This window comes from Microcoleus sp. B4-D4, assembly GCF_036705185.1.
In the GTDB taxonomy this organism is placed as follows: domain Bacteria; phylum Cyanobacteriota; class Cyanobacteriia; order Cyanobacteriales; family Microcoleaceae; genus Microcoleus.
Window position 1 is genome coordinate 1 of sequence record NZ_JAUBTX010000008.1, and the last position, 57,671, is coordinate 57,671.

The 57,671-nt window shown below is 45.2% G+C and carries 52 protein-coding genes, 1 tRNA gene, 1 other RNA gene and 1 pseudogene; 25 read left to right on the forward strand and 30 right to left on the reverse strand.

The annotated features are described in order from the left end of the window. Positions 1-179 precede the first annotated feature (179 nt). Positions 180-557 (forward strand): annotated as a pseudogene (locus QUB13_RS09340) (DNA sulfur modification protein DndB); the annotation flags it as partial. A gap of 6 nt (positions 558-563) precedes the next feature. Here the strand turns inward: QUB13_RS09340 and dndB are convergent. Then, on the reverse strand, positions 564-1,673 hold the full coding sequence (gene dndB, locus QUB13_RS09345) for a DNA sulfur modification protein DndB (protein ID WP_333380252.1): 1,110 nt from the start codon (positions 1,671-1,673) through the stop codon (positions 564-566). Between the two features lie 236 nt (positions 1,674-1,909). On the opposite strand from dndB, the gene QUB13_RS09350 reads away from it, so the two are divergent. The 3 genes from QUB13_RS09350 (at position 1,910) to QUB13_RS09360 (ending at position 4,207) form a co-directional block, all read left to right on the forward strand. Next, positions 1,910-3,502 (forward strand): DGQHR domain-containing protein, encoded by a 1,593-nt coding sequence (locus QUB13_RS09350; RefSeq protein WP_333380253.1) that lies wholly within the window; start codon positions 1,910-1,912, stop codon positions 3,500-3,502. Positions 3,503-3,595: 93 nt separating this feature from the next. Continuing rightward, a complete protein-coding gene (locus QUB13_RS09355) occupies positions 3,596-3,847 on the forward strand; it encodes a DUF2281 domain-containing protein (protein WP_333091040.1) in 252 nt (83 codons plus the stop codon). Continuing rightward, entirely contained in the window at positions 3,848-4,207 is a 360-nt protein-coding gene (locus QUB13_RS09360; protein WP_333380254.1) for a PIN domain-containing protein, read from the forward strand. 181 nt (positions 4,208-4,388) lie between these two features. Here the strand turns inward: QUB13_RS09360 and QUB13_RS09365 are convergent, their stop codons facing one another. The 10 genes from QUB13_RS09365 to QUB13_RS09410 all read right to left on the reverse strand — a co-directional run bounded on the left by QUB13_RS09365 (position 4,389) and on the right by QUB13_RS09410 (position 11,589). Further along, complete coding sequence (locus QUB13_RS09365; RefSeq protein WP_333380255.1) at positions 4,389-4,574, reverse strand: hypothetical protein; 186 nt, start codon at positions 4,572-4,574, stop codon at positions 4,389-4,391. A 61-nt stretch (positions 4,575-4,635) separates the two neighbouring features. Further along, positions 4,636-4,851, reverse strand: a complete 216-nt coding sequence (locus QUB13_RS09370; RefSeq protein WP_333380256.1) for a DUF6887 family protein — start codon at positions 4,849-4,851, stop codon at positions 4,636-4,638. Next, complete coding sequence (locus QUB13_RS09375; protein ID WP_333380257.1) at positions 4,838-5,026, reverse strand: DUF6888 family protein; 189 nt, start codon at positions 5,024-5,026, stop codon at positions 4,838-4,840. The genes QUB13_RS09370 and QUB13_RS09375 overlap by 14 nt, the downstream gene beginning before the upstream one ends. Before the next feature lie 77 nt (positions 5,027-5,103). Continuing rightward, a complete protein-coding gene (locus tag QUB13_RS09380) occupies positions 5,104-6,024 on the reverse strand; it encodes an endonuclease/exonuclease/phosphatase family protein (protein ID WP_333380258.1) in 921 nt (306 codons plus the stop codon). Positions 6,025-6,172: 148 nt separating this feature from the next. Further along, positions 6,173-6,643 carry a DNA phosphorothioation-associated protein 4 gene (locus tag QUB13_RS09385; protein WP_333380259.1) on the reverse strand — a complete coding sequence of 157 codons (471 nt, stop codon included), beginning with the start codon at positions 6,641-6,643 and terminating at the stop codon, positions 6,173-6,175. A gap of 80 nt (positions 6,644-6,723) precedes the next feature. Then, positions 6,724-7,044, reverse strand: coding sequence for a nucleoside triphosphate pyrophosphohydrolase (locus QUB13_RS09390; protein WP_333380260.1), 321 nt, complete (start codon positions 7,042-7,044; stop codon positions 6,724-6,726). Positions 7,045-7,056: 12 nt separating this feature from the next. Next, positions 7,057-7,713, reverse strand: coding sequence for a Uma2 family endonuclease (locus QUB13_RS09395; RefSeq protein ID WP_333380261.1), 657 nt, complete (start codon positions 7,711-7,713; stop codon positions 7,057-7,059). Then, positions 7,703-9,769, reverse strand: coding sequence for an AAA family ATPase (locus tag QUB13_RS09400; protein WP_333380262.1), 2,067 nt, complete (start codon positions 9,767-9,769; stop codon positions 7,703-7,705). Before QUB13_RS09400 ends, QUB13_RS09395 begins: the two co-directional genes overlap by 11 nt. Beyond that, positions 9,766-10,041 (reverse strand): hypothetical protein, encoded by a 276-nt coding sequence (locus QUB13_RS09405; protein ID WP_333380263.1) that lies wholly within the window; start codon positions 10,039-10,041, stop codon positions 9,766-9,768. The genes QUB13_RS09400 and QUB13_RS09405 overlap by 4 nt, the downstream gene beginning before the upstream one ends. Before the next feature lie 201 nt (positions 10,042-10,242). Next, entirely contained in the window at positions 10,243-11,589 is a 1,347-nt protein-coding gene (locus tag QUB13_RS09410) for a DNA phosphorothioation system restriction enzyme (RefSeq protein WP_333380264.1), read from the reverse strand. A gap of 21 nt (positions 11,590-11,610) precedes the next feature. Here QUB13_RS09410 and QUB13_RS09415 point away from each other — a divergent pair, with 21 nt between their 5' ends. Continuing rightward, the gene (locus tag QUB13_RS09415) at positions 11,611-11,778 is read left to right on the forward strand and encodes a hypothetical protein (RefSeq protein ID WP_333380265.1); all 168 of its coding nucleotides are present in this window, start codon (positions 11,611-11,613) and stop codon (positions 11,776-11,778) included. Between the two features lie 33 nt (positions 11,779-11,811). Here the strand turns inward: QUB13_RS09415 and QUB13_RS09420 are convergent, their stop codons facing one another. From QUB13_RS09420 to QUB13_RS09440, 5 genes are all read right to left on the reverse strand, one after another. After that, entirely contained in the window at positions 11,812-12,387 is a 576-nt protein-coding gene (locus QUB13_RS09420) for a Uma2 family endonuclease (protein WP_333380266.1), read from the reverse strand. Between the two features lie 27 nt (positions 12,388-12,414). Further along, complete coding sequence (locus QUB13_RS09425; protein WP_194008813.1) at positions 12,415-12,855, reverse strand: hypothetical protein; 441 nt, start codon at positions 12,853-12,855, stop codon at positions 12,415-12,417. A gap of 393 nt (positions 12,856-13,248) precedes the next feature. Beyond that, positions 13,249-13,632, reverse strand: coding sequence for a phasin family protein (locus QUB13_RS09430; RefSeq protein WP_194008814.1), 384 nt, complete (start codon positions 13,630-13,632; stop codon positions 13,249-13,251). Positions 13,633-13,655: 23 nt separating this feature from the next. Next, positions 13,656-13,752, reverse strand: an RNA gene (gene ffs, locus QUB13_RS09435) — signal recognition particle sRNA small type. A gap of 23 nt (positions 13,753-13,775) precedes the next feature. Beyond that, entirely contained in the window at positions 13,776-14,042 is a 267-nt protein-coding gene (locus QUB13_RS09440) for a YciI family protein (RefSeq protein WP_194008815.1), read from the reverse strand. Positions 14,043-14,162: 120 nt separating this feature from the next. On the opposite strand from QUB13_RS09440, the gene QUB13_RS09445 reads away from it, so the two are divergent. After that, the gene (locus QUB13_RS09445) at positions 14,163-14,744 is read left to right on the forward strand and encodes a 2'-5' RNA ligase family protein (RefSeq protein ID WP_333380267.1); all 582 of its coding nucleotides are present in this window, start codon (positions 14,163-14,165) and stop codon (positions 14,742-14,744) included. 138 nt (positions 14,745-14,882) lie between these two features. Here QUB13_RS09445 and QUB13_RS09450 read toward each other — a convergent pair whose 3' ends face one another. Further along, positions 14,883-15,584: a ComF family protein gene (locus QUB13_RS09450; RefSeq protein ID WP_333380268.1), complete on the reverse strand. Its 702-nt coding sequence runs from the start codon at positions 15,582-15,584 to the stop codon at positions 14,883-14,885. Positions 15,585-15,600: 16 nt separating this feature from the next. On the opposite strand from QUB13_RS09450, the gene QUB13_RS09455 reads away from it, so the two are divergent. Then, the gene (locus QUB13_RS09455; protein ID WP_333380269.1) at positions 15,601-18,108 is read left to right on the forward strand and encodes a putative PEP-binding protein; all 2,508 of its coding nucleotides are present in this window, start codon (positions 15,601-15,603) and stop codon (positions 18,106-18,108) included. Here QUB13_RS09455 and QUB13_RS09460 read toward each other — a convergent pair. Then, on the reverse strand, positions 18,076-18,288 hold the full coding sequence (locus tag QUB13_RS09460; protein WP_333380270.1) for a hypothetical protein: 213 nt from the start codon (positions 18,286-18,288) through the stop codon (positions 18,076-18,078). The genes QUB13_RS09455 and QUB13_RS09460 overlap by 33 nt on opposite strands. Before the next feature lie 341 nt (positions 18,289-18,629). On the opposite strand from QUB13_RS09460, the gene QUB13_RS09465 reads away from it, so the two are divergent. Together QUB13_RS09465 and QUB13_RS09470 are read left to right on the forward strand one after the other, a co-directional pair. Beyond that, on the forward strand, positions 18,630-19,076 hold the full coding sequence (locus tag QUB13_RS09465) for a hypothetical protein (RefSeq protein WP_333380271.1): 447 nt from the start codon (positions 18,630-18,632) through the stop codon (positions 19,074-19,076). Positions 19,077-19,171: 95 nt separating this feature from the next. Further along, the gene (locus QUB13_RS09470) at positions 19,172-19,303 is read left to right on the forward strand and encodes a hypothetical protein (protein ID WP_333380272.1); all 132 of its coding nucleotides are present in this window, start codon (positions 19,172-19,174) and stop codon (positions 19,301-19,303) included. 61 nt (positions 19,304-19,364) lie between these two features. On the opposite strand, the gene QUB13_RS09475 is transcribed toward QUB13_RS09470, so the two are convergent. After that, positions 19,365-19,580, reverse strand: coding sequence for a hypothetical protein (locus QUB13_RS09475; protein WP_194067161.1), 216 nt, complete (start codon positions 19,578-19,580; stop codon positions 19,365-19,367). 318 nt (positions 19,581-19,898) lie between these two features. Here QUB13_RS09475 and egtC point away from each other — a divergent pair, with 318 nt between their 5' ends. The 3 genes from egtC to egtD all read left to right on the forward strand — a co-directional run bounded on the left by egtC (position 19,899) and on the right by egtD (position 23,501). Beyond that, positions 19,899-20,687: an ergothioneine biosynthesis protein EgtC gene (gene egtC, locus QUB13_RS09480; RefSeq protein ID WP_333380273.1), complete on the forward strand. Its 789-nt coding sequence runs from the start codon at positions 19,899-19,901 to the stop codon at positions 20,685-20,687. Then, a complete protein-coding gene (egtB, locus tag QUB13_RS09485; RefSeq protein ID WP_333380274.1) occupies positions 20,659-21,978 on the forward strand; it encodes an ergothioneine biosynthesis protein EgtB in 1,320 nt (439 codons plus the stop codon). The genes egtC and egtB overlap by 29 nt, the downstream gene beginning before the upstream one ends. Before the next feature lie 479 nt (positions 21,979-22,457). Continuing rightward, a complete protein-coding gene (gene egtD / locus QUB13_RS09490) occupies positions 22,458-23,501 on the forward strand; it encodes an L-histidine N(alpha)-methyltransferase (RefSeq protein WP_333380275.1) in 1,044 nt (347 codons plus the stop codon). Positions 23,502-24,062: 561 nt separating this feature from the next. Here egtD and QUB13_RS09495 read toward each other — a convergent pair. Beyond that, positions 24,063-24,674 (reverse strand): hypothetical protein, encoded by a 612-nt coding sequence (locus QUB13_RS09495; protein ID WP_333091008.1) that lies wholly within the window; start codon positions 24,672-24,674, stop codon positions 24,063-24,065. Positions 24,675-25,316: 642 nt separating this feature from the next. After that, positions 25,317-26,999: a tetratricopeptide repeat protein gene (locus QUB13_RS09500; RefSeq protein ID WP_194012720.1), complete on the reverse strand. Its 1,683-nt coding sequence runs from the start codon at positions 26,997-26,999 to the stop codon at positions 25,317-25,319. 265 nt (positions 27,000-27,264) lie between these two features. Between QUB13_RS09500 and QUB13_RS09505 the strand changes: the two genes are divergently transcribed. Together QUB13_RS09505 and QUB13_RS09510 are read left to right on the forward strand one after the other, a co-directional pair. Further along, on the forward strand, positions 27,265-28,908 hold the full coding sequence (locus QUB13_RS09505) for an RluA family pseudouridine synthase (RefSeq protein ID WP_333380276.1): 1,644 nt from the start codon (positions 27,265-27,267) through the stop codon (positions 28,906-28,908). 166 nt (positions 28,909-29,074) lie between these two features. After that, positions 29,075-30,193 carry an alkene reductase gene (locus tag QUB13_RS09510; RefSeq protein WP_333380277.1) on the forward strand — a complete coding sequence of 373 codons (1,119 nt, stop codon included), beginning with the start codon at positions 29,075-29,077 and terminating at the stop codon, positions 30,191-30,193. A 71-nt stretch (positions 30,194-30,264) separates the two neighbouring features. Here the strand turns inward: QUB13_RS09510 and QUB13_RS09515 are convergent, their stop codons facing one another. After that, positions 30,265-31,092, reverse strand: a complete 828-nt coding sequence (locus tag QUB13_RS09515; RefSeq protein WP_333380278.1) for an ATP-grasp domain-containing protein — start codon at positions 31,090-31,092, stop codon at positions 30,265-30,267. A gap of 204 nt (positions 31,093-31,296) precedes the next feature. Between QUB13_RS09515 and QUB13_RS09520 the strand changes: the two genes are divergently transcribed. Next, positions 31,297-32,301 (forward strand): protochlorophyllide reductase, encoded by a 1,005-nt coding sequence (locus QUB13_RS09520; RefSeq protein ID WP_333380279.1) that lies wholly within the window; start codon positions 31,297-31,299, stop codon positions 32,299-32,301. Between the two features lie 233 nt (positions 32,302-32,534). Here QUB13_RS09520 and QUB13_RS09525 read toward each other — a convergent pair whose 3' ends face one another. Continuing rightward, the gene (locus QUB13_RS09525; RefSeq protein ID WP_333380280.1) at positions 32,535-32,711 is read right to left on the reverse strand and encodes a hypothetical protein; all 177 of its coding nucleotides are present in this window, start codon (positions 32,709-32,711) and stop codon (positions 32,535-32,537) included. Between the two features lie 48 nt (positions 32,712-32,759). Here QUB13_RS09525 and QUB13_RS09530 point away from each other — a divergent pair, with 48 nt between their 5' ends. Beyond that, a complete protein-coding gene (locus QUB13_RS09530; RefSeq protein WP_333380281.1) occupies positions 32,760-34,862 on the forward strand; it encodes a ShlB/FhaC/HecB family hemolysin secretion/activation protein in 2,103 nt (700 codons plus the stop codon). Positions 34,863-35,233: 371 nt separating this feature from the next. Here QUB13_RS09530 and QUB13_RS09535 read toward each other — a convergent pair whose 3' ends face one another. Further along, positions 35,234-36,187 (reverse strand): hypothetical protein, encoded by a 954-nt coding sequence (locus tag QUB13_RS09535; RefSeq protein ID WP_333380282.1) that lies wholly within the window; start codon positions 36,185-36,187, stop codon positions 35,234-35,236. 205 nt (positions 36,188-36,392) lie between these two features. On the opposite strand from QUB13_RS09535, the gene QUB13_RS09540 reads away from it, so the two are divergent. Then, positions 36,393-36,524, forward strand: coding sequence for a hypothetical protein (locus QUB13_RS09540; RefSeq protein ID WP_333380283.1), 132 nt, complete (start codon positions 36,393-36,395; stop codon positions 36,522-36,524). A 99-nt stretch (positions 36,525-36,623) separates the two neighbouring features. Here the strand turns inward: QUB13_RS09540 and QUB13_RS09545 are convergent, their stop codons facing one another. Together QUB13_RS09545 and QUB13_RS09550 are read right to left on the reverse strand one after the other, a co-directional pair. Then, entirely contained in the window at positions 36,624-36,839 is a 216-nt protein-coding gene (locus QUB13_RS09545; RefSeq protein WP_333380284.1) for a hypothetical protein, read from the reverse strand. Positions 36,840-36,878: 39 nt separating this feature from the next. Beyond that, entirely contained in the window at positions 36,879-37,109 is a 231-nt protein-coding gene (locus QUB13_RS09550; RefSeq protein ID WP_190742120.1) for a DUF433 domain-containing protein, read from the reverse strand. Between the two features lie 238 nt (positions 37,110-37,347). Between QUB13_RS09550 and QUB13_RS09555 the strand changes: the two genes are divergently transcribed. From QUB13_RS09555 to QUB13_RS09575, 5 genes are all read left to right on the forward strand, one after another. Then, positions 37,348-37,965 carry a Uma2 family endonuclease gene (locus QUB13_RS09555; protein WP_333380285.1) on the forward strand — a complete coding sequence of 206 codons (618 nt, stop codon included), beginning with the start codon at positions 37,348-37,350 and terminating at the stop codon, positions 37,963-37,965. Positions 37,966-38,071: 106 nt separating this feature from the next. Further along, complete coding sequence (locus tag QUB13_RS09560; protein ID WP_333380286.1) at positions 38,072-41,053, forward strand: S-layer family protein; 2,982 nt, start codon at positions 38,072-38,074, stop codon at positions 41,051-41,053. 60 nt (positions 41,054-41,113) lie between these two features. After that, positions 41,114-44,170, forward strand: a complete 3,057-nt coding sequence (locus QUB13_RS09565; protein WP_333380287.1) for an S-layer family protein — start codon at positions 41,114-41,116, stop codon at positions 44,168-44,170. A 64-nt stretch (positions 44,171-44,234) separates the two neighbouring features. Continuing rightward, on the forward strand, positions 44,235-47,144 hold the full coding sequence (locus QUB13_RS09570) for an S-layer family protein (protein ID WP_333380288.1): 2,910 nt from the start codon (positions 44,235-44,237) through the stop codon (positions 47,142-47,144). Positions 47,145-47,243: 99 nt separating this feature from the next. After that, the gene (locus QUB13_RS09575) at positions 47,244-50,288 is read left to right on the forward strand and encodes an S-layer family protein (protein WP_333380289.1); all 3,045 of its coding nucleotides are present in this window, start codon (positions 47,244-47,246) and stop codon (positions 50,286-50,288) included. A 333-nt stretch (positions 50,289-50,621) separates the two neighbouring features. Here QUB13_RS09575 and QUB13_RS09580 read toward each other — a convergent pair whose 3' ends face one another. From QUB13_RS09580 to QUB13_RS09590, 3 genes are all read right to left on the reverse strand, one after another. After that, positions 50,622-50,765, reverse strand: a complete 144-nt coding sequence (locus QUB13_RS09580) for a hypothetical protein (protein WP_333380290.1) — start codon at positions 50,763-50,765, stop codon at positions 50,622-50,624. A 17-nt stretch (positions 50,766-50,782) separates the two neighbouring features. Next, positions 50,783-52,006, reverse strand: coding sequence for a DUF790 family protein (locus tag QUB13_RS09585; RefSeq protein WP_333380291.1), 1,224 nt, complete (start codon positions 52,004-52,006; stop codon positions 50,783-50,785). A gap of 82 nt (positions 52,007-52,088) precedes the next feature. Further along, complete coding sequence (locus QUB13_RS09590) at positions 52,089-53,624, reverse strand: DEAD/DEAH box helicase (RefSeq protein WP_333380292.1); 1,536 nt, start codon at positions 53,622-53,624, stop codon at positions 52,089-52,091. A gap of 283 nt (positions 53,625-53,907) precedes the next feature. On the opposite strand from QUB13_RS09590, the gene ald reads away from it, so the two are divergent. Further along, a complete protein-coding gene (ald, locus tag QUB13_RS09595; RefSeq protein WP_333380293.1) occupies positions 53,908-54,996 on the forward strand; it encodes an alanine dehydrogenase in 1,089 nt (362 codons plus the stop codon). Between the two features lie 511 nt (positions 54,997-55,507). On the opposite strand, the gene QUB13_RS09600 is transcribed toward ald, so the two are convergent. Next, on the reverse strand, positions 55,508-56,362 hold the full coding sequence (locus QUB13_RS09600) for a Uma2 family endonuclease (RefSeq protein ID WP_333380294.1): 855 nt from the start codon (positions 56,360-56,362) through the stop codon (positions 55,508-55,510). Positions 56,363-56,670: 308 nt separating this feature from the next. Between QUB13_RS09600 and QUB13_RS09605 the strand changes: the two genes are divergently transcribed. Together QUB13_RS09605 and QUB13_RS09610 are read left to right on the forward strand one after the other, a co-directional pair. Continuing rightward, positions 56,671-56,752: transfer RNA gene (locus QUB13_RS09605), tRNA-Leu, on the forward strand. A gap of 73 nt (positions 56,753-56,825) precedes the next feature. After that, positions 56,826-57,602: a TrmH family RNA methyltransferase gene (locus QUB13_RS09610; protein WP_333380295.1), complete on the forward strand. Its 777-nt coding sequence runs from the start codon at positions 56,826-56,828 to the stop codon at positions 57,600-57,602. Positions 57,603-57,671: the final 69 nt, after the last annotated feature.

Consider the following 57,671-nt stretch of genomic DNA (forward strand, 5'->3'; position numbering starts at 1 on the left):
GGCTTTTTGGCTTTTTTTCGGTCTATTTCATAACAAAAACCTTTTTTCATGTTTTTTGGCTTAAATCATTGGTAAAAGCTATGTTTCGCCAGAATAAAATTAACAAAACTTATATTGCCGAGGCGCTCTCAAATTCACTCATCTTTCTAAATGCTGTTTTCTGACTTTTTCAGCAAGCCCTAATTAGTTGTCTCAATCAATTTTTTACAGAATGCAGTCTAACTCAATACATTTATGAGACAGAGGCTGATGATTTGACAGTTAATGAAATTGATAACTTTAAAGAAAGTTGTTTATTGGGCAGAAGTGTGGGAATAGAAATATTAGGAAAGTTACTCTACTGCACTTATGATGCTGATAGCTATTGCTTCGATCCAGAACGAGTATCAGAACTTGCTCAACTTGATTGGTCAAGAAAAAGCCATATTTGGGAGGGAAATGTTGTTTTATCTAACTCCAACCTTAATAATCCAAGAGCATCCTATAAAATAACAGCAAGTGCTAGTGCTGTAAAAATGGCTATCGAGGCAGCAAAAGCCGAGTTAGGATGGATTTAACAAATATTATCTGCCTGCATCTGCGGTTCCCAAACCCAACCGATTTTTCAAATAATCAGTCATCCAACTAACACTAGCCCTAGACTTAGAAATTCCCCCTTTCAACAAAATTCCGCCCTCCCAATCAGGATTATAAATCGACCAATCAACCTGCTGCAAAAGACTCAAACGTTCCTCCCAACTCTCAGGAAAAACCGACAACAAAGCGGCCCCAACTTCCCCCAAACTCTCCAACACAACACTGTGACAGTGCACGCAATTCCGGCGCATTTCCCCCGCCGCAACTTGCTTTTGCAGAACTAATTGCCAATCGGGCATAAAACTGCTAACCGCATTCCAATAATTAACCGCCTGTTGTATTTGTTGAGCCAGTTCTTCCTCTTTTTTCTGTTTTGTAGTGCCAGAATGAGAGGGTTTTGTTTGTTTGCTGCTGTGAATGTTGGACAGCAAAGCCATGATAGCACGATCGATCGCACTTAGCGCAAACAATTTGGGCGATCGCCCGTTCAAACTCCCCTTCTCCATCTCCGTCAAACACCGAAACACATCAACCTGCTTAACAACCGATTTTACAACCAAAGCGCGATCGCCCCGGTGATTGAAAAGTACCCTTAGCGACGACTCCAAAGGAACTTGAAAATTGTTCAAATCGGAAAACTTTTGCTGCGAATTTTCCAACCCAATATCCAGAAACAAAATCAGCGCCACCGTCTCGTATCCCAACTGCGGATTTTCCTGCAAAGCCATCTCAAAAGCCGCCCTGCGATGCTGTCCGTCATTAATAGTAAATTTAGCGTCCATCGGCACTCGCAAGCGACCGATTTTGCGTTCCTCCGCCTCATTTCCCACAGCTTCAAAAGTAATATCCGCATCAATCGAAGCGGCGATCGCCCCACAAGTATAATTCCCAGAATTATTGACCAAATAATCAGCAATTTCGGGAATTCTAGCCCAGTTAAGCGCCCGTTTCGCCCGCAAAAACGGCGGCAATTCTTCAGAATCTAAAGGAAACAATTTCGGCAAAAAACGCACCGGACACATCGACACGTAATATTCGCGGCCCGCTTGAATTCCTCGGATGACCGGCAAAATGTATTCAAAGGAAGGAGTGGACATATTTTAGAATTGGGAATTGGGGATTGGGAATTGGGAATTGGGAATTGGGAATTGGGAATTGGGGATTGGGAATTGGGAATTAATATTTATTGACTTTTGGTCTGGTTTGTGATATGTGTCCGGGCTATAGCAAGATAAGTCAAGTATTTCACAAAACTTTTTAAAAAACAAGAGTTGACATCAATTTTAACCCATGATATTTTTGAAAAAATAGCGTAATTATATAAAAACTGCGAATGAATACCAACCCAGCGGCTGACCTCGCTAACCAATTTTTGGAAAAAGAACATCGCGAAAGACAGGAAATCGCACTGTTATTAGATAATTATTTAGGAAAGGACGATCGCATTTTCGTACAAAAAACCCACATGGGAAACACCGAAGCCTACATCGGTTCAGTCACCCTAGAATGGTTAGATTCCCGCGTCCGTTTCGCCTCACAAATGCCGCTTTTCCGACAAAAATTTGACCTCAAAACTAACAACATTGTCCGCGACGACGAAACCATTGACGAAATTATCCAGCGCCCCTTGGATTGGTCGCGCCAAGCCCCACTAACTCAATATTTAGCAGCCCGAAAAGCCCACAAATTCCCCGCAGTTTTAGTAGTCGTCAGTCCCCCTTGGGTAGACAACCCTCTAGCAGAAGAATGGGATAAAAACGGCGTAGCAACCAAATCGGCCGCTGAATTCACATCCTTTGATAAAAACGAGAATTTAGGGCTATTGAATATATCTAAAGATATTTCTATCTTTGCCTTAGACGGCCAGCACCGGCTGATGGGAATTCAAGGTTTAATGAGTTTAATTAAAACCGGAATTCTGCAAAGATACAACAAAAATAAAAAACCTGTGGGCGCTGCAATTACTCTCGAAGATTTAGCCCAAGAGTATCAAATTGACCCCGACGAAGTACACAAATTAGCTCACGAAAAAATCGGGATTGAGTTTATCCCGGCGGCTGTGGCTGGGGAAACCCGACAGCAAGCACAACGGCGCGTGCGATCGATCTTTGTGCACGTTAACCTCATGGCGGTAACGCTGAGTCAGGGCCAGCTAGCATTGTTAAATGAAGACAACGGATTTGCGATTTGCGCCCGCAAAATTGCCGTCACCCATCCTTTATTAAAAGAGCAAGATAACAGAAATCCCCGCGTCAATTGGGACAGCGCCACAGTCGCCGCCAAATCAACTGTACTCACAACCTTGCAAGCGCTGCAAGATATGTCGGAACGGTATTTAGAATACAAATTCCCCCATTGGAAGCCGGAAAAAAAAGGTTTAATTCCCATGCGTCCCGAAGATGATGAACTAAAAGAGGGAATTGAAGAGTTTAAGAAGTTGTTCGATAATTTAGCAACTTTACCCAGCTATCAAAGAATTGAAAGCAGCGAAGAAACCTTAGAATTGCGCCGATTTAGTTTTGAAAAGCCGGGGGGCGAGGGAAATATTTTGTTCCGTCCAGTCGGTCAAATTGCCTTAGCTAATGCTTTGGGAATTCTAGCATTTAGAAAGAAAATTTCGCTGAAATCTATTTTCGACAAACTCCGCAGATTCGATGTGGATGAAGGATTTAGCCACATGGACAATCCTGAATCTGCGTGGTACGGGATTTTGTACGATCCGAATAAAAAGCGAGTGTTAGTTTCTGGAAGGGATTTAGCGGCGAAGTTAATTGTATATTTGGTGGCGGGAATTGACGACGATATGGATCGGGCTCATTTGCGGCAAGCTGTGGCTCAAGCGAGGACTTTTGAGGATAAAGCTGTTAGTTTTAATGGCAGGTTTGTGAATCCGAAAGAGGTGGGATTGCCGCAGGTGCTGAGTTAAGTTTCTATTGGGCAAAGTCCACAGCGACTAACACTGAGCAGGAAGCAAATTAGTTTTGTATAATTGAATCTGCACCTTACCTATAACCAGATTATGACCATCGCTGAACAGATTTATGCGATCGCCAAAACCCTTCCCAAAGACCAAGCTAGCGAAATTCTCACTTTCGCTGAATTCGTCTGTGCTAAGCATTTGAGCGCGAACCAGCAAACAGACACTGTAGACTCTCCGATTCCTTGGGCTGAACTTGTTTTTTCCCTTGCTGGAACTTGGGTAAAAGATTTTCCATCTCTAGAAGATATTCGTGCTGAATCTGGACAAGATGTTTTGCGGGAGAGTCTATAAATGTACGTTTTGGATACAAACACCTTGATCTACTATTTCAAAGGTCAAGGACAAGTTGCTCAAAACATTGCTAATGTTTTACCCCAGGAAATAGTCGTTTCTGCGATCGTTATTTTTGAGTTGCAAGTCGGCATTGCTAAATCCAATTCGCCGGCCAAACGCACTCAACAACTTCAGCAACTTTTGAGCCGAGTTAACGTTATTGCTTTCGATCGCGATGCTGCTGTTGCGGCTGCTACAATTCGCGCACAGTTGGAGCAACAAGGTACTCCCATCGGCCCGATCGATGTTTTAGATTGCAGGGACAGCCGTAGCTCTCCAAGCGACTCTCGTTACCCACAATGTCAAGGAATTTTATAGAGTTTCGGAACTCGCGATCGCAGACTGGTATTGACTACCTTCCCAACTAAAATGTTGTTAAATTCGTACTTTTAAGAGTATATCGTAATCCCCTAATTCATCCGCAAACAGAACCTGGATGCTTGGTGGTTCAGACATCAATACCATCCCAAAGTTCTGCGATCGGGTGAACTTTGCCGTCTTATACTTCCTGAAGCGCAATCAGGAGACTGTTAAGAATATCTTCTTTAGATTGCTCCTCTTCATCTTCTTCAAATAGTTGACTTAGGGATTGCAAAATCAGGGTTTCGATCGGCAGGTTGAGTTTACCAGTTGTCTCAAGAAGCTGCTGTTCTAAATATTCAGGAATGGTGAGGGTAATTTGCATGGGGTGTATCTCTTCTGATCACAAACTTTCAAGCGCAGACTGTATTTAACTTGTTAAATGGCTAACTATTACTATTTCTTGCCGCTTCTAACTTCTGCTGAATTGCGGCTTGAACTTTCTGATCAAAATCAGGATCGCCGGGAGTTGCAATAATCCTCAGCGGATGCTGATTAATTCTGTCTAAATACGCCTGAAAAGCGGCTCTATCTCCTCGATGTCTGAGAAAATACTTTTTCAATTCAGTATTCGACATTTCGTTATAGTTAACTTGGCTCATCAGCAAACTCCCCATTGGGTAAAATTTGGAACTCAAGCTCTTCATCATACCCAGCCAATATGTATACGTTACGAGTTCTATCGTCAACACAAACAAGATGTATGGGTTGAAGCATTTTGTAAGTTAGTTGATAAGAAATGCGATATAAACTCTCAAGCTGGGCAGCAGTAGGCATTAGACTTAATCACTCCACCTAAAAGTTATTTTAACAGATAACTCCAGGCAATAATTGACTAATACATTAAGTTTAACTTAAGTATTTTGTGGCTTCAACAAAACCAATTCCGCCCCCACAGGCAAATGATCTGAGCCTGTTGCTTCCAAAACCGAACTCGATTTAGCACCCCAATGCTTTGAATACCAAATATAATCAATCCGACAAACGGGATAGTTTAATTTCAAATTCGATGTTTTCACCAAAAACTTAAGTGGCCAACCATGAGGCCAGGTAAAACCCAATCCAAATCCCGATTTTCGGAAAGAATCTTGCATGACTTTTTGCACGATATCATAGTCTTGACTGTCGTCTGTCATATTAAAGTCACCCGCGACAATTACTGGCAGAGTTTCTTGCTCAACTCGCTGCACTAAATCTTGAATTTCGGGAAAGCGTTTCCCATACGTGTAAACGGGAATTTTGAGAAAACGCAATATTTTATGTTGCTTAAGCCAAGGGCCTGAGCTTTCCATATTATAAATTACTATTTCTTGTTGGTTGAATTTAATAATTGCTCGCTGCTGCGCTTCTGGATGACCCGCTAAGTGCAGTATTTCGCTGGATACAATGGGATATTTACTGAGAATTCCTACCGGGGGAATGCCAATTTGATAGGGGTAGTCTGCTTTTAACGAGGCGAAAGCTCTTTTGATATGCTTCTGAACTATTTCTTGTAAAAATATAATATCGGGTTTTTCTCGTTCAATCAGTTTAACTAAAGTTGGCGACTGAGTTGAATACCAACCGAGGTTATTGGAGAAAATTTTGATTACAGGCTGCGAATCTGTGCTGTTTATTGGTGTGGGAGAAAAGTATTTTAGGTGCAGCCAACTTATTAGGAAAATGCAGGCGATCGTCGAAATAATCGAGAACCATCTTTTTTTGATAATTGAGAAGCCGACGACGGGAAGTAATAAAATTGGGAAAAGAATTAAGGGCAGAAAAGTGCTAATCAAGGCAACAATCCACAGTCGATCCCAAAATATTAGTTTTAGAAGGAAATAGCAGAGAAGAAATATTGAGTAGCTATAAGCGAGAATTGTTGCAGATTGCTTGACAACTCTTTTGATTAGATCTATTGGTTTGTGGTGCATGGGGAATCTCTTAAAATAAGAACTTGCTTAAATCGAATTCTTCATTTGAACGATGTTGGTTGTCTCTTTGGGAGATTAAGAACAACAAAAGGCGATCGGTATAATCCGCCGCACCCCGAAATTCTTCTCGCAATATTTCCAGTCCACCGTTAGCATATTCTTCAAAAATTTGCAAGCGTTCTGCTTCCAATTGTTCGTCGAGATGGGAGAGGATTTGAGGATTTTTGGTTTCGGCGATCGCAATTAGCTTGATCGCCATATCGTAACCCCTGGATATAAAAATATCAATATCAATGGCACCGGGTTCTCGTTTAGAAATTTCCCCCAAGGGCGATCGCTTTTTCCGCTTATTTCCCAAGGATGCCGCAAAGACAATGACATCGGCGTAAGTCTGAAAAGGGCCGGAGTTGTTATCCAATAAAGTTAAGGATTTCACTAAATCGGCTTTGTCTTTAGCAATTCTAATTCTGTTAGCAGCCATTGGGATTAATATGTAATTTTTAAATTGGTAGAGTAACCGCAGATGTCAAGCAGATCGACAGAGATTAACGCAGATAGTTTTTAGAATGTTCGTAATAACATAATTTTTTTGGCAAAACTTCCTCTGGCTTCCCGGCGCTTGATTTTTTCGGCTAAAAGCCGATCGCCCGAAATGCCAAAATTCAGCATCACCGCATCCATCACCTCAGACAAATCAGCCAATTCCGCCACCAAATCATCCTCATCAGCCACCGCTGCTTCCCCCGCTTCCTCAATCAATTTCTGGCGCAAAGCTTGACGGTATTCGCGATCGGACAAAATGACAAACTCGCATTCACTCCCGCTTTGGCGAATAATTTCAGGAATGCGATCGCGCACCAACTTATGATACTCTTTTTCCATGTCAAACTCCCTTTAACCTTGACTAAAAGTTTGAATCAACCAGCGATTAATTTCCCCATCATCTTGAGTTTGACTGCGATTCAAAGCTTCCTCAACTAACGCGATTTCTAGCCCCGGTAAAACCCGCGACTGTTGAATCCTGCCGCTACCTCCGCCATTAATCGCAAAGGCAAAAACCTCCCCAGTGTTTGCACGATCCACCCAATATTCGCTAATTCCTGCATCTTCATAAAGCAAGCGCTTGCTACCCAAATCATCGTTAAAAGAAGATGCACCAATTTCTATTACCAAATTCGGCGCATCGTATTGATTCAAATCAATGGGTGAATTGTTGTTAGCCGGAGGAACTCTCAAATCTGAACCAATGTAGTAAGCTAGATCGGGTTGAAACTCGCGAATACCTGCTTTGCGAAAACTAGCATTAGTAAATTGAATTATTCTGATATTTTTCAATGTAGCGTACAAAATAACTACATTGGAAACAATCGAATTTTGACGCGCGTGCAATGGCCCTACTGGTGACATTTCTACCCTCATGTGCTCTTGATAGTAATAAAACTTGCCTTTTTCCCAAGTTGAATCATCAGCGAAAGCCAGAAATTCTTCCCATATGCCCTTCACCCAAATATCCGTTTCCAAAACCTGTGTAATTGCCGAATTAGAAGCCATAATCCACCTCTACAATTTTCGTATATTCAAATTCATCTGAACTGCGCTTAACTAAAGCATAGCGCGTTCCGCCCAATTCGATCGCATCTTCTTCGCAATCAGCTTTCGGAGAATTGTACTCCAACACGTATTCCCTACCGATGGAACTTTCCATTTCTCTAGCAACTTCTCCGCGCCACTGAGTTTTTGTTACTAAGACTACCAATTGATTCGCTAATTTAGGCAGTTTATTCGCAATTTGTTTGCGATAAATCTCGTCCAAACTGCCAAAGGGAGAATCCATCACAATCGGAAATGTACTGCTATCGGGGCCCATCAAAGTATTTTTTTGACTCCACTCGCGCACGCCCTCAATAATTCCGCCGATAAACGACAAACTGAGGATTTGATTTTCTCCTGTAGAAGCGGGAACTAAAGATTCGTTGCCCGATGTATTTTCTACTAGCGTCAGTTCGTATTTGTCGCTTAATTTGGGGAGGTAAGGAGTAAAAGAAATTTGACTAAAAATATCTTGCACTCGCTTTTCTAGCTGAGAACAAAACTGTTTTTCTAAGCGCGATCGCACTTCAGTTAGGCGATTGATCGCATCCTGAGTCGCAGCAATCCGGCGCTGGGCCAAGACTTGCTTTTGCTCGTTCAGTTGCTGCTTGTCGATTTGCTTATCCAAAGCAGCAACCTGCGCGTTCAAACTCTCAATCTGCTGCTGGTTAGAGCCAGTTTCCCGGTGCAAATCGCCAAGGTTTGCCTCAATTTCATCCAAGCGCTTTTGCAAGCGGCTGACATCGCCGTCAGGGAAATTTTTCAGCTTGCTGTGAATATCGTCTAACTGGTTTTCCACCCGCGAAATTTCTGTTCTACCGCGATGAATATTGGCTTGTTGGCTGTCAAGTTCCTCCCAAAAATCAGCCACTTGTCTATCAATTTCATTAACGCGATCGCTAATCCGAATAGTAGTTTCTTCCACATCGCCAACAACTGCTTTATCCATCCAACCACTCACATTTTCGGAAGCAACAGAATCGGGAGTTAATTCCGTACCGCAGATGCAGCGCTGCTGCACTAATAACTCTTGCAAAAACGGCCGCCCAATCCCCGAAAGCAACTCACCTTTTTCGCGCAAATTTCCAAAAATCGAGTTAAATTCAGCCGCAGCATCCGACAAAAATACCGCGTAACCGCGCCCGGAAATTGCTCGTTGAAGCGCTGATGAAGCCCGATCAATTTCTTCGTGAAATAAACGCCGTTGCTTTTCCAATTCGTCTCGCAACTGTTGCAACTCAGCAGCACCACTGCGTTCCAGCAAATCACCGTTAACTGCTTTTTTTAATTCGCCTTGATTAGTCAATTCTTTCTCAATTTCTACTTGTCTTTGTGAAAGTTGGTCTACCTCTTTCTGCAAAGTTTGCTTTTCTTTTAAAAGTTTTTTAATTTCGTAACCACCAATCATACTCAAATCTGTTTCTAGAGATTTTTTTGCGTCTCCCAAATGTCGGATAGAGCGATTCAGTACCTCTACTCCCAGCAATTCCTTAGTAGCTTCGGCAATTTCTGCTTTCTTATCGTGGCGAACAATTTGCTCGATTCGTTCCCCATCAAAAAAGAAATACTGATGTAAATTTACTGGCAAAATTCGTCCGATAATATCATCTGGATGCTGGGCGGTTGGCATCCAACGGCCGTCATCTTTTGCTACTTGCAGGAACAATTCACCTTTGATGTGTTCTACACCATTTTCACTTTTGTAAGCACGGCAAACACGCCTTGCTTGGTAGCGCTTGCTGTCGTGTTCAAACACAACTTCTGCCCAACAACCGACTGCTTTTCCCATTTCGGCTTCAGCAAGAGCGCGCTTGTTTACTAATTGTTCTTCCGCCGCAAAAGCCGTGCTAAATTTTCCGTACAACACCCAGGTAAAAGCATTCATCAGTGCAGTTTTGCCAGCACCGTTATTACCGTGAATTACTGTAATATTTCGCTCGCCCCAAGCCAGCTTGATTTCGGGACTTTTCCCGAAGAACTGCCGAAAATTGCACAGAGTAATTGAAATTAACTTCATACAATTGCTTCCTTAATAATTGTTAAAATGTCATCGCTAATATAGCGGGGAGATTTCATATATAGCTTATCTTTTTCAAGTTCCAATACCTGCTCGATAATTTGTCGGACTTCCGGCGGCGCGCTAGTAATCGGTTGCTGTACGTCGCTCAAATCTTTGTCTGTGTAATAACCAGAACGTTTTTCTGCTAAAATGCTGATCGGTATGGGTGCGATCGCACTATCTTCATATCTAAAAGCCATTACCAAATTTTCATTCAGATTTTCAGCCATATTTTTTAGCAAATATTAAAAATTACAGGGCTGGTGCTCATGGGTGAGAAACCGAGTTTCTACGAGTTTTGCGACGAGAAACGAGAAATTTAGGCAGAAATCGGGTTTCTCAAGTCTGCGTGCGCCAGCGAAATCAACTAGCAACTCAAACTGCGAGCAAATAATTCTCTATTTTTAACATAAACCGAACCGGAATAAATGTCAAATATCTAACAAGCCATAACGCTTTTGAAGTTGCAACAATTTTACCCTAGCTTCCCCAGCATTGTCGGCTAAATCAGCAAATTCTAAGAACCGCTTCAACTCTTTTCGGAGCAGATTGCGCTCGACTTCTAAGGTTTCTCTGCCCAAATCGGGAGGCAAAACAATCATGTCAAATAAAGTGGCTCTTTCCTTTCCCGGATGCGGCCGCAAAATGCGTCCCCGGCGCTGAATAAACTGGCGCGGATTGCTGCTGCTTGCTAAAATGACAGCATTGCGAATTGCCGGAATATCAACGCCTTCATCTAAACAGCGAATCGCGACTAAACCTTGCAATTCTCCACTCTCAAATTGCTGGCGCAATCTTTCTCTTTCTGCTAAGGGAGTTGTCGCCGTATAGGTGTTAACTCGATAGCCTAATTCTGAACCTAATAACTTTGCGGTTTCTGTTAGTTGGCGGTTGTTATGGCGGCGCGCACTTCCTTCGATCGCGCCGTCGCCGCAGTAAAATAAAGTATGGGCTGTGTCGAGACGGTTACTCATTAATTTTCGCAAAGCTGTTAATTTATTAGCCGCCGCCCCAATTAACCGAGAACGCTGCATTAGTAAAGTTGTTAAAATATCGTTTTCTGCTACTTTTTCATCGCCCCAAAGCGCCCAACCAATTTTTTTAGTTAAATAGGAATATTTGCGGGTTTCAGCTTCTGTCAATTCTACTAAAATCGGATAGTATAAATAATGTACTAAGGCTTTTTGTCGGATGGCATCGGCTAAGGTAAGCTCTGGTTGCAAAACCGGGCCGAAATAATCGAAAATAGATTCGGTTCCCTGTTCGTCAAAGTGTCTTTGTGGGGTGGCGGAAAGGGCGAGGCGCAGTCCAATATTGCGTGGCAAACTTTGTCCCAAACGGGGTGCGCCTAAGTTGTGAACTTCGTCTCCAATAATTAGGGTTTTTTCTGGAAAATAGCGGATTTGCGACTGCAAGCTATCGGACATTAAGGTGGCGTTTGTGGTGATAATTGTCAGAAATAGTCCCTCGATAGCTCGCACTTCATACAAACCCGCAGCCAGCTTATTTTGCCAACTGCGGGCGTTTTCAAAGGCTAAAATAGGTTTTAAACCAAATTTTTCTGATTCGCGCGCCCACTGATTCACTAAGTGGCAGTAGGGGCAAATTACGAGCAATACTTTAAGGTTAATTTTATTATATAATTCAGTGGCGATCGCCAGTGCAGTAATCGTCTTACCGCTACCAGTCGCCATCTTCAGCGTACCGCGTCCCCGATTCGCAAACCAATTATCAACCGCCGCCCGTTGATATTGTCGCAATTCCAGCGATGGCGGCATTCTCGGAAACCCAGATTGCAAATGATTTACCGCCATTGCGATTCACCTTTAAATGCCGTTAAGAAGAAGGAAGAAGGAAGAAGGAAGAAGGAAGAAGGAAGAAGGAAGAAGGAAGAAGGAAGAAGGAAGAAATACACAGGAACGTTTTTTTTAGCGAGTCGTATTTTACATTTAACTAGATGGATTTAGTTAGATGCAAAAGTCCCTATACTCCAATGTAGCTTACGCGCGATCGAAACTTAACAACCCAAACAAATTATCCGCCGACATTTGCAAACCCGACAGCAAATCGAGCACAGGTAAAATATCCTGATTCTCCTTCCCCTCTGGTTGCTGCTGCGGCTTAAAAACCAAAATTAATTTTTCTTCCGGGTCAATCAACCAAGCTAACTTAGCACCGTGATTTAAACAAAACAAGATATTATTGATTACCCGAGTTGGATTTTGAGCCGGCGATAAAATCTCAATTGTCCAATCCGGCACAATTTCAAACCTGTTTTCTATCTCTCCACTAGCATTAAGAGGAATGCGCGACCACTCAAATACTGCTAAATCTGGAACAATAGCACATCCTCCAAAAGTACAGCACAATTCAGGAAAAGCAAAAGCTAACTTTTGCCGTTTACCAGCTTGATTAATAGCTGACGACAATTTGATTTGTAACGTGCTGTGTTTTCCTTGCGGCATAGCTTTTTGATGAATTTTACCGTCAACATACTCGCTAGCCGGCTTAGTTTCTGGTAGCAGCAAAAACTCTTCCAGAGAAATCTTGGACGGAGACTGAATTGACGTTAACATAAGCGATTAAACCCTCAAAAACTCCGATCAATTAACGTCGCTGTCACCTTCCCAATCCTGACAACTCTCCGATTCCACACCAGTAGGGTGCATCGCACAAACCAACAAATTTCCGCCGTAAACTTGACCGTGATAGTTAGTACAACCGCGACAAGCCGGCTGCTGAGTCGTCGAAGGGTCTACATAAGTCACCACCGACCAATCTATCTCATCAAACTCTGGGTCGAACTCCCGAACAATTTCAATTATCGGTTCTAGAAATTCATTGAGATAACCGTCGAATTCATTAAAATAACCGTCAAATTCAGCAATCAGGTTATTTTGTACTTGTTCTGTAAACTCTTCCGAAATCTTTGCCAAAACGTCCAGCATTTCGACAAATTCATCGCTAACGTCGCTGAAAAAATGCTCTACGTCAGAAGCAGCATTTTCCATTACTTCAAAAAAACCTTTTGACCAATCTTCCATGAATTTGACAGCTTACTATTGCAAAGTATTTAACATAGTCCGGGACACATCAAGCCCAAGAAACCGGGTTTTTTACTCTCATCAGGTTGCAACGGGCGTATTGTCGTAAAAAAACTCGGTTTCTGACTACGCGCAGCTCCGGGACTATCACAGATAAGTGCAGCCAGCCTCATGCGAAGCGATCGCACCTACTCTCAATTCTATTACCTATTGCTCTATATCCGTCCACATCGGATACCATTTTCCTGAAACAATCCAACTGTAGGTCAACTCCCAACCCGCATCCAGTCAATCATCCCCAATCTAAAATCGAAAAATCTAAAATCGTAAAGGGAACTCAAGATAATAATCTTGAGTTCCCTTTATGCTTTGCTTTGCGAGCTTTTTTTGAGCTTAATCGCGCTTCAGCTTTCGCAATTCATCTTGTAAATTCTGTACTTGTTCGCGGAGTTTGTCTACGCCGCCGGTTTCTTTAGCATCTGGTGCCGAAACCTCTTCTTCCTCAGAAACAATTTCAATCCGGCGAGGTTCAGCCGGTTTTTTGTCCCCAGTCACTTCTACTGGCGGTTGCTGCTGCTGAGCTTGTTGCACCATGTCTTCGACAAAGCGGCGTGCTTCTTCCGTTGACATTTCGCCCCGCTTGACTAATTCATCGGCCAGCTTTTGGGATTCAGCGCGCAATTCAGTCAACTTGCTGCCTGCTTTTTCACCAGCATAGGAAGCTAGCCCGACACCAAGATAAACTGCCTTTTGTAAAATATCTCCGAAACCAGGCATAGGAGCTACACCTCATAAAACAAGGTGAACCGGAGACCACGCCTATTACAAGCATCCCGTGTTGCTGCTACCTTCCGGTCCTGACAAGATTTGGGCGTTGGAATCGCGTGGGTCCAGTTCATTTGTGAGTATAACACATTTATTTATTCTTCAACCACACACCAGTGATAAATTTCATAAATAACGCAACCGTTTTTCACCAGGGGGTCTTCAGCAACGATCGCCCTTGCCTCATCCATCGAACCCGCCTCAAACATCAACATACCGCCGCCCCGCCTCGCCCAGTAGCCAGTTTTAGCTCGGTGTCCTTTAGAAATCAACTCTCGGACATAAGCTCTGTGAGCGGGCACATACTGGTCAAATACAGGCTTTTCGACAATTCCTTGCTCAATTTTGACAAACCAAGGCATTTTTATTGGGGATTTTAGATTTTATATCTTAGATTGGGAATGGGCGATCGGCAATGGGATTTAGGGCAAATGCTCTATATTCCATTTTGCACCATCCTTTCTTAACTGCGATGTTATCCGATGAACCAGTCAAAACAGCGATTTTTTATTGCTCTAGTGCCGCCCCCGGAAATTCAACAGCAGATTACTGAGATTAAACAGTATTTTGCCGAACACTACAACAGCCGCAGTGCCTTGAAGTCACCGCCCCACATCACCCTGCAACCTCCTTTTGAATGGCCAGCGGCGGAAGTTCCGAAATTAGAGGAAAGCTTAAAAAAATTTTCCGCACACCGGCTGTCAATTCCCGTTAGCCTATGCGGTTTTGCCGCTTTCGCGCCCCGCGTCATTTACGTGGATGTTGTCAAATCCCCCGAATTGCTAGAAATTCAAACAGATTTGATCAGTTATATTGAGGCGAATTTGGGAATTGTCCCTCCAGTTAATCAGAATCGCCCATTTGTACCGCACATGACAGTAGGGTTTCGCGATTTAACCAAGGAGAATTTTCAAGCGGCTTGGTTGGAATTCTCAGGGTGCCAACTCCACTTTGAGTTTACCGCTGCGGCATTAACATTGCTGCAGCACGACAGCAGCCGCTGGAACATCAGCAAACAGTTCCCGCTTAATATCGAACCCCCAACAAATTTAACTCAATCGTGAAAACTCTTCCTTCTCTACTCTTCCTTCTCTACTCTTTCTTCGCGCCGCTTCGCGGCTTCGCGGTTCATTTCTCCAAAAAAAACGTGATAAACTCTCGACATCTGAATGCAACTTAGATGCGGAAAACCTGTTTAAAATTCAACGTAAAACAGGTGGCAGACTGCCCTTAGTGGGAGTTGCCAGAGCCACAGTTCCGTAAACCAAAATTCCCGACTCTCGCAATATTTTAATAGCCGATTTAACCGTAGTGCCGCTAGTATAAATATCATCAACTAACAGCACTCGATCGCGCGGGCGACGGCGGCGAAAATCTTTCCCCAAAATCAAAGCATCTTTCATTTCAGCTTTTCGCTGCTGTGGTGTCAGAGCAAATAAAGGTTGAGTATTTTTCACCCGATCCAAACCGTGGCGCTGCAAAGGTAAACCAGTCAGCTCGCAAAAACTTTCCGCCAAAAGTTCCGCCTGGTTAAAACCCCGCTGCTTGACCTTTTCTTTGTGCATGGGAATTGGTACAACTGTTAGATTGTCAATAGCTAATTCGGGAAAACTCAGCCAAGCTTCGGCCAGCCAGCCGCCGAGAGGTTTCGCTAATTGGGGATTTCCCTCATATTTCAAAGCTGCGATCGCCCGTTTCAGAGTCCCGCCGTACTCGCCCCACACAAAAACCCGCTCCCGATCGTCCCAAAATCGAGCGGGATCTGCTAACTGACATTGCTGAAGTTGTTTGTGACAGTACGGACAAAACTCCTCGGTCGCAGGTCGCTGACAAAGAGGACAGTTAGACTTAAGAAATAGATTAAGTAAAGATTTGACTAATCCCGTCCATTTTCGGTTGTTCATCCTAAAATTGTGGTAAGTGATTAATGGGAAAAACTATCAAAATTCAATCAGTTTCCAAGAACAGGCTCTGGGCGTGACAAACCTCTACTGGCTAGACAAAATTCAACCTTCAGACCGAGATGCAGTGGGAGAAAAAGCATTTTACTTGAGCTGTTTGCTCGCTCAAAATCATCCCGTTGTACCGGGTTTTGTCGTGCCGGCTCAAACATTTTGGCAGTTTGTAGAGTCGATCGACTGGCTAGAACCGCTATTTGCTGACTGGCCCCACTCTTCCCTGCACCTGAATGTTGACGATCCCAGACAACTGCAATCGATCGCCCGCAGCATCCGCCACCAAATCCTCACCAGCAAACTGCCAGATTCACTGCCCTCCATCCTAGAGTCTGCTGTTTCTCAACTCAACTCAAACTCCAAAACCTTAATTTTTCGCCCTTCCCTGACTTCCTGGCACCCAAAAACAGTCGGAATTTTGGAAGATCGGGCAGTACGCGCACAACCAGAAGCCATTGAAGCCGGACTCAAACGAGCTTGGGCAGAACTGTTCAGAGCCCGAAGTCTATTTTACTGGCAGCGGTGCGGCCTGGAGATACAGCAAATCAATCCTGTAGTTTTGGTGCAGCCTCTGGGGCGGGCGATCGCCACGGGCGAAGTGAAAATTAAGGCCGGTGCAGCATGGGAAATCCAAGCCACCAGCGGTTTGGGAATGTCCCTCCCCAGGGGAGAAACCATCCCCGATTACTATCAAGTGCAGCCAGAAACAGGCGCAGTTAAATTCCAGCGGCTAGGTTACAAAACATTAGCCTACGACCTCAAAGCCGACGGAGAAAAACCGCTCGCCCAACAGCAGCTAGGCAATTTTTCCGCTTTCCCAATTCCCGATTCTCCATTTCTAATTTCTGATTGTGCTGACAGTTGCGTGGAAGTGTTGGCGCTGGAAGAGAAAGCACAAACTGAATATGTTTTAGAAGAATCGCAACTACAAAAAATTATTAAAGCCAGCAAACAAATAATAGCTGAATATGAGTCTGATTTAATCTTAGATTGGACGATCGAACAGACAGAAAACAGCGGCGAAACGCAGTTGTATTTCACTCATATTCGTTTTTTGCCAGGGGAAAAAGTCACGCCGAAACGGGCTGTGGCGATCGCCCCGGCGAGAACTCCGGCGATACTCAGAGGTTTGGCCGCCGCCTCGGGAAAAGCCGAAGCAATTGCCCAAGTTATCGCTAATTCCCACCCAGAAAACGCTCAATTCTTGCCTGGAGGCATTTTGGTAGCCCGGACAATCGAGCCACACTGGCTACCTTGGCTGAAAGTTGCTGCGGGGGTAGTTGCCGAAGAAGGAGGCATGACAGGCCACGGCGCGATTTTAGCGAGAGAGTTGGGGATTCCCGCCGTTGTGGGAGTTGCTGGGGCGACTCGGACGATCGCCTCGGGGGATTCGGTGCTGGTAGATGGCGATAGCGGAGAAGTTTTTGCCACCGCTCCAGATTCGGCGACTGACACAGCAGAAAGCAGCCGGCTTGAGGAAACAGCAAACAATCCAGATATATACAGTACGGCAGCAAAAATGTCAATAGCCAACCACCAATTTTCTGCATCGGAGCGATCGTCCAATCCCGGTCTTCAATCTCGACTGGTACAATCTCCCGAATCTGCTTGGGGCGCGCCAACGGCGACTCAACTGCTAGTTAATGTCAGCCAAACAAGTTCGATCGAGCGCCTCAAAAATCTACCAATAGATGGCATCGGATTGCTGCGATCGGAATTGATGGCATTGGAAGCTTTGGACTGTCAAAACCCCAAAGTTTTGCTGCAAAACGGCCGCCAATCGGAATTTGTCGATCGCATGGCGGATTGCCTCAGTTTATTTGCAGCAGCCGTTGCGCCGCGGCCGATATTTTATCGCTCTCTCGATTTGCGCGAATCGGGAGCCATCGGCAGTTTTAGTTATACCTTTGAACCCGAGTTATTTGATTGGGAACTGTGCGTGCTTCAAAAAGTCTGCGATTGGGGCCATACAAATATCAATTTAATTTTGCCTTTCGTGCGCTCTGTTGACGAATTTGTTTACTGCCGCGAGCGATTAGAAAAAAATTGGCAAAACCGACCGAACGAATTTGAAATATGGATTATGGCGGAAGTTCCTTCGGTATTATTTTTATTGCCAGATTATGTAAAAGCCGGAGTTCAAGGAATTTCCATCGGTACTAACGATTTAACTCAATTTTTATTAGGAATTCACCGCAACTCCGAACAGTTAGCAGGTGGTTTTAGCGGGCACGATCGAGCAGTAATGAAGGCGATCGAACAATTAATTTTTCAGGCCAGGGCTGCGGGGATTCCTTGCTCGATCTGCGGCGACGCGACCGCACTGTATCCTGAGATAGTTGAATCCTTGGTGCGGTGGGGGATTTCGTCTATTTCCGTCAATGTCGATGCTGCAGAACAAACTTGCAGGGCGATCGCCCGGGCCGAACAGCGCTTGATTCTAGAAGCCGCTCGATCGATCGTTAATAATTGATATCAATTCCGGTTGCACTCCTCCAGAATTTTTGACTGTTGACTGTTGATTGTTGATTGTTGATTGTTGATTGTTGACTGTTGACTGTTGACTGTTGATTGTTGATTGTTGACTGTTGATTGTGAATCGAACAACTGGAAATTGCACCGAGATAGGTGGCGACTTGTAAAAATTATTCATGAATTGCCCTCTAATTTATCATTTCGATGCAGCCGAAAACGATAGGATATAAGCTGTTGCGGTAAATCAACATTGCGTGTCAAAAATGACTGAGATTGCTTGTGAGACTTTGCTCCAGCGCTGTTTAAATTATTTTGGAAATTTCAGCCTAATGTAAGTATTCGGATGTTAGCGTATTGGGTATTAACGATTTTATCAACCAAATTTTTTGACAGACATATTGCCCTCAACCGCAAATTTTGTCCGGGCTGCCGGGTTTGGGAACCTAAGTCCTCAATAAAAAAATGGATTTTCAAGTTAGGATAGAAATATGATCAACACCTTACCCGGAGCAACAAACAATGAAATCAAAAATCATTGCAACCGCAGCAATGCTTGCAGCCCTCGGCTGTCTGCATCCCCATCCTGCATTATCTCAACCGGCAACTAGCGGCGGCCCACAACCCGGATTTTGGCAGCCGAGGGCGCAGGTTGACACTACTCGGAACATTACCCTGAGACTGTTAAATGAAACCGGATTAAACCTAGAATACGGTGAATCAGGTGTTGGTTTATCATCCTTACCCGTCGGAGCCAGCAAAAACATCACGGTTAGCGTCAGCAGCCGCACGGCCGACATTGCCAATATTCCGATTAATGTCAAAGGAGGAACCACAACTTTGAAATACGACTACAGCGTAGATTCTAAGACAAATCTTGTGACGGTTCGGATCACTACATCCGATGGTCGGAGTAGGCAAGATCGGTCAGTTTATATTGATGAAAAAGGCAGAATTTACTCTTTCTAAAACCGACGGCGATCGACCCGGTTTTTCCTGATAAATCTTGGTTTTAGCAGGAAAGTATCCGGGAAGAAATCGGGTTTCTGGACTCGATCGCGTAAATGTATGTTTCAAAAAGTCTGAATCAAGTGCAGCCGATCGAAAGTCGATTTTTTTGTGCAGCGGATTTAAAATTGCATACTCTTAATTTTACTGTCTGCGTGCGTTCTAGCGGCGGGGGCGATCGCACCTGAATCAAAGGGTTTGCCGCGCCGACAAACCCTTTGTAATAGATCGGATAGTTACTGCTGTTTCTTAGTCGATCGAGATCGACTGAGGCCCAGTGCTTTTGTTAGTCGCTTCGGTTGCGGGAGGAGTGTAGGAAGTCGAACCTGCTTGTTCGTCAATCCAGCTTCTGACGGGATCTTCGTGAAGGTTGAGTCGAAGCAGGCCCGAGAAAAATCCGCCCGCAAAGGCGATCGGCTGTTGCATCAATTCTTTGGCCACTGGGATGAGTTCGTCGAGGAACATTCAAGGTCTCCTTGTGCTGCTGGGGTTCTACCTTTACTGTACCGTTTGTACTGCGATGCTGGCAGCGGGCTAAGCTGTTGCTCCTATAGATTGTGTATGAGATTGTGTATGGCGATTGAGGGGGAGAAGGGCCCTTCGGCTTCGCTCAGGATCAAGAGGGGGAGAGGATTTGACGATTTTTGATTGTCATCAAAATATACAATTTAAATGCACAACAGCTTACCAAAAACCCAGTTCCCGGTGCTGGTACAAGACGGGCGATCGGGCAATTTTTGGCCGAATGATTTAGAATACTAATCAATTTGCTGTAAAAATTATATGTGCCGTTTGCTTGGCTACCTCGGGGAGCCGATTTTACTCGATTCTATTCTGTACAAGCCGGAACATTCCCTAATTGTGCAGAGTTACGAGCCCCGCGAAATGACTTCAGGCGTTGTTAATGCTGACGGTTTTGGCATCGGTTGGTATCACCCGCACCTAGAGACTGACCCGTTTACCTATAAAAACATACAGCCAATTTGGAGCGACCTCAATCTACCGAGTATCAGTCGATACGTTGAATCCGGCTGCGCGATCGGATACGTTCGCAGCGCAACTTCGGGACAATCTGTAGATTTGAGCAACTGTCAGCCGTTTGGGTACGATCGCCTGCTGTTCGTACACAACGGCTTCGTGAAAAATTTTCGCCAAACTCTGTACAGACCAATTCGCGATCGCCTGTGCGATACCGTTTATCAATCAATTAACGGTACAACAGATTCAGAACACATCTTCGGCTTATTTGTCAATGAATTAACAGACAAAAATCTGACCCTACAAGCAGCTTTGCAAAACTCCTTAAAAATCTTGGCAGACTTAGCAAAAGTTCAGCAAATAGAATTTTCAGCTAACATCATTATCAGCGACGGACACCAGCTCGTTGCCTCTCGCTTTGCTTCCCAAAAAGCCGCTCCTTCCCTTTATTGGGTGCGGGACGATCTAAACTTTCCAAATTCGGTCATCATTGCTTCAGAGCCTTTATTTGCTGGCAATTGGCACGAGTGTCCAGAAGACAGCATTATCAGTACGGGAGTAGACGGTGATATCCAAATCTATCCAATCTTGTAGAGAGGCAATTTATCGCGATTTGCAGCAGTGTCGGCGCGGCACTTTTAAATTATTTGCAGACATAGATTGCGATACTTTCTGCCGCCTTGCTCATCCAGATTTCAGTCCGGTTGGCTGGCACTTAGGTCACATTGCTTATACTGAAGATTTGTGGCTGTTACAGCGATGTGCTCTTTTGAAGCCAGTTTTTCCTGAATATCACCAACTGTTTGCAGCAGATATTTTGCCGAAAAAACAACGGATTTTTCTGCCATCGTTACCAGAAGTTAAATTGTATCTGGATGCGGTGAGAAAAAAGGTGTTAGATTATTTGGAAATAGCGCCGATCGAGGAGCAAGAACGTCTCTGGCGGTTTATGATTCAGCACGAAAGCCAGCACTGCGAAACCGTGGCTTTTGTGTTGCAAATGCAGGAGAAGCAAGGAAGGCGCGACAGGGATTTGGACGCGGATACACGGATTAATTATCCGCAAGGGGGAAGAAGGCAGAGGGAAGAAAGAATATTAATGCCCGATTCCCGATGCCCGATGCCCGATGCCCCATGTCCAATTCCCAATTCAGAAATTGAAATTCCGGGCGGAGAATTTTATATGGGAAGCGATGCTGCTGAGGCTTTGGATAATGAGCGATCGCGCCACTTGTGTTATTTAGAAGCATACGCGATCGATCGCTATCCCGTCACTTGCGGTCAATACCGAGATTTTATGGCATCCGGCGGCTATCAGAACCGCGATTGGTGGTCTGCTGAGGGCTGGGAATGGCTAAAAGTTCATTTAGTCGATCGGCCGCTTTACTGGTCAGAAAATCCCGCTTTCAACAACCATCCAGTTTGCGGCGTAAGTTGGTACGAAGCCGAAGCCTACTGCCACTTTACCGGCAAGCGTTTACCATCAGAAGCCGAATGGGAGAAAGCAGCGAGTTGGGATGCAGCAAATCAAACAAATCGCACCTATCCTTGGGGAGAAGTGCAGCCAAATACCAGCCTGTGCAATCACGGGAATAATCTTGCAAACACATCGCCAGTTGACGCCTTTCCAAAAGGAGCAAGTGCTACAGGCTGCTGCGATATGTTGGGGAATGTTTGGGAGTGGACTGCTTCCACATTTGACGCTTATCCAGGATTTGAAAGTTATCCTTACAAGGGATATTCTCAAGTTTATTTTGATGGAGAACACCGAGTTTTGAAAGGCGGGAGTTGGGCGACTTTTCCTCAAGCAATGCGATCGAGTTTTCGGAATTGGTACTATCCGGGCGTGCGGCAAATTATCGCTGGTTTTCGCTGCGCCAAATAGTTTAGGCGACAATTATAACTGCAATAGACAAGATTACATTTATTCGATTTCCTATCTTGAAATTATCTGCGTTAATCTGTGTTTATCTATCTTGTATCTGCGGTTAATCAATCAAACATTTAAGTAAGAAGTTTAGAGAATATGGGGGAATTTGCTTGCTAAATATCAAAATAAATCAATACGGTTCACTTAACGCTTTTTTGTCATTGCGCTTCGGGAGAGCAATCGCAGTATATTTTTGTCACATCGTTTTGCTGATCGGATTTCCTTCAGTGAACCGTATTGCAAGATAAATCGCATTTCAAAACATTAAGTAAAAAAACTTAGGAAAATTATTTTTAAATTTTAATTTGTGGATGCGATCGCCATTTAGTGAGAAAATATAAAACTGAGAGCGACATAAAAAATCAGGCTTAAGCCTGATTTTTGGCAACACTACCCTGTGCTATAACCACTGGTGCATCCTATATTTTAACTCTATGAAATCCCCAAGACTGTCGGAGACGGCAAACCAAGCCTCAACGAAGGAAAATCGCCTGCATTTAGAGCGACTGGTGAGCGCGACAGCACCCACACCCGCAGAAATCAACGCAGGTAGCGAAGTCGTTAGCGGGTTGACTCAAAACCCCAAAACCGTGCCTCCCAAGTATTTCTACGACGATCGCGGATCGAAGCTGTTCGAGTTGATTTGTCAGTTGCCAGAATACTACGTGACACGCACGGAGACGGCAATTTTGCAAGAGTGTGCAGGGGCGATCGCCCGTTTGACGGGCCCGTGCGAAATTGTCGAACTCGGCAGCGGCAGTTCCACCAAAACTCGGATTCTCCTCGATGCTTACAACCAACTGCAATATCCCCTGCACTATTTGCCGATCGACATCAGTCCGACTATCCTAGAAAGCAGCGCTTGTCAACTGCTAACAGATTATCCGTCCCTCCAGATTCACGGACTTGTCAGCACTTACGAACTAGCCCTAGCTAAAATTGCACCGTCACCGTTGCCAACCCGAATGATTTGCTTTCTAGGCAGTACCCTCGGCAATTTAAACCATCAAGAATGCGATGTATTTTTCTCGCAAATTGTCGGTGCATTGCAGCCAGGAGAATATTTTTTATTGGGAATTGACCTAGACAAATCTAAAGATATTTTAGAGCCAGCCTACGATGACAATCAAGGAGTGACAGCAGCCTTTAACTTGAATATGCTGCGACATTTAAATCGCAAGTATGAAGGAAATTTTGATTTAGCGCAGTTCGAGCATTGGGCATTTTACAATCAAGAAGAATGTCAAATTGAAATGCACTTGAGAAGTATGAAAGCGCAAACCGCGAACTTGCGCGCTCTCAATTTAACCGTAGAATTTGCCGCCGGAGAAACTATCCGCAGCGAAATTTCTCGCAAATTTAATCTGAATACGGTAAAGAAAGAACTTTCCGAGCGCGGTTTAAAGTCGGTGCAAGTTTGGACAGATCCAAAACAGTGGTTTGGTTTGATGCTTTGTCAGTTGTCAGTTGACAGTTGACTGTGGGCAGTTGTCATTAGTTAGTGCGAGGGAAAGAAACCGGGTTTCTACGATTTTTGACAACAGGAACGAGAAATATCGCAAGAAACCCGGTTTCTGAAATGGTGAGTGCATCCATTAACTTCTGAATTATTACTTTAGGGTTCACGTATGAGTTCCACAAACTAAAACTGTGTCTACTACGCCCCCTACTTCTCAACTATCAACTATCAACTATAGCAATCCTAAATCCTTTGTGAATTTCTTACTCCCTCCCCGCGGGTTCGGGGAGGGTTGGGGTGGGGTAAAAAGTTTACGACTCCTGCAAGGATTGCTATGTCAACTATCAACTATCAACTATCAACTGACAACTATAGCAATCCTAAATCATTTTCAATAACTGGTTAAGAGGCTAGGAATCGATGTCACTCTTGAAGAGTCTCGCCTGCCAAAATGGAGGCAGAGCCTCCGGATCTGCGTTACCAGGCAGAGCCTGGTAACGAGTAGAATGAGTAAATCACTTAGGATTGCTATATCAACTGACAACTATCAACTGTCAACTGACAACTGACAACTGACTAATTAACAAATCGGCCGCTGTCCGGGTTTGACTGCGTGAATGTACTCGCTGCCCGATGTCGGCCATCCCCGCTTGTAATAAGCTTCCTCCGGCTTCCCCCAGCCCAACTGCAACAAAATTTCGAGAAAATCCAACTTTTCCCACTTTGAAAGACTGGCCCATTCTGTGCGCTGAGCTAGAGCCTCTACATCCACCGGCTCGATCGATCGAAAATCCTTCCCGCTGTTAATACTCAAATACAAATCCATCCCCGCAGTTACCTGCTGCCAAAATTCTAACATCGCAATCTTAGCTGCTGTCAGAGTAATCAAATCAACCGGTAAAGCTATCAACTCATCATCCACCGCCGGATAGCGCAGAGTATTGCCTTTAACCGCCATTTCCCGCCAGACAATCCCAGAAACTTGATGTTCCCGCTGGTATTCGTGCACCGCAGCCTTAAAATTTTGATAAGCAGTAAACTTTTGAACGCCCTCAGATTTGAGAAAACGATCGATCACCGGATTCCCTGTAGCAGGAGTTTCAGTCAAGTTGAGACGTCGCCCGTGCAAGCAGGCTTGGCGCTCTTCTTCGAGGATTTTAATGAGTTGGGCCGTGCTGTAGACGTTAGACATCTTTATTCAAGCAAAATCAATACATTTGCTGGTTTGGCTGATTGGATCGGCTAATTTTTACTAAAGATTCTTTTTTTTGTGAACAATATCACTTTTGCCGCTATTGTAACCCACATTCTGCAGATGTGGCTGAGCTTACTGGTATTTTTAAGCAATCAAAACTATGAAAATTTTCCTAACCTAATTTTTTTAGGTTTGATTTTTGCTTTTCGTGAAAATAACTATAATGTAGAAAAACTTAAGTTATTTTGTTTAAATTAGTTTGCTCTCGCGTGCGATCGATTAATATCGTTTCCGGTTGGATCGGAAACGATATAAATTCAATAAAATTAGATCGCGCGTGCGGGCCGGACTCCAGCCCACAGGATCGAACTGTTTTTGTTATGGTAATCGACCGGAGATGATATTATGCAGTAATGCAAGTGTAATTAATTCTGCACGCCTTAATATGCACAGTCAATTTCAAACTTTTAGGGCGAAGTCTAAGGCTCTAAAATTGACTTACTTTTTCCAATCTCTGTGAATATTTGAAGTATTTTAAATCTTCGACAAAGATACTTTTGCGGTTAAAAATTCCTGAGTTTGTTTTCACAGATAATTGCACGTCTCCCTGGTTTTTTCCTGCTTGTTTCAACATCTCCATTACCATTTTCCTGTGATTGCGTCCTTCAGCCTTAATTCTTCTCGACTGACTAGAGCTTCGTAATAATCGGGTTTGATTTCTAGGGCGACTCCGTAAGAGTTCATAGCGTCTTGAGTCCGCTGCAATTTTTGCAAAACGTCGCCCCGCTGTGCCCAAGCTTCCCAGTTGTCCGGCTTGAGTTGAATCACTTGGTCAAATGCGACGAGCGATTCGGAATAGCGCTGCATTTTCCCTAGCAGCAAACCTCGCTGCACCCAGCCTTGATAGCTGTCGGGCCAGATAGTAATTGCTCGATCGTAGGATGCTAGAGCTTGTTCGTATTGCTGCAAAGTTGATAGAGCGTTGCCGCGTTTCAACCAAGCTTCAAAATTGTCGGGTACGATTTTAATTACGCGGTTGTAAGCTGCGACTGCTTCTTCGTAACGCTGCAATTTTTCCAGGGCCGCGCCTTGCTGCAATCCTACTTTTGATGTAATTTCTGTTTCTGAACTCAGAGAAATTACTTTGTCATAACAGGCGATCGCTTCTTCGTACTGCTGCAAGTTTTCTAGAGCTTCGCCTCGGAAATTCCAAGCTTCTAGAAAATTCCCTTCTATTTGTAGGGCATTGCTGTAAGCGATTATCGCATCTTTGTAGCGTTCCAATTCTGCTAGGGCGATGCCTCTACCCAGCCAAGCTTCGGGGAAGTTTGGATTAATTTGAATTGCTCTGTCAAAAGCAGCGATCGCCTCTTCATAATCTCTCGATTCTGACAGGGTTTGACCGCGCCCGATCCATACTTCTGGATAAAAAGAATTAATTTCAATTGCGCGATCGAAACAAGCAATTGCGCCATCGCGCCACTGGTGTTTGAGCGCCATTCCTTTATAAAACCAAGCTTCGCAATCGTTGGGTTGCAGTTGCAGCACGCGATCGTAAGCTGTGACTGCTTCTCCGTATTTGTGCAGTTTTGCTGAAGCAATACCCCGATTGAACCAAGCCAGACTATTTTGTGGTTGTAGTTGAATGGTGCGATCGTAAGAAGTTACAGCTTCAGCGTAGCGCTCGGCCTTCATCAGAGCCAAACCTCGGTTCAGCCAAGCTTCTGCATTAGTCGAGACGAGTTTGAGCGATCGCTCGTAGGCCGCCACGGCTTCAGCGTAGCGCTCTGCTTGCAGCAATACGTTGCCTTGCCGGCACCACATCGCGGGCAAATTTGGGTGAATTTGGGTGGCTTTTTTGTAACAGCTTGCTGCTTTATCCCACTCCTGCAATTCCTCTAAAACTCTGCCTTGCTGATACCAAGCTTCGTGCTTTTCTGGATTGATTTCAATTGCTTTGTCGAAAGCCGCGATCGCTTCTGAGTAATTCTGTAAATTTAACTGTGCGCTCCCGCGCAGCATCCAAGCCCAATATTCTTCTGGATTAATTGCTATAGCTCGATCGCAACAGGCCACTGTTTCTGCGTAGGAGTGCAGTTGCTTGTAAGCTTTGCCCAGATTCAGCCACGCCCGGGCCCAGTCCGGCTTAATTTGCACCGCTTTTCCATAGCAAATGATTGCCGCTTCGTACCTTCCCGATGCGTACAATCTATTGCCCCGATCGTAATCTGGAAATGCTGCCACAATTCTTAAAATCGGTGGCAGTAGAGCTGGTTGGGGGTTTGACGAGTTTTCCGTGGCTGAAGTCGAGAGGTCTGGCATACGCCTTACATATAAAAAATTTAGTGGGTTGACAAGCTTGCGGTCTTATATATTAACTTATGCTGTTCTTAACTCGCTGCGGTTTTGAAACCAATTTAGCATATCAGGTCTTCTGCCACAAATTATATTTACTTGAGAGCAACTTAAATCTATTAAATCTATATGTATAAAATTATGCACAGTTCCCGCTTTCAGTATTCGGCTGTAAAATGCCGTCGGGAGACAAACAAATATCTCGTTATCCTGATTTCAAAATAAATTTCATATGCTAACTGTACACAGACTTTTAGATTTTGCGGACTGCTTTACCGATCGCAATTCAACGCCGATCGACCTTTCCTGCAATTATTGGTACCAAGGTAATTGTCCTCAAAGCGGCGAACTGCTGAGACTGCCCCGCACTCGAATGTCAGAGGAACTCGCCAGGGGTTTGATGCAGTACCTTGCTGCGGACGATTCCTTCGATCGCGAGGGCAAGATGTACGGCATATTGCTGGTAGAGATGGCTTCGGGGGAACAGGGGATACTCAAAGCATTTTCCGGGCTGCTCAAGGGTTGCAGCGTTGTTGAGGGCTGGGTGCCGCCGATTCCGGGACGATCGCGAGTTCAAGGAGAGGAAGCGCGCGCCTTAACTCAATTAGAAGCGATGAAACAGGAACTGATTGCACTGAATCAACTCCCGCAGCGACAAGAGTATCAAGCTTTATTGAGCGAGTTTGAATTGCAATTGCAATTATTGAACGAACAGCACCGAAACTGCAAGCAACAGCGAGAACAAAAACGCCAATTACTGTCTCAAACTCTCGCAGCAGAAGCACTCTCAATTGCTCTCGAACAATTGAATCAAGCCAGCCGTTTGGAGGGAATTGAACGCAGGCAATTGAAACGGCGGCGGGATGAAACATTGCAGCCGCTAAAACTCTTAATTGAAGCTGCAGATGAGCGGATGCGGGCGCTGAAAAAGCAGCGAAAAGAGCTTTCCCGCGAACTTCAGGCGCAGATGCACGCGGCCTATACGCTGGTGAATTTTTTGGGTAAATCGCGATCGCTCTTGCAATTGATGCCTGCCGGTGCTATTCCCACGGGAACGGGCGATTGTTGCGCGCCAAAATTGCTGCACTATGCTGCTGCAAATAATTTAAAACCCCTAGCAATGGCAGAATTTTGGTGGGGGCCGAGTTCTGGAGATAAGATTCAAGGGGAATTTTATGGTGCTTGTGGCGATCGGTGTCAGCCGTTGATGGGTTTTTTACTTTCTGGATTGGGTCAAAATAAATCAAAATTACCGATTATTTATCAAGATGAGTGGTTGATTGCTGTCAACAAGCCCTGCGGATTGCTATCAGTTCCCGGTCGATATCTCGATACTCAAGATAGCGTTCAAAGCCGCTTGCAAAACTATTTTTGCGATGATTTAAATCTGAAGAATGTTCACCGATTGGATTTAGAAACGTCGGGTATTTTGCTGCTGGCGCGCGACAAAGAAACCCACAGCAAATTGAGCGGTCAATTTGCTAAAAAACAAGTTCGCAAAGTTTACGAAGCGGTGCTTTCTGGGACTGTAAAAATTGATGCCGGGACGATCGAACTTCCACTTTGGGGCGATCCCGAAAATCGCCCTTACCAACAAGTTAATTGGGAGTGCGGAAAGCCCAGCGTTACTGGCTTTGAGGTAATGGCGAGGGAGGGAAATCATACTCGCGTCGAGTTTTTGCCGCTGACGGGGCGCACGCATCAGTTGCGGGTTCATGCAGCGGATGTCGGAGGGTTGGGAATACCGATTTTGGGCGATCGACTTTACGGATGTCGGGCACAGGCTAGTCGATTGCACTTACACGCGCGGGAACTTTGCTTTGAGCACCCGCAGTCGGGAGAATGGCTGCACTTACAGGCGGCGACTCCATTTTGAGCACGCGGGCGATCGATATCTGTAGAATTACAAGCAATGGTTCCTAGGGCGGACACGATATAGAGATATGCTGACAAAGATTTGTTGGCAAGTCCTGTTTGAGTTATATTGAGAAGCGATCGAACTCAAATTTTTCAGATTCTTCAGTTGAGTAAATATCAAAATTATGACTACTCAAACAACCTCTCCACTCCTACTCAGTTCCTTCAAAATCGGAGATTTAACCTTAAAAAATCGGGTAGTCATGGCACCCCTGACGCGGAGCAGAGCCGGTGAATCGCGGATGCCCAACGCCTTGATGACAGAATATTACACTCAGCGAGCCGGAGCTGGTTTAATCATTACAGAAGCCACAGTGATTTCTACTCAAGCTATTGGTTGGCTGAATACGCCCGGTATTTATTCAGACGAGCAAGCCGAAGCTTGGAAGCAAGTTGTGACTTCGGTTCATGCCCGCGAAACGCCGATTTTCATGCAGCTTTGGCACTGCGGACGATCTTCCCACAGCAGTTTTCATGAAAACAATCAATTGCCAGTTGCAGCATCTGCCGTCAAAATCAACGGAGAAGGCATTCATACTCCTGCGGGAAAACAACCCTACGAAACTCCCCGCGCTCTAGAAACCGATGAAATCTCCCTAGTTGTAGAAGATTATCGCAAGGCGGCGGAACGGGCAAAAATGGCAGGTTTTGACGGTGTAGAAATTCACGCGGCCAACGGCTATCTCATTGACACATTTCTGCAAACCAGAACCAATCACCGCACTGATTCCTATGGTGGGACAGTCGAAAATCGCTACCGTTTTCTTAAGGAAATTGTAGAGGCGATTATCACAGTATTTCCGGCAAACAGAGTGGGAGTTAGACTTTCTCCCAATGGTGCTTACAATGATATGGGTTCTCCCACTTATCGGGAAGATTTTCTGTATTTCGCAGGGCAGTTAAATGCCTGTGATTTAGCTTACCTTCACTTGGTGGACGGTGTGGATAGGGGCTTTCACGAATTGGGAGCGCCGATGGTGATAGGTGAGTTTCGCGATGTGTTTGCAGGGCCGCTGGTCGGCAACTCAGGATATACTCAAGAACTGGCTGAAACAGCTTTGAGCAGCAAAGTTGCGGATTTAATTGCTTTTGGTCGGGATTTTATCAGCAATCCCGATTTGGTAGAACGTTTTACTAATGGTTGGCCGCTCAATCCGCCTGCAGAAGTTGGGGTGTGGTATTCTTTTGGGCCTGAAGGTTATATCGATTTCCCTAGGTATCAGGAATCTCAAGCTATTTCCTGAGCCTCAGATTACATGGATGACACCTGCTGTTAGATCCCAGATTTCTTTAAGAAGTCTGGAATCTGGCTAATCTAAAATTGATTGACTGCTTCGTAATCTTCCCAAGCTGCTTTGGCACCAAATTCGACGATCGCACTCCAATCACAAGCATATTCTCCAGCACAACTAAAAGAACCAAGTTCCAAGACATAAAGCTCTCCCTCTGACTCGCAGATATCGATCGTGTAAACAGATTCGGGATACCAACTCACTTGTTTTAAAACTTCCCTAAGATAGTTTTCTAAATATCCTCCCCTGATAGTTTCATCAACTCTTTCTTCTCCAACCAAATACAAAGAACCAGTAATAATTTGATTCTTATAAACAAAAAATCTCCATTCTTTCGTAATTTCTCGCTTACCACTGACTAATACCAAAGTTGTTTCGTCCCTTTTTAATTCACTTCCCAGAGATTGCATAGTATTTAAAATATTCAGGTTAAAAACCCCGGCTCGAAATGACTTCATATTGCTGTCAGGTCGAATAAATAAATCTCCCTCGGATTTGAAGTATTCCAGAATTTCGGTTTTTCTTCTGATTAATTCGCCCAAAGAAAGAATAAAATATTTATTATTTAACAAGTATTGACCGAAATAAGTGTAGTAACTGGAACAACGGAGATTTTTTTCATCCATATAAGCTCCGGGAATCCACGAAGTTCTTAAGATATCCCGACCCAAATTCAGGGTTCCCATGAATAAAACACAATCATCAGGGGGAAAATATTGATGAGCTGCTTCAGGGCGAAAATTTAGATATTTAGTTTCTTGGTAAATGTATCCTTGTTTCTGTAGTTCTGCCAAAAATTCTGATTCGCGATCGTAAATATCTTTTTCAATCAACCAATTTACTTTTTTCATGACTCTTTGATGTTCTGGTGTTTGAGAAGCAACTCCCGCAAAGAGAGCAAAAATGACTTAATCTAACCCAATAGCAAAAAGGCAGTTGAGATCGAGAACGTTTCCTTCTATCCTAATAAGCGTAGGATATTTTCAAACATCCGAGCTACGAGCTCAGCTTTTGAGATCCTGAAAATAATCAATAGCGGAAGCGCTTTTAACAAGATGGCACAAAATCACAAATCAACGGTTATCATCACCGGCGCTTCCTCCGGCGTCGGTTTGTACGGCGCAAAAGCTCTCGCAGACAAAGGATGGCACGTAGTCATGGCCTGTCGCGACGTGCGGAAAGCCGGAGACGCAGCCCAAGAGTTGGGCATACCTCAAGGCAGTTTCTCCATTCTGCAGATTGACTTGGGCGATTTGGAAAGCGTGCGCCGATTTGCTAGGGAATTCAAGGCCAGTGGCAGGCCTCTCGATGCTTTGGTGTGCAACGCGGCAATTTATATGCCTTTGATTAAGGAACCGCTGCGGACTCAGGAGGGTTACGAGTTGACGATGACTACGAATCACCTCGGTCATTTCCTGCTGTGCAACTTGATGATGGAAAATATGAAGCCTTCGTATTATTCCGATGCGAGAATCGTGATTTTGGGAACTGTGACTCACAATCCAGACGAGTTGGGCGGGAAGATTCCGCCGCGCCCGGATTTGGGAAATTTTGAGGGTTTTGAAGCGGGTTTCAAAGACCCGGTTTCGATGGCTGACGGTAAGAAGTTTGAACCGGTCAAGGCTTATAAAGATAGCAAAGTTTGCAACGTGCTGACGATGCGGGAATTGCACCGCCGCTTTCACGAATCGACGGGGATTAATTTCACTTCGCTATATCCCGGATGCGTTGCGGATACGCCGCTGTTCCGCAATCACTATCCTTTGTTTCAGAAGCTGTTCCCGCTGTTTCAGAAGAATATTACCGGGGGTTATGTGTCGCAGGAGTTGGCTGGGGAAAGGCTGGCGATGGTGGTTGCAGATCCCGAATACAAGCAATCTGGCGCTTATTGGAGTTGGGGAAATCGTCAGAAAAAAGATGGCAAATCTTTTGTGCAGAAGGTTTCTCCGCAGGCGCGGGATGATGAGAAAGGCGAGCGGATGTGGGAGTTGAGCGCTCGGTTGGTGGGTTTGACTGACGGGGCTCCAATGGGTGCTGCTAGTGCTGGTCGATCGGCATAATATCGTGTCTGCACTGCTAACCGGCTCAGGTCGTTTGCACTACAAACTGTTTGTGTCAGCGACTTGACATGATGTAGTTGATAGTTTGTGCACCACAATCTCAGAAACCGGGTTTTTTACTTTGTCTGCGGGCTGTGACGAAGTGAACGTATGAAAAACCCGGTTTTTTGCTATTGGTACGATCGCCCCATGAACCTCAAAGTGCAGGTTGGGCGATCGAATAAATCGATTTTTTATACCGTTGGCGATCGAATGTCGAGATATTGTTGCGGATCAGCATCCGGTTGATGCGTAAGTTTTGGGGGACGAACACCGGAGCGATTTTTGGGTTTTTGGCCGTTGCGAAACTTGTGGTGGCGAAGGTTGTTGGCTTTTTTGCGGTTAAGATTAATTTTAAGTTTAGGGTGCACGGGTTCCTGAAAAGATTTTCACCCAATTATTCGAGATAATTAGATCCTATGGCTTGTCGATCGCAAAAACTTTTTTTAATCGCTGGAATTTTTGGCTTAGTTTGGTTGGGAAAACCAGCGAAAACATCCGCTAGCCATGTTGCAATTTTTACCTCCAATGTTGAGGATTTGACCGCAGTCAGTAGCGATCGCGATCGACACGAGCGAAGCACTTATAATCTTGACACTCGCGAAGACTTGCTCGCCCCAGCATCAGATCGATCGGCTTTGCCACCAATTATACCTGCAGCAACTCCCGATTTACAGTCAGAAGTTGCCAATTGGGCCGATCGCACGTCGATCGCCACAACTCAAGAAACGGCGCTTTCTAACTCAGGTAAACCGCTAGAAGAAAGTATTAGCGCCCAAAAAATTGGTTTGGAGGGCGATCGAGATTCGCAACTAATTTCAAATCCCGTGACATCGGAATTAGAACCGAGTCCTGTGGCGATCGCGGGTACAGACAATTCTGATAACAATATCAGCCAACTGCCCAACCCAATTCAACCGAGAGAGCCGGAATTTCCCGCACCAATCGCCCCCGAACCGCCTCCACCCTCTCCCCTCCAGCCAACCCCAGCAACACCTGTTCCCGGCGACACCAGACCAGGGATTCCGGGTACAATTCGGGTGGAGCGCTTTGAATTTGAGGGCAACACGGCTTTTAGCGATCGCGAACTGGCAGAAGTTACGCAGCAATTTGCGGGCCGCGAAATCACCTTTGCTGAACTGATCGCAGCAGAAGCAGCCGTCACTCAAAAATACGTAGCAGCCGGATACATCAATTCCGGGGCTGTAATTCCCGCCAACCAAAGCTTTCCCAGGGAAGGAGGCGTGGTAAAAATTCGGATTGTCGAAGGCGGGTTAGATGAAATTAAGATTGCGGGAAACAGGCGCTTGAATTCAAGTTACGTGCGATCGCGCCTCGAACGCGCCACCAGAAGGCCGCTCAATCGCGATCGGCTGCTGGAAGCCTTGCAAATGCTGCAACTAGACCCTTTAATTGCCAATATTTCCGCCGAATTGCAAGCCGGAAGCCGCCCGGAAAACAGCCGATTGGAAGTGCGGATCAAAGAAGCAGACAGCTTTAGTGGTGAAGTGTTCGCAGACAACAATCGATCGCCCAGCGTCGGCAGTTTTCGGCGGGGCGTGCGCCTCAATCAAGCAAATTTGCTCGGTTTGGGCGACGGATTGGAGGTATCCTACGCTAACACCGACGGTAGCAATGAATTTAACGGTAGCTACACAGTTCCCGTCAACGCGCGCAACGGCACAATTCGGTTTGCTGCGGGTGCTGCGAACACCAACGTGATCGAGGAACCCTTTGCTGCGGCAGAAATTGAGGGTAAATCGCGCACTTACGAGTTAACTTACCGCCAGCCGATTGTCGAAAAGCCCGATCGCACTTTAGCTTTGGGAGTAAGTTTATCGCGCCAAGAAAGCGATACATTCCTGTTGGGAGAACCATTTGCGCTGTCGGCGGGAGCAAACGATCGCGGGGAAACGCGGGTTTCGGCGGTGCGGTTTTTTCAAGAATACGTGCAGCGAAATACCCAACAAGTGATCGCGGCGCGATCGCAGTTTTCCGTCGGTACCAATTTGTTCGGCGCTACTGAGAACGATAGCGGCCCTGATAGCCGTTTTCTGGCGTGGCGCGGACAAGCGCAGTACGTGCGGCTGTTAGCGCCGGAAACCTTGCTGATAGTGCGTTCCGACATTCAATTAGCCGATCGCCCGCTGCTTTCTCTGGAACAAATCGGGATCGGCGGCGTTCAAAGCGTGCGCGGATACCGCCAAGATTTGCTGTTAACTGATAGCGGTGCGATCGCCAGCGCGGAGGTGCGAATCCCTGTTTGGCGTGTCCCGGAAGTTAAGGGATTGTTGCAGGTGGCTCCGTTTATCGATTTTGGGGTAGGCTGGAACAATTCGGGGGAAAAAGCTAATCCTGAGTCTGACACGCTGTTGGGTGCGGGTTTGGGGCTGGTTTGGCAAATGGGCGATCGGTTGAATGTGCGTCTCGACTACGGTATTCCTTTGATTAATGCTCGATCGGGCGATCGAACTTTGCAGGAAAAAGGCATCTACTTTCGGATTAATTATTTTGCGTTTTAAATTGTAGGTTGGGTTGAGTGCGATCGAACGCTTCGCCCAACACTTTCCTCTTTAGCGCTGACGGTCAATTTTTATTAAGTGGCGGTATCGATCGAGATTTCAAATCATCTCCAAAGTCAGGCAATGAGACTCTAAATCCTCTATTAAATGTCAGTCTCGATACTACTTCAAGAAAAGGATCTTAGCAATTCCTGAGTCTCAAATCAACAATTTGATTAAAAGTGTAGCGGTCTAACGCCCCAAATCAGTGGCAGCTAGCAACCTCGGCATCACAATCAACCCTCTCTATTCCGTCCGCTGCATTTGGATTGTTATTCAGTATTCATCCATTAAAATAACTATTCCAAAATAATTAATAAAAACAATAAAATCTACATAAACAAGTTGATATCCTTGAGATTTGATAGATGATTTTCAAAGGAATTTATCGTCATTAAAAACATTTGTTTTACAAAATCTTGTTGCTCCGCTAAAAGCTTATTCCATAATCTCGGAGATAAAACTAAGTTTTCAACATGAGATAAAAGCAAGTTAGAAATAATAATTTTTTGTTCATTGATACTTCTTTTTTTAATTTGACTATTCAAAAATGAAAATAACTTTTTATCTTTCCGATAAAAACTCAGTAAAACGAAAATTTTGCTGCCTTGAGGAAAAACGCTTAGAAAAATAAACTTCAAATCCTGATTAAGATCTGAAAAATCATTGATTTGATTTCCTTGCATATCGTATTCAACTGCGAATGCGGATGAAGCTGCTATTTGATAATGACCATAAAACTCGATAACACATGTTCCTATTTTATCGAAATCCCGATTTCTGAGAACACTATTCCACCAGATTTTTTCTTTCTCTATCTGCTGTAAAGTAAGGCTCGAACCCTGTAGTGCGAGATCTAGATGATTCTTATTAAGTTTAGGAAGCTTTTTCGCATTGCTAAGAAGGTTCGTAGCTTCACGTTTTACGTGATACTCTCTAGCAAAAGCTCTATATGCAAAAAGAAACTCCTGCTCTTTGTTGTATTTGCAATAATCTCTCGCCTCAATCGGCAGAAAGATTTTTGTATCATGAAAACCACAAAAATTGGTTGATATTGTTGCTACCTTCCTACCTATTGCTTCTGAGCTAATTTCAAAATTACCATCTATATCTTTAGGTTTCAACTGAATTACATGACCATCTTCAGCTATTTGACTTAAGATTCGATTATTCTGAACTGAGTGTGCCCTAATAATTGAGGTAGAACATTCATCTCCAAGGCAAAAGCACTCTTTAAATCTTGACTCACGCGCAAGACTACTGAGCACTTGGTTGTATTTTCCCATAATCCCTCGCCAAATGCCTTTAACTAATACTGCTACCCTTCCAACAGTAGCTAAATTTTATCGAAATACGCACACAGCTTCAAAATAACTGAACATCTAGTCCATCCCTCTTTTAAGCGCCACCCAATTCGCATAAATTATTATTGTATCGCAGTTGCGCTACAATACTGAATATAGTCGGAATAATACCGCAGCTCAAGGATGTATGTCAACCCCTTCTTACTCCCCATCAGAATCTCCTTTCCTCGATCGAGTTCGCCGCACGATTCGACTCAAGCACTTAAGCCGTCGCACTGAAAAAAGCTATCTTTATTATATTTGGGAAAATTCCACTTGATGGGTGAAAGAGAGTCAATCTAACACCCTCGGCGATCGATCAGTTGTATGAAGGCTTGACGTTGAAGAATGCTCAGATGATCTGTATCCAGTAAATATTTCATAGTTCATCTTCAGCTTCGAGGAGAGACTCATCCCCTTGGCGAATCGCTCGTCCTAATGCAAGTAGCTCCTCAAAGGCAGGTTCATCTTTGAAAGACCCTATAATTTGTTGCAACCAATTCGTCGGTTGAGAAGCCACAATTTGCTTCTGGAACTGGGCGATTGCTGCTTCCACTGCTGCAAGCCGTCCCTCTAAAGAAGTGTTAATTTCCATTTGAGTTTCCCTAATTAATCCTTCCTATCCTAAAGTATTTCATGCGGATAAGGGAGCGGTCATAAACCGACGCTCGCGGTCAGCAGCATAAGCAATACAGGCTTTTAAATCTTCTCGCGTCAGGTCGGGAAAATCATCAAGAATTTCTGCTTCGGTCATCTCAGAAGCCAGGTACTCAAGCACTTCATAAACCGTAATTCGCAAGCCGCGTACACAAGGCTTACCACCGCGTTTATTTGGTTCGATCGTGATGTGGTTGCGGTAGTTCATAAAAAAGCTTGGTAAGATTGTGTTCTCGACCTTTGCAAAATCTTAGCCTATGGCTGCGGATCTGGCAAGGTTGTCAGTTATTTTTAGCGCTGACGGTCAAATTTTATTAAGTGGCGGTCTCGATCGCTACTTCGGTCGCGAGCGGGGACGCTCGCACTGATACGATCCAAATATATAATTATGATGGAACCGGAAACGATATAAATCCTAACCTAGTTAACACAAGAGGGCTTGTCTTATGGTTCAGACAAAAACTAAACTAACATTTGCAGATTTTCTCGAAAAGTACCCCGACGGATCGGGCATCTACGAACTTGTAAATGGAGAGATTGTCAAAGTGGAAGCAACCAGAGCTCATAAAAATGTGGCACGATTTCTTGTTAAGTCTTTCGACAGAGAAAGCGATCGCTTGGGGCTTGACTATATCGTTGACAAAGATATAGTTTTGAGAACTGTAACAGCTTCAAAACAAGAACAAGGCAGAAATCCTGATGTTGGCGTGGTTAAGGCATCAGTATGGAACAGCAATGTACGTGGCTACGGAGCCCTTACCGAACCTATCCAATTAGCAGTAGAAGTTACCTCAACTAACTGGGAAGACGACTATGTGGATAAACTAGATGAGTATCAAAGGCTCGGCATTTGTGAGTATTGGATTGTGGACTATTTAGCGATCGCTTCTAGGGCTTATCTAGGAAATCCCAAAATTCCCACAGTTTTCGTTTACTCTTTGGAAAATGGCAGTTATTTAGTTCAAAGTTTTAGAGGTAATGAGCGCATTATCTCTAAAACTTTTCCCGAACTAGAAATCACTGTCGAGCAACTTGTACTCAGCAGCCAAATTCAAAACCTTTAGAGCAACGAGATGAGCTTACACTAATAAACTTTATCCTGGAAAGAGTGTTTTTATGCCTCCCTTCCATTACTCGTTACTATTTGCACCCTTCTCAAGAACAGGCAAGATGCCTGTTCCACAAAGAGTAGATTTTATTGTGGGGAGTAGGGGTTGGGCATCTTGCCCGCCCGTAAGTTATTTTCTACTGTTTGCTTTCCTGTTGCTATTTCCCTCGAAAACCTTCGCCCAAATCGTCCCCGACGGCACTTTGGGCCCGGAAAGTTCGCGCGCAGTTTCCGATACTATCAACAACTTACCATCAGATAGAATCACTGGCGGCGCAACTCGCGGCTCTAACCTATTTCACAGTTTCGGCGAATTCAACATCAAAGAAGGGCGGGGAGCTTATTTTGCCAATCCCAGCGGAATTGCTAACATTTTTACCCGCATCACGGGCGGTAAATCCTCAAATATTTTAGGAACTCTGGGAGTTTTAGGCAATGCTAATTTATTTTTAATTAACCCCAAAGGCATTGTATTCGGCCCAAATGCGCGGTTAGATTTGCGCGGTTCGTTTGTAGGTTCAACGGCTGACAGTGTTGTGTTTAATAATGGCTTTGAATTTAGCAGCATCAACCCGCAAACATCACCGCTATTAACAGTTAATATTCCCGTTGGTTTAAGATTTAGAGACAGTCCCGGTACAATTGTCAATCAATCGACGGCGACGGGAAAGAGCAACCTGCCAGCATCTCCGATGCCAATTCCGATTACAAATAAAGTTGGTTTAGCCGTAGATCCAGGTCAAACTTTAGCACTGATTGGCGGCGACATCCAAATCCCAGGCGGCAATTTAACCGCCAATGGCGGACAAATTTTGCTCGGTAGTGCAGCTAGTCCCGGTTTAGTTAATTTGGCACTGACATCGGGCCCGCAGCAGGGAAGTTTAAGTTTAAATTATGACAAAATTCAGAACTTCGGCAATATTCAAATATCCGATGGCACGCTCATAAATACCAGCGGCACCGGTGGCGGCAGAGTAGAGTTAAAAGGTGGAAATATAACCCTCGACGCTGCGCGATTTTATGCGATTACACTGGGCAATATTGATGGTAGAGGTATCGATATCGATGCCCAAAAATTGCGATCGCAAAACGGTACACAATTTTCTACTTTGACTCTAGGAGATGGTGCCGGAGGTAATATCAATTTCCGCGCTGCTGATTCAATAGAAATGAGCGGGCTGGGAGTTGATGCCTTTCAACAGGTGGCAATTACATACCTGGTATCGGGAACCACAGACCCGTTCGGCCCGCTATTTACGCTGTTTAATGCTAGTGCTGGTGCTGGTGCTGGGGGGAGTATTACCTTCGAGACCGGACGCTTGCTATTCAACAATGGGGTACTCGGTAGCGGGATAACTTTTGGTAGTGGAAGGGGCGGCAATTTGATTGTTCGCGCCAATACTTTTGAGATGGTGGGTTCTGGAGTCAATAACGGGACGGCGAAAGAAAGTACCGGCGCGGGAGGAAGCATTACTGTTGATGTCAGTCGATTAATTATGCGCGACGGTTCTCTTCTGGGTACTACGAGTTACAGCAGCGGCCCGTCTGGGAGTATTAATGTTAAAGCTGCTGAATCAGTTGAGTTGTCTAACCGCGGCCCGCGAACAGTTGTGTCAACCGGAATTAGCACACTAACTATCGGTTCTACCGGCCCTGCGGGGAATATTAATGTTGAGACGAAGCGGTTGAGTCTCTCTGACGGTTCTGCGTTTACATTAGGAACGGGTGTTTTAGTTGGCAGGTTTTTGTTTTCTCAGGATGGCGGGCCTGCTGGAAATTTAACGGTTAGGGCTACTGAATCAGTAGAAATTTCAGGTATTTCTCAAGTTTTGACTAGCGGAATTCAGAATGCTAGCGGGCTGACTTCTGGTACTTTGAGTTCTAGTCGGGGCGGGGATATTCGTGTTGATACGCCCAGCCTGATTGTGCGGGATGGGGGAATAGTTTCTACGAGTTCTTTGGGTAGGGGAGATGTGGGGAATATTACTGTGAATGCCGATCGCATTCAAGTCAGCGGTAGCGGCAATAACGGTTTGTTTGTCAGTACAATAGATGCTTCGGTTGGTAAGACATTCGGTACTAATCCCGATGCTACAGCAAATGCTGGCTCGTTGAATCTGACGGCGCGCGATCGACTAACTGTCGCAAATGGAGCTACAATCACGGTGCAGGCTACGGGAACCGGACGCGCTGGTAATATTAATGTTGTCGCAAAGTCGATCGCCCTCGACAACAAAGCGAGAATAGACGGCACGACAGTATCGGGTACGGGGGCAAATATTAACCTGCAAGCACAAGACATCGAATTGCGCCGCAACAGTCAAATTACCACCGATGCGGGCAATTCTGACGGCGGCAACATCAACATCAACAGCGGGATTCTTGTCGCCCTCCCCCAAGACAACAGCGACATCACCGCTAACGCCCGCACAGCAGCCGGCGGGCGCGTCAGCGTCAATGTCCCCAGTGTTTTTGGCTTTAGTGCAGTTACTCGCGAACAAGTCAGAAGCAGGTTGAATCTGGATGACGCTCAATTTGCAGATTTGCAAGTAAGTCCTACTTCCCTACTTGGGAGTAGCGACATCGCCGCGATTTCCCAAAGTGGCGGCCCGGCTTTGCAAGGGGCGGTAACATTCGGCACCTCTGGGGTGAATCCCGCTCAAGGTTTAGTGGAACTGCCGCAAAATTTGGTCGATCGGGCGGCGTTAATTGCTGCAAATCCCTGTCTAGAAGGGGGCGAAAATGAGTTTACAGTCACCGGCAAAGGAGGAGTGCCACCGAGTCCTAACGATGTTCTCAACAGCGAATCTGCACCGTTTCAGTGGGTGGAAGAAGGAACTTCGGCAGCGAATTCTGGAACTGATTTAAGGGATGTTACGGATAGAAGTTCGAGGGAAGAAACGGAAAAAAAAGCTGAGGAAGTTGTTCCGGCGCGCGGTTGGGTGATGAATGGGAAAGGGGAAGTTACGCTGGTGGCTGCGGAAGTTGCGGGTCAATTTCCACAGCGCACGAGGCATCCTATTTCGGTTTGTCAGCCCCGATGACCTGAAAATAGCTGATGTTGGAAAAATTATCTCCGAAGGTCAGCTAACAAAAGGTTAATTATGCTTTTTCAAAATCTCTACTTCTGGCAATTCGGCAACATGAATCAGCTAAACAACCAAGACAAATACTATATTTCAGTTTTCAAGTGGATGAAATACAGTAGGAAGGCAGCAGTGCCTTGTCCCTACCCGATATCGGTACTTAACTCTACAGAAAACCGCTATCTTTCAGGAGCTATTTACCTGTTACTTTTGAGTGGTTATTTGTGCTTTTTTCCCGGAAGCGCGATCGGCCAAATCATCCCCGACAGCAGCTTGGGTGCAGAAAGTTCGCGCACTGTTCCCGACACCATCAACAATTTACCCTCAGATAGAATCACTGGCGGCGCAACTCGTGGAGTAAATTTATTTCACAGTTTCCGAGAATTTAACGTCGGTGAAGGCAGAGGCGCATATTTTGCCAATCCTAATGGGATTGCTAATATTTTCACTCGCGTCACAGGTGGCAATCCTTCTAATATTTTAGGAACATTAGGAGTACAAGGAAACGCTAATTTATTTTTCCTAAATCCGCAAGGAATTGTCTTTGGCCCCAATGCGCGGTTAGACTTACGCGGCTCATTTATCGGTTCAACTGGTAGCGGAATTCTTTTTGATAATGGCTTTGAATTTAGTGCAGCTAATTCTAACGCAGTGCCATTATTAGCAATTAATATTCCTGTAGGTTTGAACTTTAGAGAAAATCCTGGCACAATTGTCAACACTTCCCAAGCAATCGGCCCCACACCAACATTACCGCCACTACCAGTTGAAATTCCAGTTTCTAACAAACTTGGTTTAGCAGTAAATCCCGGTCAAACCTTAGCATTAATTGGTGGTGACATTCAACTACAAGGTGGAAACTTAACAGCTTATACCGGACAAATATTACTGGGAAGTGTGAAAAGTCCTGGTTTAGTACAATTTGAACCAACGGCTTTAGGTCTGAATTTAAACTATGATAATATTGCCAATTTTGGCAACATTGAAATGAAGGGTGCATCGATAAATACTAGCGGATTAGGAGGAGGAAAAATTGACATCAGGGGTGGAAATGTCACCGTTAGCAGTTCAGGAATTTATAGCCTAACACTCGGAAATATTGATGGTAGAGGCATTGATATCAATGCCCAAAACTTGCGAATAGATAAAGGAGCGCAAATTTTCACTCCGACACTGGGAGATGGAAAAGGGAGCGATATCAACATCCGCGCTACTGACTCAGTAGAAATGATCGGACTGGGAATTGAAGGCTATCAGCGGTTTTATAGCCAATACGTAGCATCAGGAACATTCAACCCTTTCGACCCGCAACTTGTGATGATCAGTGGTACTGTTGGCAATGGATCTGCCGGAGACATTAACATTGATACCGGACGGCTGCTGCTGCGCGATAGCGTAGTGGGCGGTACCGTCACCTTCGGTGCTGGAAATGCCGGCAATTTGAATATCCGCGCTAACACCATAGAGATTGTTAGTTCAGCGATCAACAGCGGAACAACGAAGGAAAGTACCGGCTCTGGTGGCAATATCAATATTGAGGCCCAACGGTTAATCATGGGCGATGGAGGCAGTATCGTCAGCGCCAGCCGCAGTGATGGAGCAGCGGGGAATATCGCGATTAAAACGAATGAATCTGTAGAATTGTCGGGGAGTCTTGCTGGAACTACGGCGCAAACTTTGATCGGCACAATCGCTGTAGATGGAAATGGGAAAGCCGGGGATATTACCATCGACACTAAGCGGTTGATTGTTTCTGATGGAGCCGCAATTAGTTTAGCGACGGGTGCGATTATTGGCGAAGTCGTGTTTTCTACCAATGGGGGGCTAGGAGGAAATTTAACTGTGAGAGCTTCCGAGTCGATAGAATTAAGCGGTGTGTCTGGAGTTTTGGGGAATAGGGGATTCGCACCGAGTACCCTGACTACTAGCACTACAAGCTCTGGTCGAGGTGGAGATATCCGCCTCTCAACGCCTGTGTTAACCCTGCGAGATGGGGGGATTATTACTGCGGCTTCTTTGAGTGCAGCCGATGCGGGAGATATTACAGTTAATGCCTCTAGCATAGAAGTGCAAGGCATCGGGAATAACGGTCGGTTCAGAAGTAGCATTGAGGCTTCGGCTGGCCGCGCATATACTGTTGTCAATCCCAATGCTACGGGAAATGCGGGTTCGTTGAATTTGAATGTAAATCGATTGAGTATCCGGGATGGAGCAACGGTTAGCGTTCAGTCTTTAGGAAGGGGAAGCGCGGGAAATATTAATGTTGTAGCTGACTCGATCGCCTTGGATAACAAAGCCAGTATTGACGGTACAACTGATGCCGGCGGCGGGGGAAATGTTAATATCAGGGCGCAAGATATCCAGTTGCGACGCGGGAGCCTAATTACTACCGATGCTGGTATTTCTGATGGTGGCAATATCAATATTAACAGTAATATTCTGGCTGCTTTACCCAAGGAAAATAGCGATATTACTGCGAATGCGCGTACCGCTAGGGGAGGGCAAGTTAGGGTTAATATACCGAATATTTTTGGTTTTACGGCCGTTACTCGCGAACAAGCTAGAAGTAGTTTAGGATTAACTGACGCTGAATTTACGGCCTTACAAATTAATCCAACTTCTTTACTTCCTACTAGCGATATCGCCGCTATTTCTCAACAGGCAGGGCCCGCTTTACAAGGAGCAGTGACATTTAGTGCTACTGGGGTAAATTCGGCTCAAGGATTGATAGCTTTGCCCCAAAATGTAGTAGACCCCACGACATTAATTGCTGCTAATCCCTGCCTAGAAGGAGCAGGAAATGAGTTTACAATTACTGGTAAAGGAGGTGTACCACCGAATCCTAATGATGTCCTAAACAGCGATTCTAGCCAGTTTAACTGGGTGGAGCCAGCCAGAGGTGAAAGTCAGAAAGTAGGTAAAAGAGCAGAAATAGAAATTCAGCCACAGGCAGTTATTCCGGCTCAAGGTTGGGTAATGAATGAAGGAGGACAAGTAACGCTGGTAGCGTATAATTCAGGTGGTGGTGCTTCTGCTCGTAATCCGAAATCAACTGGTATTTGCGTACCTCGATAGCTACTTTTCAAGTTTTGGCGATCTACACGCTTTTTCTGAATACTAAATTAACAGGAGTTGAACGATGCCCCGCCAATCTTCCGCCCTAATTTTTGCTTTCTTACTACTGTTTCCTTTCCCAGCCATTGCTCAAATTGTCCCAGATAATAGCTTGGGTGCGGAAAGTTCGCGCACAGTGCCCGGCACAATTAATAATTTACCATCGGACAGAATAGAAGGCGGTGCAACTCGTGGTTCTAATCTCTTTCACAGTTTCCGAGAATTTAATGTAGGTGAAGGACGCGCTACCTATTTTGATAATCCTAATGGGATTGCCAATATTTTCACTCGCGTTACTGGTGGTAATCCTTCCAATATTTTAGGTGTTTTGGGAGTGCAAGGGAAGGCTAATTTATTTTTACTTAATCCCAAAGGAATTGTCTTTGGCCCCAATGCGAGGTTAGACTTGCGCGGTTCATTTATTGGTTCAACTGGTAGCGGGGTTCTCTTCGATAACGGCTTTGAATTTAGTGCAGCTAATTCTAACGCAGTGCCATTATTAGCGATTAATATTCCTGTGGGTTTAAGATTTCGAGATAATCCTGGCACAATTGTCAATCAGTCAATTGCTCCTAACCCATCACCGCCTGACATTCCCTTACCCGTACCAATTTTTAAGAATATTGGTTTAGCAGTAGACCCCGGTCAAACCTTAGCGCTAGTAGGGGGAAATATTCAATTCGACGGGGGAATCGCTACCGCCAGTAGCGGACAAATTCTTCTGGGCAGCGTCAAAACTCCAGGTTTAGTGCAATTTGAACCAACAGCTTTAGGTCTGAATTTAAACTATAGCAATATTCAGAACTTCGGCAATATTGACATGAACAGTGCATTGATCAATACCAGCGGATTAGGAGGTGGAAGAATTGACATCAGGGGTGGAAATGTCACTCTCAGTAATTCAGGAATTTATGGCTTGACACTAGGAAATATAGATGGCAGAGGCATTAACATCAATGCCCAAAACTTACGATTAGATCGGGGATCGCAAATTTTCGCCTCTACACTGGGAGAGGGGAAAGGGAGCAATATTAATATTCGCGCTACTGACTTGGTAGAAATGATCGGCCTAGGAATTGAGGGCTATCAGCAGCTTACAGAAAATTTTCAGACATCTGGAACAGGGAACCCCTTTATTTCGCAAATTGTTTTGTTTACTAGCACTATTGGCAGTGGAGCCGCCGGGGATATTAACATTGAAGCGGGACGGCTGTTGATGAGCAATGGGGTAGTGGCCGGTGCTCCCACCTTTGGTGCTGGGAATGGCGGAAATCTGACTATCCGCGCCAATACCGTCGAACTCGTCAGTTCAACGCTCTATAACGGAACAACGAACGAAAGCACCGGTCAAGGCGGAAACATTACTGTTGAAGCCCAACGGTTAATGCTGCGCGATGGCGGTGCTTTTGCCAGCTTCAGCCTTAGTGATGGAGCATCGGGGAATATTGCGATTAAAGCCAGTGAATCTGTGGAATTGTCGGGTAGTCTCCCTGTAGGTCTAGGGCAAACTCGGCTCGGCACGAATACTTTTGAGGGGAATGGAAAAGGTGGGGATATTACCATCGACACTAAGCGGCTGAGTGTTTCTAATGGAGCCACAATTAGTTTAACGACGGGTGCGATTTTTGGCGAAGTTGTGTTTTCTACAACTGGGGGGACTGGAGGAAATTTAACAGTGAGAGCCTCCGAGTCTATAGAAGTGAGCGGCGAGTCAAGATTTTTGGGGAATGCGGGCTATGTAGCAAGTTCTTTTGTTACTCAAACTGCAAGTTCTGGTAGGGGTGGAGATATCCGCCTCTCAACACCTAAACTAACTGTGCAGAATGGCGGCGTTATTTCTGCGGCTTCTTTGGGTATAGCAAATGCAGGAGATATTACAATTAATGCCGATCGCTTAAAAGTGCAAGGTATTGGGAGTAACAGTCGGTTGAGGAGTGGAATTGAAGCCTCGGCTGGTAGGGCGTTTAATGCTATTAATTCCAATGCTACCGGAAATGCAGGCTCGTTGAATTTGAATGCTAATCAATTGATTATTCGGGATAGTGCAGTGGTTAATGTTCAATCTTCAGGAACAGGTAGGGCTGGCAATATTAACGTTATAGCTAACTCAATTACCCTGGATAATAAAAGTATAATTGATGGCACGACAGTATCAGGTACGGGAGCAAATATTAACCTGCAATCAGGAGACATTCAGTTGCGACGTGGCAGCCTAATTACAACGGATGCAGGTATTTCTGATGGTGGAAATATCAATATTAACAGTAATATTCTGGCTGCTTTACCCAAGGAAAATAGCGATATTACGGCGAATGCGCGATCGGCCCAAGGTGGCCGCGTGAATGTCAATGTCCCCAATGTCTTGGGCTTTACAGCAGTGGGGCGCGAACAAGTCAGAAGCAGGTTGAATCTGGATGACGCGCAATTTGCAGATTTGCAAGTAAGTCCTACTTCTCTGCTTCCCACCAGCGATATTGCGGCTATTTCCCAAAGTGGCGGCCCGGCTTTGCAAGGGACAGTAACGTTTAGCCCTGCTGGGGTGAATCCCGCTCAAGGTTTAGTGGAACTGCCACAAAATTTGGTCGATCGGGCGGCGTTAATTGCTGCAAATCCCTGTCTCGAAGGGGGCGAGAACGAGTTTACAGTCACCGGCAAAGGAGGAGTGCCACCGAGTCCTAACGATGTTCTCAACAGCGAATCTGCACCGTTTCAGTGGGTGGAAGAAGGAACTTCGGCAGCGAATTATGGAACGGATTTAAGGGATGTTACGGATAGAAGTTCGAGGGAAGAAACGGAAAAAAAAGCTGAGGAAGTTGTTCCGGCGCGCGGTTGGGTGATGAATGCAAAAGGGGAAGTTACGCTGGTGGCTGCGGAAGTTGCGGGTCAATTTCCACAGCGCACGAGGCATCCTGTTTCGGTTTGTCAGTCCCGATGACCTGAAAATAGCTGATGTTGGAAAAATTATCTTCTCATGTCAGCTAACAAAAGGTTAATTATGTTTTTTCAAAATCTATAATTCTGGGAATTAAGCAACATGAATCAGCTAAACAACCGAGAAAAATACTATATTTCAGTTTTCAAGTGGATGAAATACAGTAGGAAGGCAGCAGTGCCTTGTCCCTACCCGATATCGGTACTTAACTCTACAGAAAACCGCTATCTTTCAGGAGCTATTTACCTGTTACTTTTGAGTGGTTATTGGTGCTTTTTTCCCGGAAGCGCGATCGGCCAAATCATCCCCGACAGCAGCTTGGGCGCAGAAAGTTCGCGCACTGTTCCCGACACAATCAACAATTTACCCTCAGATAGAATCACTGGCGGTGCAACTCGCGGAGTAAATTTATTTCACAGTTTCCGAGAATTTAACGTCGGTGAAGGCAGAGGCGCATATTTTGCCAATCCTAATGGGATTGCGAATATTTTTACCCGCGTTACTGGTGGTAATCCTTCTAATATTTTAGGAACCTTGGGAGTGCAAGGCAATGCTAATTTATTTTTAATCAATCCCAGAGGAATTATTTTTGGTCAGAATGCGCGGTTAGATTTAGGTGGTTCCTTTATCGGTTCCTCTGCTGCGGGTGTTGTGTTTAATAATGGTTTTGAATTCAACGCTGCGAATCCCAACGCAGTACCATTGTTAGCGATTAATATTCCAGTGGGTTTAAGATTTCGAGAAAGTCCCGGTGCAATTGTTAACACTTCCCAAGCAATCGGGCCCACACCAACTTTACCGCCATTGCCCATAGAAATTCCTGTTTCCAATAAACTTGGTTTAGCAGTAAATCCCGGTCAAACTTTAGGGTTAATCGGGGGAGACATTCAACTGCAAGGAGGCAATTTAACAGCTTATACCGGACAAATACTATTAGGCAGTGTGAAAAGTCCAGGTTTAGTACAATTTGAACCAACCGCTTTAGGTTTGAATTTAAACTATGACAATATTGCCAATTTTGGCAACATTGAAATGAACGAGGCACTTATAAATACCAGTGGATTAGGAGGTGGAAAAATTGACATCCAAGGTGGAAATGTCACCGTCAGCGGTTCAGGAATTTATAGCTTGACACTAGGGGATATTGATGGGAGAGGAATTGATATTAATTCTCAGAATTTACGAGTAGATAAAGGAGCGCAAATTCTTACTTCAACTCTGGGGGATGGAAAGGGGAGTAATATTAATATCCGCGCTACTGACTCAGTAGAAATGATTGGGTTGGGAATAGGAGGCTATCAGCGATTTTATACCCAATATATATTATCTGGAACTCTTAACCCATTTGATCCCCAAATTGTAATTAATAGTGGTACTGTCGGTAGTGGAGCCGCTGGAGAGGTTAATATCCATACCGGACGGTTGCTGCTGCGGGATGGGGTGGTGGGCGGTAGCGCTACCCTGGGTGGTGGAAATGGGGGAAATCTGACTGTCCGCGCTAACACCTTCGAGATCGTCAGTTCAGCAATCAATAATGGAACAACTAAAGAAAGTACCGGCTCTGGCGGCAGCATTAATATTGAGGCCGAACGGTTAATTATACGGGATGCTGGTGGTTTGGTTAGCATCAGCCGTAGTGATGGAGCATCGGGGAATATCGCGATTAAAACAACTGAATCTGTAGAATTGTCGGGTGGCATTTCTGGAAGTGCGGCGCAAACTCGTATAGGTACAAACTCTTTTGATGGCAATGGCAAATCCGGGGATATTACCATCGATACTAAGCGGCTAACTGTTACTGATGGAGCCTCAATTAGTTTATCTACGGGTGCAGTTATTGGGCAAGTCGTATTTTCTAGGAATGGGGGGTTAGGAGGAAATTTAAGTGTGAGAGCTTCCGAGTCAATTGAAGTTAGCGGCGTGTCTGGAGTTTTGAGAAATGTAGGATTCGGAGCGAGTGCTTTGGCTACTCAAACTTCAAGTTCTGGTCGGGGTGGAGATATCTACCTCTCTACGCCCATACTCAATCTGCGGAATGGGGGGATTATTTCTGCGGCTTCGTTGGGTGCAGTAGATGCCGGAAATATTACAATTGATGCCGATCGCATAGAAGTCCAAGGTATGGGGAGTAACGGTCGTTTCGCAAGTAGAATTGAGGCTTCTGCTGGCAGTTTTTCTATTATTGTCAATCCCAACGCTACCGGGAATGCTGGCTCATTGAATCTAAATGTAAATCGATTGAGTATCCGGGATGGAGCAACGGTTAGCGTTCAGTCTTTAGGAAGGGGAAGCGCCGGAAATATTAATGTTGTAGCTAACTCAATTGCCTTGGATAACAAAGCGAGTATTGACGGTACAACTGACTCTGGCGGTGGGGGAAATATTAATATCAAGGCGCAAGATATCCAGTTGCGACGCGGGAGCAGAATTACCACTGATGCAGGTATTTCTGATGGTGGAAATATCAATATTAACAGTAATATTCTGGCTGCTCTCCCCAAGGAAAATAGCGATATTACTGCGAATGCGCGATCGGCCCAAGGTGGCCGCGTGAATGTCAATGTCCCCAATGTTTTTGGGTTTACAGCAGCCACTCGCGAACAGGTTCGAGGTACTTTGGGATTAACAGATGCTCAATTTGTAGATTTGCAAGTAAGTCCTACTTCTCTAGTTCCTACTAGCGATATTGCGGCTATTTCCCAAAGTGGCGGCCCGGCTTTGCAAGGGACAGTAACGTTTAGCCCTACTGGGGTGAATCCCGCTCAAGGTTTAGTGGAACTGCCGCAAAATTTGGTCGATCGGGCGGCGTTAATTGCTGCAAATCCCTGTCTAGAAGGGGGCGAAAACGAGTTTACAGTTACTGGGAAAGGGGGAGTGCCACCGAGTCCTAACGATGTTCTCAACAGCGAATCTGCACCGTTTCAGTGGGTGGAAGAAGGAACTTCGGCAGCGAATTATGGAACTGATTTAAGGGATGTTACGGATAGAAGTTCGAGGGAAGAAACGAAAAAAAAAGCTCAGGAAGTTGTTCCGGCGCGCGGTTGGGTGGTGAATGCAAAAGGGGAAGTTACGCTGGTTGGATACAATCCGGGTAATGCTGCTGACTCTAGCAATCCTCGATCGCACTCTCGTTGTGTGCCGCGCTAAAAAGCTGAAAAAGGGGAATCTTTCTGATAGCCCAATACGATTGATATCAAATCCGGTAGCATCGGAATGATTCAGATATATATTCTCTCCCTCTGTGTACTCTGTGTTCTAATAAGGTTAAATCATTCCGATCCAAGCGGAAACGATATTACTTAAGTTATAAGTTGTAGGGTGCGTCGCTACGTTGACTTAATACCAATTTCGTAAAGTAGCGCTAGATATTACCCCCCCAACCCCCCCGCGATTTCGGGGGGGCTAAGACTTCATCCATAGCACATCTTTAGAAAAATGGTATAAGTAAACCGTATTGAAATATATTAAGCTGTTGTGCATTTAAATTGTATATTTCGGCGATCGATCTCCCAATCTCCCAATCTCCCCCTCTCCCCCTCTCCCAATCTCCCAATCTCCCAATCTCCCCCTCTCCCAATCTCCCAATCTCCCAATCTCCCAATCTACCCCTCTATCACCATACACAATCTAGATACAACAACTTATGTATCCTCATCAAGGACTTCCAGCACTGATTTGGGCAACAATTTATCTTTAAACCAAACTACTTTTGCTGGCACATCTTTTACATTCACCCCAGCTTTTTCCAAATTTAGACGTTCGGAAATCGCTAAAATCAAATTATCGCATTCAGATTTTTGTACTTGAGCAAATTTCTTTTGTAAATACTCCGGCCGCCAATAGCCAACTATTTCTAATATAAACACTCGCCCGTCGGGATGCACTAAGCGAAAGTCGGGAATCATCACGCTTCCGGGAATCGGAATTAAATCAACTTCTCGTTCGAGTTTCCACTCGGTTTTTAAGCTGTCCCACCTATCGGCAAATGCTGCTTCTAACATACTATCATAGGGTTTCCCTGGGGGATAGTGGCTGACTAAACCGCAGTCGGAATTTAGGGTGAATTTACCTGTTTTTAAAACACCGCTAAAAGCATCTTTCGTTTGCAGGGTTGAGTGCATACTCCATTTTGTGACGTGTAGGAGTGCGGGCAGCATTTTGGCGAGGGCTAAGCCGTAGCGGGTGCTGGGTTTAAACAAGCTTGTGGGCCCGTCGATTGTGAGGGTAAAACCGTGGTCTGCATCGCCTTCAATGTAGGTCATTAACTGAAATAGTTTCAGATAGCGAAATAGGAGTTTGTATTCTCCTGGATCGTTGCGGTGCGCGGTTAATTTGACTTGACTGGCGCGGTAAAATATGCCTTGAACTTGAGAAAGGTTGTATCTGTGAAGCAAGTTTTCGGGTGTTGGTGCGTCAAATTGGGTGAGGATTTTGTTTTCGTTTAAATCGGCGTATAAACCTGTTTTGATTTCCTCGGTAACGACTTCTCTGTTTAAGTCTTGGCTGAGCTCTGTGGCTACTGTTTCGAGGGTTAATTGGGTGGATTGCGGGCTGGGAGTCGATCGCGCTGACAACGCAAATACTCGCTGTCTCAAGTCTGATGGTTCTAGGGGGCTGACGACTTCTAAGGTGGAGAAACCGCCTTTGAGGAGGTGCGCTAATCCCCGTTTGAGGCGATAGTCGGGGCTGTCGCCTTCTAATTCTAGTAATCGTCCGTCGAGTTCGCCTTGGGTTTTGCCGATCGACTCTTGGAAACAGTTGATCATTTCTGTCGCTGCTTCTAAGTTTTTCGCATCTATCTTGAGACGTAGGGGAATGATTGATTCTCCGTTTTGGCGGTGGCTTAGTAAGTCGGTTGGTAGCATTTGTGAATAGTTTTATTTTTAACGAACCGCGAAGGCGCAAAGGACGCGAAGGGAAGAAGGAAGGAAGAAGTATTTAGGCTGACTACCAGGGAATTTCATCATCTTCTCCCCATTTTGCGGGTGATTCTGCGGCTTTTTTAGTCGCCTCCCGGTTAACTCCGTAAATGGGTGTTGGTTTGACAGTTTCTAATTTGGGATATGCTGTGGGCGGCGGTTCTATTTGTGTTTTTTGTTGCGGTTTGTGAAGCTGCATTCCTCCTCGGCGGCGCTGGGATGTTCTTTCTTCGCTGGTGTCTTCGGTGACTACTTCGTAGAGAATTGCTAATTTGTTTGCATCGCTGCTTTTGCGGAGAACTCGACCCAATCTCTGGATGTATTCACGTTCGCTTCCTGTACCTGACAATATAATAGCAATTCTGGCATCGGGTACGTCTACTCCTTCGTTGAGGACGTGGGAGGCGACGAGGGTTTTGTATTCGCCGCTGCGGAAGCGATCGAGGATTTCGTGACGTTCTTTAACTGGGGTTTGGTGGGTGATTGTGGGGATGAGAAATTCTTGGGAAATTCGGTAAACTGTGGCGTTGTCTCCGGTGAAAATTAGGGTGCGCTGGGGAGAGTGTTCTGCTAATATTTGAGCTAAAATTCGCAGTTTTCCTTCGGTACAAAGGGCGATTTCTTTGGCTTGGCGGTGGGCTAGCATGGCGCGTCTTCCCAAGGGCGATCGCGCGCTGGCCATGATAAACTGTTTCCATCCTTCGAGGCTGGATATTTTGATGTTAGACTGTTTTAAGAAGTCGTTGCGAATGTTCATGAATTCGCTGTAGCGGTCGGTTTCTTCTTTTGACAGTTTGACCATGATTTGAACTATTTTATGGTCGGCTAAGGCATCGCCTGCCAAATCTTCTGGTCTTTTACTATATACTGTCGGGCCGACGAGGAAATGTAAATCGCTGTGGCGGCCGTCGGTGCGATCTGGTGTTGCTGTCAGTCCGAGTCGAAAAGGGGCGATCGCATATTCGGATATTACTCGATAAAAGTCCGTTGGTAAATGGTGGCATTCGTCAAAAACCAACAACCCGTATTTATTACCTAAAGTTTCTGCATGAATGCTGGCGCTGTCGTAAGTTGCCACTAAAATTGGTGTTTTGTCCCGCGAACCTCCGCCCAACAATCCAATTTCGATGTCGGGAAAAGCAGCTTTCAAATTAGCGTACCACTGGTGCATTAAATCGAGAGTTGGTACTACAATTAATGTACTGCGACCCGTGACCTGCATGGCTAATTGTGCCAAATAAGTTTTGCCGGAAGCGGTGGGGAGGACTACTACTCCTTGGCTTCCTGCTTGCTGCCAAGCTGCTAAGGCTTCTTTTTGATGCGGGTAAGGCTGCATTTCGACGCTGGGTACGAGTTCGAGTGGTTCGTATCCCTTGGCTTCGTCGGTGAAATTAGTACACTCAGCTTGGAGAGATTCTACCAGCGGGCGGTAGTGAATTGCCCGAATTCGGAATTTTTCCACGCGATCGTCCCACGTAGCAAAGTCCACCCAGTCTCTGCCCTTGGGCGGCGGGTGCAACAATAGCGTTCCGCGATCGAATGTTAATGTAGGTATGCGTGACATTTGTTTTTGAGACGCGCTGAGTGCAAGCCTGTTAAATTATAGGCGATCGATCGAATATATTGACTCTTCTTGAAATTATCTGCGTTAATCCGTGTTAATCTACCCTAAATCTGCGATCGATCTAAAATTTAAGCAATTCAAATCCCACGGGATGAAACTCAAAAATTTGTTCGCCTAGCCCCAGCCGGATTGCCAAATCTAAAATTTCCAATGGTATTGTTCCGGTAGGAATTATTTTTAAGTTAGATTCGATCGGCATAAGCCTGAGATTTAGAGGTTGTAGATGGAAATAGGCGTTCCCAAAGAAATCAAAGATTTAGAGTTTCGAGTAGGGCTCAGTCCCACAAGTGTCCGGGCTTGTTCGGACAAAGGTCACGCAGTTTTCGTGGAAACGAATGCAGGCGCTGGGGCCGGTTTCGCGGACGAAGACTACGTTGAAGCAGGCGCTAAGATTATCTTAAAGGCTTCAGATGTCTGGAATCGCGAACTAATTGTTAAAGTTAAGGAACCGCTTCCCGTTGAGTATCCGCTGATTCAAAAAGAGCAGTTGCTATTTACATATTTGCACTTAGCAGCCGATCGCGCATTAACCGAGCACTTAATCAACAGCGGAGTCCAGGCCATCGCCTACGAAACCGTCGAACTCCCGGACAGAAAATTGCCACTGCTGACGCCGATGAGTATTATTGCAGGGCGTTTGGCCGTGCAGTTCGGAGCTCGGTTTTTGGAACGACAGCAAGGCGGCAGAGGCGTACTTTTGGGCGGCGTACCGGGGGTAAGACCGGGTAAAGTTGTGATTTTGGGCGGCGGAATCGTCGGCACGGAAGCAGCCCGTATTGCTGTAGGAATGGGCGCTAGAGTGCAGATTTTGGATGTAAATGTCGATCGCCTAGCCTACTTGGAAACTCTGTTCGGTTCCAGAGTAGAATACCTCTACAGCAGTCCTTTGCAAATTGAAGCAGTTATCCCCGATGCTGATTTGTTAATCGGTGCGGTTTTGGTCTTAGGTAAAAAAGCTCCGGTGCTGGTTTCTCGCGAATTTGTTGCGAAGATGCACCCCGGTTCTGTAATTGTTGACGTAGCCGTTGACCAAGGCGGCTGCGTGGAAACTTTGCGGGTAACTTCACACACAAATCCTACTTATGTTGAGGAAGGAGTTGTGCATTACGGCGTGCCGAATATGCCGGGTGCTGTGCCTTGGACTGCGACTCAAGCTTTGAATAACAGCACTTTGCCCTATGTTTTGCAGTTAGCAAATAACGGGATTAAAGCATTGGAAATGAATCCGAGTTTGGCGAAGGGATTGAACGTGCAGAATCACCGATTAGTGCATCCGGCGGTGCGCGAAGTTTTTCCCGATTTAGCCGATTAATATCGTGTTCGGTCGATTTACAACGATAAAATTGGTTCGTAGTGTAGACTAAAGTCTGCACTACGAACCAAGCGTTAAATTGCTCGTTATATCAAATTCGGTAGCATCGGAATGATTCAGATATATATTCTCTCCCTCTGTGTACTCTGTGTTCTAGTAAGGTTAAATCATTCCAATGCAAGCGGAAACGATATTACCAAGCTTTACCTCTCTTTACCTCACCGCTTCTGAAGAGAGAAAAGTGTGGCAGATGTTTAAGTTATTAAATTTTCATTTCTCAATTAGTGCGTCGAAACCCGGTTTCTCCGATAAATTTGAGTTGAACAGGAAAAATATAGGAAGAAACCAGGTTTCTGAGATTAGCGGGCGCTCTAATTTATGTCGCTTGGCGGGGGCGGGTTTTTGGAGATTGTCTGTGGGAATTAAAAATTGTTGATGAACCCGCCCCTAGCAAAAATTATTATGATATAATTGCCAATTAAACAAACATGATATTACTAAATTGGTAAAATTATGATTGATAAATTTGGCGGATTTCATCGAGGTTGTTGGCTGCGGCTATGCCAGATGCGATCGCCTGCAAAACAGCAACATCAAAAATTGCGAAAATTTCATCAAGCAGCAGCAATCCTTCCTCTCCAAATTTCAGTCTCAAACCGAGTTCGATCATCTGAATAAATGCTCGTTTAGTCCGCGCTTGTTCCTCCAATAACTGAGCATCTTTTTGAGATAACTGAGCATCTTTTTGAGCCGCCAGTTCGTCGCCTGTAGGAATGGGATCGCCACTAGGATAGCACCAGCGCAACCAAGTACCACCAACCTTTTCAAATTCACCTTCCCACAGAGTTAGTCCCAAACCGACTTCGGGAAACCAAGCATCAGTTTTGGGCGCGTAGGATTGATTCTGCAACTCAAAAACTCGCAGCGTGCTACCTCTCAACTCCCGTAGCGGATCGTACACAACATAATAGGGGATTCGCATTCGAGCGTAGTCTATTAACTTGCTGCTTAATTCATTTCCCGGAGTTGGGGAAACAATTTCGATCGCAATTTCGGGAGGTTTGCCAAATTCCCAAAATAAATACGATCGCACTTTTCTTTCCCACCAATCCTCAGCACCAGTAATATTGATACTGAGAAAAACATCCGGGGCGACTCCCGGTTGACGTATGCTGCTGAACAAACCGACATTTGCCGCCGCAATAAACGGAACATCAATCCCTGTATCGCCACCGCTATACAAAACCGTTGTCAGCAATCGCTGCTGTTTTTCGTTAATGAAGCTATCCAAAGGAGTATCGTCTTCTAGAACTAAGTTGCTAATATCTGGCAACTGACTCGGATCGAGGATTAATGGCTCAGACATAGGTAGCCGAGATGAAAACTATCTGCCCATACAATTTTAACATCATCAGCCAAGAAACTAGGGCAATATTAAGTTTTTCCACCAATGTCAGCATTCAACTTGAATTCGCTTCATTCGATCGCTAAAAAATCGAAATTATCTCCGTCAATCTGTGTCAATCTGCCTTAAATTTGCGGTTGACAGGGCGATCGAACATTTATGCCATGTAATGAAGTTTAGTCAACACTCGCATTCCCAATTAAAATTTAATTGCCAAAAACACTTGACAAATTTGGGAACATAGTGCATAGTATTAATTCGTGACCGATGCGGAACTGGCGGAATTGGTAGACGCGCATGATTCAGGTTCATGTGGTGCAAGCCTTCCGGGTTCAAGTCCCGGGTTCCGCATTCCAAAAGCAGAAAAAAGTTTGGGGTTAACCCGATACAGGAAATAACCCCATTCGCTCTGCTGAATTAAACAATGATTACAAGTATTCAAAACCCCCTAGTCAAAGAAATCCGCAGGCTGCACAGCTCGAAGGGACGCAGGGAACAACAATTATTTTTACTAGAAGGGACGCATTTGCTCGAAGAAGCTTGCGCCGCTAAACACCCGCTAGAAACAGTTTGCTGCACTCCCGAATGGTTGGATCGCCACGGGAAATTGTGGGAGCAAATTGGTAGTTTGGCCGATCGCACAGAATTAGTCAGTGAAAAAGTATTAGAGTCGATCGCCACCACAGTTCAACCAGACGGCATTATCGCCACCGCACCCCGCACCGCCACAGCGCCGGCAGAAATATCAACTTTAGGAATAGCCCTCGAAACTATCCAAGATCCAGGCAACTTGGGGGCGATCGTCCGCACGGCCGCGGCTGCTAATGCCGACGGTTTGCTGCTGAGCGCCGACAGCGCCGATTTTGACCATCCCAAAGTGCTGCGCGCCTCAGCAGGAGCTTGGTTTAAGCTGCCCGTAGCAGTCACTCCAGATTTAACCGCCGAAGTCTCCGGGTATAAAAATCGAGGAATGCAAATTTTAGCAACTGTCGCCGGGGCCAGTTTAAGTTATTGGGAAGTAGATTTGCGAGTGCCGACTCTCATAGTTTTGGGTAACGAAGGTGCTGGATTGTCAGCCGAATTGAGAAGTTTGGCCGATCGACAAATCCAAATCCCCCTCAGCCGCAGCGTAGAATCTCTAAATGTGTCGATCGCCTCTGCCCTCATCCTGTACGAAGCTCAGCGGCAAAGAAGTCATTAGTCAGTTGTCAGTTGTCAGTTGACTGTTGTCAGTTGTCAGTTGACTGTTGGTAGGGGCGGTGCCCCCGTG

Excerpts from the sequence above, each read along its gene's own strand:
- QUB13_RS09390 (WP_333380260.1), bottom strand. The coding sequence starts at position 7,044 with ATGGAAAAAGAGTATCATAAGTTGGTGCGCGATCGCATTCCTGAAATT.
- QUB13_RS09395 (WP_333380261.1), bottom strand. The coding sequence starts at position 7,713 with ATGGCTTCTAATTCGGCAATTACACAGGTTTTGGAAACGGATATTTGG.
- QUB13_RS09370 (WP_333380256.1), bottom strand. The coding sequence starts at position 4,851 with ATGAGCCAAGTTAACTATAACGAAATGTCGAATACTGAATTGAAAAAG.
- QUB13_RS09385 (WP_333380259.1), bottom strand. The coding sequence starts at position 6,643 with ATGGCTGCTAACAGAATTAGAATTGCTAAAGACAAAGCCGATTTAGTG.
- egtD (WP_333380275.1), top strand. The coding sequence starts at position 22,458 with ATGAAATCCCCAAGACTGTCGGAGACGGCAAACCAAGCCTCAACGAAG.
- QUB13_RS09360 (WP_333380254.1), top strand. The coding sequence starts at position 3,848 with ATGTACGTTTTGGATACAAACACCTTGATCTACTATTTCAAAGGTCAA.
- QUB13_RS09600 (WP_333380294.1), bottom strand. The coding sequence starts at position 56,362 with ATGTCTGAGCCATTAATCCTCGATCCGAGTCAGTTGCCAGATATTAGC.
- QUB13_RS09560 (WP_333380286.1), top strand. The coding sequence starts at position 38,072 with ATGCCTGTTCCACAAAGAGTAGATTTTATTGTGGGGAGTAGGGGTTGG.
- QUB13_RS09495 (WP_333091008.1), bottom strand. The coding sequence starts at position 24,674 with ATGTCTAACGTCTACAGCACGGCCCAACTCATTAAAATCCTCGAAGAA.
- dndB (WP_333380252.1), bottom strand. The coding sequence starts at position 1,673 with ATGTCCACTCCTTCCTTTGAATACATTTTGCCGGTCATCCGAGGAATT.
- QUB13_RS09415 (WP_333380265.1), top strand. The coding sequence starts at position 11,611 with ATGATTTACCGCCATTGCGATTCACCTTTAAATGCCGTTAAGAAGAAG.
- QUB13_RS09430 (WP_194008814.1), bottom strand. The coding sequence starts at position 13,632 with ATGCCTGGTTTCGGAGATATTTTACAAAAGGCAGTTTATCTTGGTGTC.
- QUB13_RS09545 (WP_333380284.1), bottom strand. The coding sequence starts at position 36,839 with ATGGAAATTAACACTTCTTTAGAGGGACGGCTTGCAGCAGTGGAAGCA.
- QUB13_RS09585 (WP_333380291.1), bottom strand. The coding sequence starts at position 52,006 with ATGCTACCAACCGACTTACTAAGCCACCGCCAAAACGGAGAATCAATC.
- QUB13_RS09570 (WP_333380288.1), top strand. The coding sequence starts at position 44,235 with ATGCCCCGCCAATCTTCCGCCCTAATTTTTGCTTTCTTACTACTGTTT.
- QUB13_RS09535 (WP_333380282.1), bottom strand. The coding sequence starts at position 36,187 with ATGGGAAAATACAACCAAGTGCTCAGTAGTCTTGCGCGTGAGTCAAGA.
- QUB13_RS09410 (WP_333380264.1), bottom strand. The coding sequence starts at position 11,589 with ATGCCGCCATCGCTGGAATTGCGACAATATCAACGGGCGGCGGTTGAT.
- QUB13_RS09565 (WP_333380287.1), top strand. The coding sequence starts at position 41,114 with ATGCTTTTTCAAAATCTCTACTTCTGGCAATTCGGCAACATGAATCAG.
- QUB13_RS09420 (WP_333380266.1), bottom strand. The coding sequence starts at position 12,387 with ATGTTAACGTCAATTCAGTCTCCGTCCAAGATTTCTCTGGAAGAGTTT.
- QUB13_RS09550 (WP_190742120.1), bottom strand. The coding sequence starts at position 37,109 with ATGAACTACCGCAACCACATCACGATCGAACCAAATAAACGCGGTGGT.
- QUB13_RS09400 (WP_333380262.1), bottom strand. The coding sequence starts at position 9,769 with ATGAAGTTAATTTCAATTACTCTGTGCAATTTTCGGCAGTTCTTCGGG.
- QUB13_RS09470 (WP_333380272.1), top strand. The coding sequence starts at position 19,172 with ATGTATGTTTCAAAAAGTCTGAATCAAGTGCAGCCGATCGAAAGTCGA.
- QUB13_RS09515 (WP_333380278.1), bottom strand. The coding sequence starts at position 31,092 with ATGAAAAAAGTAAATTGGTTGATTGAAAAAGATATTTACGATCGCGAA.
- egtC (WP_333380273.1), top strand. The coding sequence starts at position 19,899 with ATGTGCCGTTTGCTTGGCTACCTCGGGGAGCCGATTTTACTCGATTCT.
- QUB13_RS09505 (WP_333380276.1), top strand. The coding sequence starts at position 27,265 with ATGCTAACTGTACACAGACTTTTAGATTTTGCGGACTGCTTTACCGAT.
- QUB13_RS09355 (WP_333091040.1), top strand. The coding sequence starts at position 3,596 with ATGACCATCGCTGAACAGATTTATGCGATCGCCAAAACCCTTCCCAAA.
- QUB13_RS09520 (WP_333380279.1), top strand. The coding sequence starts at position 31,297 with ATGGCACAAAATCACAAATCAACGGTTATCATCACCGGCGCTTCCTCC.
- QUB13_RS09555 (WP_333380285.1), top strand. The coding sequence starts at position 37,348 with ATGGTTCAGACAAAAACTAAACTAACATTTGCAGATTTTCTCGAAAAG.
- QUB13_RS09475 (WP_194067161.1), bottom strand. The coding sequence starts at position 19,580 with ATGTTCCTCGACGAACTCATCCCAGTGGCCAAAGAATTGATGCAACAG.
- QUB13_RS09440 (WP_194008815.1), bottom strand. The coding sequence starts at position 14,042 with ATGCCTTGGTTTGTCAAAATTGAGCAAGGAATTGTCGAAAAGCCTGTA.
- QUB13_RS09590 (WP_333380292.1), bottom strand. The coding sequence starts at position 53,624 with ATGTCACGCATACCTACATTAACATTCGATCGCGGAACGCTATTGTTG.
- ald (WP_333380293.1), top strand. The coding sequence starts at position 53,908 with ATGGAAATAGGCGTTCCCAAAGAAATCAAAGATTTAGAGTTTCGAGTA.
- QUB13_RS09445 (WP_333380267.1), top strand. The coding sequence starts at position 14,163 with ATGAACCAGTCAAAACAGCGATTTTTTATTGCTCTAGTGCCGCCCCCG.
- QUB13_RS09375 (WP_333380257.1), bottom strand. The coding sequence starts at position 5,026 with ATGCCTACTGCTGCCCAGCTTGAGAGTTTATATCGCATTTCTTATCAA.
- QUB13_RS09450 (WP_333380268.1), bottom strand. The coding sequence starts at position 15,584 with ATGAACAACCGAAAATGGACGGGATTAGTCAAATCTTTACTTAATCTA.
- QUB13_RS09465 (WP_333380271.1), top strand. The coding sequence starts at position 18,630 with ATGAAATCAAAAATCATTGCAACCGCAGCAATGCTTGCAGCCCTCGGC.
- QUB13_RS09365 (WP_333380255.1), bottom strand. The coding sequence starts at position 4,574 with ATGCAAATTACCCTCACCATTCCTGAATATTTAGAACAGCAGCTTCTT.
- QUB13_RS09405 (WP_333380263.1), bottom strand. The coding sequence starts at position 10,041 with ATGGCTGAAAATCTGAATGAAAATTTGGTAATGGCTTTTAGATATGAA.
- QUB13_RS09540 (WP_333380283.1), top strand. The coding sequence starts at position 36,393 with ATGTCAACCCCTTCTTACTCCCCATCAGAATCTCCTTTCCTCGATCGA.
- QUB13_RS09530 (WP_333380281.1), top strand. The coding sequence starts at position 32,760 with ATGGCTTGTCGATCGCAAAAACTTTTTTTAATCGCTGGAATTTTTGGC.
- QUB13_RS09610 (WP_333380295.1), top strand. The coding sequence starts at position 56,826 with ATGATTACAAGTATTCAAAACCCCCTAGTCAAAGAAATCCGCAGGCTG.
- QUB13_RS09575 (WP_333380289.1), top strand. The coding sequence starts at position 47,244 with ATGAATCAGCTAAACAACCGAGAAAAATACTATATTTCAGTTTTCAAG.
- QUB13_RS09510 (WP_333380277.1), top strand. The coding sequence starts at position 29,075 with ATGACTACTCAAACAACCTCTCCACTCCTACTCAGTTCCTTCAAAATC.
- QUB13_RS09350 (WP_333380253.1), top strand. The coding sequence starts at position 1,910 with ATGAATACCAACCCAGCGGCTGACCTCGCTAACCAATTTTTGGAAAAA.
- QUB13_RS09460 (WP_333380270.1), bottom strand. The coding sequence starts at position 18,288 with ATGAATAATTTTTACAAGTCGCCACCTATCTCGGTGCAATTTCCAGTT.
- QUB13_RS09425 (WP_194008813.1), bottom strand. The coding sequence starts at position 12,855 with ATGGAAGATTGGTCAAAAGGTTTTTTTGAAGTAATGGAAAATGCTGCT.
- QUB13_RS09500 (WP_194012720.1), bottom strand. The coding sequence starts at position 26,999 with ATGCCAGACCTCTCGACTTCAGCCACGGAAAACTCGTCAAACCCCCAA.